The organism is Sphingomonas sp. CCH15-F11, from assembly GCF_001557005.1.
Lineage (GTDB): Bacteria > Pseudomonadota > Alphaproteobacteria > Sphingomonadales > Sphingomonadaceae > Sphingomonas.
Genome location: NZ_LSKG01000144.1, coordinates 57672 through 110347, shown reverse-complemented (window position 1 = coordinate 110347; position 52676 = coordinate 57672). Strand labels below are relative to the sequence as shown.

Annotated in this window: 56 protein-coding genes and 6 pseudogenes (1 of these 62 only partly in view); 28 read left to right on the top strand and 34 right to left on the bottom strand. The window is 64.8% G+C overall.

Annotation, left to right across the window (positions count from 1 at the left end; all coding sequences use genetic code 11):
- The first annotated feature begins 617 nt into the window (after nt 1-617).
- From AX709_RS15280 to AX709_RS15265, 4 genes and pseudogenes are all read left to right on the top strand, one after another.
- Nucleotides 618-2571: pseudogene (locus AX709_RS15280) on the top strand (Tn3 family transposase).
- A gap of 457 nt (nt 2572-3028) precedes the next feature.
- A complete protein-coding gene (locus AX709_RS15275; RefSeq protein ID WP_066550609.1) occupies nt 3029-3661 on the top strand; it encodes an RNA polymerase sigma factor in 633 nt (210 codons plus the stop codon).
- Between the two features lie 507 nt (nt 3662-4168).
- The gene (locus tag AX709_RS15270) at nt 4169-4891 is read left to right on the top strand and encodes a GGDEF domain-containing protein (protein WP_231727546.1); all 723 of its coding nucleotides are present in this window, start codon (nt 4169-4171) and stop codon (nt 4889-4891) included.
- A complete protein-coding gene (locus tag AX709_RS15265) occupies nt 4888-5088 on the top strand; it encodes a hypothetical protein (RefSeq protein ID WP_066550605.1) in 201 nt (66 codons plus the stop codon). The genes AX709_RS15270 and AX709_RS15265 overlap by 4 nt, the downstream gene beginning before the upstream one ends.
- Nucleotides 5089-5098: 10 nt before the next feature.
- On the opposite strand, the gene AX709_RS15260 is transcribed toward AX709_RS15265, so the two are convergent.
- Nucleotides 5099-5647, bottom strand: coding sequence for a response regulator (locus AX709_RS15260; protein ID WP_107525136.1), 549 nt, complete (start codon nt 5645-5647; stop codon nt 5099-5101).
- Nucleotides 5648-5695: 48 nt separating this feature from the next.
- Between AX709_RS15260 and AX709_RS15255 the strand changes: the two genes are divergently transcribed.
- Nucleotides 5696-6211, top strand: coding sequence for a sensor histidine kinase (locus AX709_RS15255; RefSeq protein ID WP_066550601.1), 516 nt, complete (start codon nt 5696-5698; stop codon nt 6209-6211).
- A gap of 148 nt (nt 6212-6359) precedes the next feature.
- Entirely contained in the window at nt 6360-6806 is a 447-nt protein-coding gene (locus AX709_RS15250) for a globin domain-containing protein (protein ID WP_044663640.1), read from the top strand.
- 80 nt (nt 6807-6886) lie between these two features.
- On the opposite strand, the gene AX709_RS18740 is transcribed toward AX709_RS15250, so the two are convergent.
- Nucleotides 6887-7210: a hypothetical protein gene (locus AX709_RS18740; RefSeq protein ID WP_047169142.1), complete on the bottom strand. Its 324-nt coding sequence runs from the start codon at nt 7208-7210 to the stop codon at nt 6887-6889.
- Between the two features lie 78 nt (nt 7211-7288).
- Complete coding sequence (locus tag AX709_RS15245; protein WP_044663642.1) at nt 7289-7660, bottom strand: PRC-barrel domain-containing protein; 372 nt, start codon at nt 7658-7660, stop codon at nt 7289-7291.
- A 620-nt stretch (nt 7661-8280) separates the two neighbouring features.
- Here AX709_RS15245 and AX709_RS15240 point away from each other — a divergent pair.
- From AX709_RS15240 to AX709_RS18730, 4 genes are all read left to right on the top strand, one after another.
- Complete coding sequence (locus tag AX709_RS15240; protein ID WP_044663643.1) at nt 8281-9093, top strand: hypothetical protein; 813 nt, start codon at nt 8281-8283, stop codon at nt 9091-9093.
- Nucleotides 9094-9212: 119 nt separating this feature from the next.
- The gene (locus tag AX709_RS15235; RefSeq protein WP_237241395.1) at nt 9213-9779 is read left to right on the top strand and encodes a recombinase family protein; all 567 of its coding nucleotides are present in this window, start codon (nt 9213-9215) and stop codon (nt 9777-9779) included.
- Between the two features lie 294 nt (nt 9780-10073).
- Nucleotides 10074-10589 (top strand): hypothetical protein, encoded by a 516-nt coding sequence (locus AX709_RS18735; protein WP_125458962.1) that lies wholly within the window; start codon nt 10074-10076, stop codon nt 10587-10589.
- A 9-nt stretch (nt 10590-10598) separates the two neighbouring features.
- Complete coding sequence (locus tag AX709_RS18730) at nt 10599-11882, top strand: hypothetical protein (protein WP_044663645.1); 1284 nt, start codon at nt 10599-10601, stop codon at nt 11880-11882.
- 815 nt (nt 11883-12697) lie between these two features.
- Here the strand turns inward: AX709_RS18730 and AX709_RS15225 are convergent.
- Genes AX709_RS15225 through AX709_RS15215 form a run of 3 tightly spaced genes read right to left on the bottom strand, consistent with a single transcriptional unit; the run spans nt 12698 to nt 13891 of the window.
- Nucleotides 12698-13318, bottom strand: a complete 621-nt coding sequence (locus AX709_RS15225) for a histidine phosphatase family protein (protein ID WP_044663646.1) — start codon at nt 13316-13318, stop codon at nt 12698-12700.
- Between the two features lie 2 nt (nt 13319-13320).
- Entirely contained in the window at nt 13321-13641 is a 321-nt protein-coding gene (locus tag AX709_RS15220; protein ID WP_044663647.1) for a type II toxin-antitoxin system YafQ family toxin, read from the bottom strand.
- Nucleotides 13610-13891 (bottom strand): type II toxin-antitoxin system RelB/DinJ family antitoxin, encoded by a 282-nt coding sequence (locus AX709_RS15215; RefSeq protein ID WP_066550599.1) that lies wholly within the window; start codon nt 13889-13891, stop codon nt 13610-13612. The genes AX709_RS15220 and AX709_RS15215 overlap by 32 nt, the downstream gene beginning before the upstream one ends.
- Nucleotides 13892-14306: 415 nt before the next feature.
- Between AX709_RS15215 and AX709_RS19245 the strand changes: the two are divergent.
- Nucleotides 14307-14435 (top strand): annotated as a pseudogene (locus tag AX709_RS19245) (transcription elongation protein SprT); the annotation flags it as partial.
- A pseudogene (locus tag AX709_RS15210) lies at nt 14428-14790 on the top strand (Tn3 family transposase); the annotation flags it as partial. The pseudogenes AX709_RS19245 and AX709_RS15210, both read left to right, overlap by 8 nt.
- Before the next feature lie 48 nt (nt 14791-14838).
- Here AX709_RS15210 and AX709_RS19240 read toward each other — a convergent pair.
- From AX709_RS19240 to AX709_RS15195, 4 genes are all read right to left on the bottom strand, one after another.
- Entirely contained in the window at nt 14839-14952 is a 114-nt protein-coding gene (locus tag AX709_RS19240; RefSeq protein ID WP_221885348.1) for an ATP-binding protein, read from the bottom strand.
- A gap of 131 nt (nt 14953-15083) precedes the next feature.
- Complete coding sequence (locus tag AX709_RS15205) at nt 15084-16214, bottom strand: tyrosine-type recombinase/integrase (protein WP_066550593.1); 1131 nt, start codon at nt 16212-16214, stop codon at nt 15084-15086.
- Nucleotides 16207-17448 carry a toll/interleukin-1 receptor domain-containing protein gene (locus AX709_RS15200; RefSeq protein ID WP_066550591.1) on the bottom strand — a complete coding sequence of 414 codons (1242 nt, stop codon included), beginning with the start codon at nt 17446-17448 and terminating at the stop codon, nt 16207-16209. Before AX709_RS15200 ends, AX709_RS15205 begins: the two co-directional genes overlap by 8 nt.
- Nucleotides 17445-17963 carry a hypothetical protein gene (locus tag AX709_RS15195; protein WP_066550589.1) on the bottom strand — a complete coding sequence of 173 codons (519 nt, stop codon included), beginning with the start codon at nt 17961-17963 and terminating at the stop codon, nt 17445-17447. Before AX709_RS15195 ends, AX709_RS15200 begins: the two co-directional genes overlap by 4 nt.
- A gap of 176 nt (nt 17964-18139) precedes the next feature.
- On the opposite strand from AX709_RS15195, the gene AX709_RS18720 reads away from it, so the two are divergent.
- Both AX709_RS18720 and AX709_RS15185 read left to right on the top strand, forming a co-directional pair.
- A complete protein-coding gene (locus AX709_RS18720) occupies nt 18140-18634 on the top strand; it encodes a hypothetical protein (RefSeq protein WP_053000798.1) in 495 nt (164 codons plus the stop codon).
- Nucleotides 18635-18657: 23 nt separating this feature from the next.
- A complete protein-coding gene (locus tag AX709_RS15185; protein WP_197419027.1) occupies nt 18658-19131 on the top strand; it encodes a hypothetical protein in 474 nt (157 codons plus the stop codon).
- A gap of 4 nt (nt 19132-19135) precedes the next feature.
- Here AX709_RS15185 and AX709_RS15180 read toward each other — a convergent pair whose 3' ends face one another.
- The 5 genes from AX709_RS15180 to AX709_RS15160 all read right to left on the bottom strand — a co-directional run bounded on the left by AX709_RS15180 (nt 19136) and on the right by AX709_RS15160 (nt 22160).
- On the bottom strand, nt 19136-19405 hold the full coding sequence (locus AX709_RS15180; RefSeq protein ID WP_037448046.1) for a hypothetical protein: 270 nt from the start codon (nt 19403-19405) through the stop codon (nt 19136-19138).
- 112 nt (nt 19406-19517) lie between these two features.
- Nucleotides 19518-20222: a PepSY domain-containing protein gene (locus AX709_RS15175; RefSeq protein ID WP_331386562.1), complete on the bottom strand. Its 705-nt coding sequence runs from the start codon at nt 20220-20222 to the stop codon at nt 19518-19520.
- 597 nt (nt 20223-20819) lie between these two features.
- Nucleotides 20820-21095, bottom strand: a complete 276-nt coding sequence (locus AX709_RS15170) for a hypothetical protein (RefSeq protein WP_030541607.1) — start codon at nt 21093-21095, stop codon at nt 20820-20822.
- Between the two features lie 55 nt (nt 21096-21150).
- Nucleotides 21151-21900 carry a methyltransferase family protein gene (locus tag AX709_RS15165; protein ID WP_082731805.1) on the bottom strand — a complete coding sequence of 250 codons (750 nt, stop codon included), beginning with the start codon at nt 21898-21900 and terminating at the stop codon, nt 21151-21153.
- Entirely contained in the window at nt 21897-22160 is a 264-nt protein-coding gene (locus tag AX709_RS15160) for a DUF2933 domain-containing protein (protein ID WP_013039078.1), read from the bottom strand. The genes AX709_RS15165 and AX709_RS15160 overlap by 4 nt, the downstream gene beginning before the upstream one ends.
- A 251-nt stretch (nt 22161-22411) precedes the next feature.
- Between AX709_RS15160 and AX709_RS15155 the strand changes: the two genes are divergently transcribed.
- The 6 genes and pseudogenes from AX709_RS15155 (at nt 22412) to AX709_RS15135 (ending at nt 27867) form a co-directional block, all read left to right on the top strand.
- Nucleotides 22412-23872: an MBL fold metallo-hydrolase RNA specificity domain-containing protein gene (locus tag AX709_RS15155; protein ID WP_021245239.1), complete on the top strand. Its 1461-nt coding sequence runs from the start codon at nt 22412-22414 to the stop codon at nt 23870-23872.
- Nucleotides 23869-25407: a thymidine phosphorylase family protein gene (locus tag AX709_RS15150; RefSeq protein WP_030541610.1), complete on the top strand. Its 1539-nt coding sequence runs from the start codon at nt 23869-23871 to the stop codon at nt 25405-25407. The genes AX709_RS15155 and AX709_RS15150 overlap by 4 nt, the downstream gene beginning before the upstream one ends.
- The gene (locus AX709_RS15145; RefSeq protein WP_030541611.1) at nt 25404-26288 is read left to right on the top strand and encodes a ribose-phosphate pyrophosphokinase; all 885 of its coding nucleotides are present in this window, start codon (nt 25404-25406) and stop codon (nt 26286-26288) included. Before AX709_RS15150 ends, AX709_RS15145 begins: the two co-directional genes overlap by 4 nt.
- Nucleotides 26289-26457: 169 nt before the next feature.
- Nucleotides 26458-26653 (top strand): annotated as a pseudogene (locus AX709_RS19690) (hypothetical protein); the annotation flags it as partial.
- The gene (locus tag AX709_RS18715) at nt 26627-26902 is read left to right on the top strand and encodes a hypothetical protein (RefSeq protein WP_140159542.1); all 276 of its coding nucleotides are present in this window, start codon (nt 26627-26629) and stop codon (nt 26900-26902) included. The pseudogene AX709_RS19690 and the gene AX709_RS18715, both read left to right, overlap by 27 nt.
- Before the next feature lie 344 nt (nt 26903-27246).
- Nucleotides 27247-27867 (top strand): response regulator transcription factor, encoded by a 621-nt coding sequence (locus AX709_RS15135; protein WP_030541612.1) that lies wholly within the window; start codon nt 27247-27249, stop codon nt 27865-27867.
- 143 nt (nt 27868-28010) lie between these two features.
- On the opposite strand, the gene AX709_RS15130 is transcribed toward AX709_RS15135, so the two are convergent.
- From AX709_RS15130 to atpD, 10 genes are all read right to left on the bottom strand, one after another.
- Nucleotides 28011-29777 (bottom strand): oleate hydratase, encoded by a 1767-nt coding sequence (locus AX709_RS15130; protein WP_030541613.1) that lies wholly within the window; start codon nt 29775-29777, stop codon nt 28011-28013.
- Between the two features lie 79 nt (nt 29778-29856).
- Nucleotides 29857-30705 (bottom strand): F0F1 ATP synthase subunit gamma, encoded by an 849-nt coding sequence (locus AX709_RS15125; RefSeq protein ID WP_046408699.1) that lies wholly within the window; start codon nt 30703-30705, stop codon nt 29857-29859.
- Nucleotides 30702-32222, bottom strand: coding sequence for a F0F1 ATP synthase subunit alpha (locus tag AX709_RS15120; protein ID WP_030541615.1), 1521 nt, complete (start codon nt 32220-32222; stop codon nt 30702-30704). Before AX709_RS15120 ends, AX709_RS15125 begins: the two co-directional genes overlap by 4 nt.
- Complete coding sequence (locus AX709_RS15115; RefSeq protein WP_030541616.1) at nt 32206-32955, bottom strand: F0F1 ATP synthase subunit B family protein; 750 nt, start codon at nt 32953-32955, stop codon at nt 32206-32208. Before AX709_RS15115 ends, AX709_RS15120 begins: the two co-directional genes overlap by 17 nt.
- 1 nt (nt 32956) lies before the next feature.
- Complete coding sequence (locus AX709_RS15110; RefSeq protein ID WP_046408697.1) at nt 32957-33199, bottom strand: F0F1 ATP synthase subunit C; 243 nt, start codon at nt 33197-33199, stop codon at nt 32957-32959.
- Nucleotides 33196-33897 carry a F0F1 ATP synthase subunit A gene (locus AX709_RS15105; protein WP_030541618.1) on the bottom strand — a complete coding sequence of 234 codons (702 nt, stop codon included), beginning with the start codon at nt 33895-33897 and terminating at the stop codon, nt 33196-33198. Before AX709_RS15105 ends, AX709_RS15110 begins: the two co-directional genes overlap by 4 nt.
- Nucleotides 33894-34160 (bottom strand): ATP synthase subunit I, encoded by a 267-nt coding sequence (locus AX709_RS15100; RefSeq protein ID WP_017501319.1) that lies wholly within the window; start codon nt 34158-34160, stop codon nt 33894-33896. The genes AX709_RS15105 and AX709_RS15100 overlap by 4 nt, the downstream gene beginning before the upstream one ends.
- Complete coding sequence (locus AX709_RS15095) at nt 34157-34432, bottom strand: AtpZ/AtpI family protein (RefSeq protein WP_030541619.1); 276 nt, start codon at nt 34430-34432, stop codon at nt 34157-34159. The genes AX709_RS15100 and AX709_RS15095 overlap by 4 nt, the downstream gene beginning before the upstream one ends.
- Nucleotides 34429-34839, bottom strand: a complete 411-nt coding sequence (locus AX709_RS15090) for a F0F1 ATP synthase subunit epsilon (RefSeq protein WP_030541620.1) — start codon at nt 34837-34839, stop codon at nt 34429-34431. Before AX709_RS15090 ends, AX709_RS15095 begins: the two co-directional genes overlap by 4 nt.
- Complete coding sequence (gene atpD, locus AX709_RS15085) at nt 34836-36248, bottom strand: F0F1 ATP synthase subunit beta (protein ID WP_046408695.1); 1413 nt, start codon at nt 36246-36248, stop codon at nt 34836-34838. Before atpD ends, AX709_RS15090 begins: the two co-directional genes overlap by 4 nt.
- A gap of 275 nt (nt 36249-36523) precedes the next feature.
- On the opposite strand from atpD, the gene AX709_RS15080 reads away from it, so the two are divergent.
- Nucleotides 36524-36943, top strand: a complete 420-nt coding sequence (locus AX709_RS15080) for a hypothetical protein (protein ID WP_030541621.1) — start codon at nt 36524-36526, stop codon at nt 36941-36943.
- A 27-nt stretch (nt 36944-36970) separates the two neighbouring features.
- On the opposite strand, the pseudogene fabI reads toward AX709_RS15080, so the two are convergent.
- The 9 genes and pseudogenes from fabI to copC all read right to left on the bottom strand — a co-directional run bounded on the left by fabI (nt 36971) and on the right by copC (nt 47377).
- Nucleotides 36971-37744, bottom strand: a pseudogene (gene fabI / locus AX709_RS18710) (enoyl-ACP reductase FabI).
- Nucleotides 37741-38931 carry an acetate/propionate family kinase gene (locus AX709_RS15070; RefSeq protein ID WP_007406370.1) on the bottom strand — a complete coding sequence of 397 codons (1191 nt, stop codon included), beginning with the start codon at nt 38929-38931 and terminating at the stop codon, nt 37741-37743. The pseudogene fabI and the gene AX709_RS15070 overlap by 4 nt, the downstream one beginning before the upstream one ends.
- Nucleotides 38924-40351, bottom strand: coding sequence for a bifunctional enoyl-CoA hydratase/phosphate acetyltransferase (locus AX709_RS15065; protein ID WP_066550586.1), 1428 nt, complete (start codon nt 40349-40351; stop codon nt 38924-38926). The genes AX709_RS15070 and AX709_RS15065 overlap by 8 nt, the downstream gene beginning before the upstream one ends.
- Nucleotides 40352-40354: 3 nt before the next feature.
- Nucleotides 40355-42076: a PHA/PHB synthase family protein gene (locus tag AX709_RS15060; RefSeq protein ID WP_007406387.1), complete on the bottom strand. Its 1722-nt coding sequence runs from the start codon at nt 42074-42076 to the stop codon at nt 40355-40357.
- Between the two features lie 403 nt (nt 42077-42479).
- Nucleotides 42480-42878, bottom strand: a complete 399-nt coding sequence (gene cueR, locus AX709_RS15050; RefSeq protein WP_007406402.1) for a Cu(I)-responsive transcriptional regulator — start codon at nt 42876-42878, stop codon at nt 42480-42482.
- Nucleotides 42875-45232, bottom strand: coding sequence for a heavy metal translocating P-type ATPase (locus AX709_RS15045; protein WP_066550583.1), 2358 nt, complete (start codon nt 45230-45232; stop codon nt 42875-42877). The genes cueR and AX709_RS15045 overlap by 4 nt, the downstream gene beginning before the upstream one ends.
- Nucleotides 45233-45339: 107 nt before the next feature.
- Complete coding sequence (locus tag AX709_RS15040) at nt 45340-46014, bottom strand: class I SAM-dependent methyltransferase (RefSeq protein WP_020820524.1); 675 nt, start codon at nt 46012-46014, stop codon at nt 45340-45342.
- 36 nt (nt 46015-46050) lie between these two features.
- Entirely contained in the window at nt 46051-46995 is a 945-nt protein-coding gene (gene copD / locus AX709_RS15035) for a copper homeostasis membrane protein CopD (protein ID WP_066550580.1), read from the bottom strand.
- Between the two features lie 4 nt (nt 46996-46999).
- The gene (gene copC, locus AX709_RS15030; protein ID WP_039335443.1) at nt 47000-47377 is read right to left on the bottom strand and encodes a copper homeostasis periplasmic binding protein CopC; all 378 of its coding nucleotides are present in this window, start codon (nt 47375-47377) and stop codon (nt 47000-47002) included.
- 132 nt (nt 47378-47509) lie between these two features.
- On the opposite strand from copC, the gene AX709_RS15025 reads away from it, so the two are divergent.
- The 7 genes and pseudogenes from AX709_RS15025 to AX709_RS14995 all read left to right on the top strand — a co-directional run.
- The gene (locus AX709_RS15025; RefSeq protein ID WP_007406394.1) at nt 47510-47782 is read left to right on the top strand and encodes a hypothetical protein; all 273 of its coding nucleotides are present in this window, start codon (nt 47510-47512) and stop codon (nt 47780-47782) included.
- The gene (locus tag AX709_RS15020) at nt 47782-48219 is read left to right on the top strand and encodes a periplasmic heavy metal sensor (protein WP_039335535.1); all 438 of its coding nucleotides are present in this window, start codon (nt 47782-47784) and stop codon (nt 48217-48219) included. Before AX709_RS15025 ends, AX709_RS15020 begins: the two co-directional genes overlap by 1 nt.
- On the top strand, nt 48216-48782 hold the full coding sequence (locus AX709_RS15015) for an RNA polymerase sigma factor (protein ID WP_066550578.1): 567 nt from the start codon (nt 48216-48218) through the stop codon (nt 48780-48782). The genes AX709_RS15020 and AX709_RS15015 overlap by 4 nt, the downstream gene beginning before the upstream one ends.
- Nucleotides 48783-48848: 66 nt before the next feature.
- Nucleotides 48849-50777, top strand: a pseudogene (locus AX709_RS15010) (copper resistance system multicopper oxidase).
- Nucleotides 50774-51961, top strand: coding sequence for a copper resistance protein B (locus AX709_RS15005; RefSeq protein ID WP_037462747.1), 1188 nt, complete (start codon nt 50774-50776; stop codon nt 51959-51961). The pseudogene AX709_RS15010 and the gene AX709_RS15005 overlap by 4 nt, the downstream one beginning before the upstream one ends.
- Nucleotides 51962-52051: 90 nt before the next feature.
- The gene (locus AX709_RS15000; RefSeq protein ID WP_015449253.1) at nt 52052-52525 is read left to right on the top strand and encodes a DUF305 domain-containing protein; all 474 of its coding nucleotides are present in this window, start codon (nt 52052-52054) and stop codon (nt 52523-52525) included.
- Nucleotides 52526-52584: 59 nt separating this feature from the next.
- Nucleotides 52585-52676, top strand: the 5' end (the start) of a protein-coding gene (locus AX709_RS14995) for a sensor histidine kinase (protein WP_066550575.1). 1444 nt of this gene lie beyond the right edge of the window; the window shows 92 of its 1536 coding nt (coding positions 1-92); it begins with the start codon at nt 52585-52587; the stop codon falls past the right edge of the window.

Below are 52676 nucleotides of genomic sequence, written 5' to 3'. Positions count from 1 at the left end.
TCCGCACTCCGCTAATCTACGCCGCGAGTTGTGCCGAATGTTCTGACGACGGACACGTATCGTCCTGCCTGCTGCATCGACACTCGAACGTCTCGCTCTCATCGCCCGAACGCAAGCGCGCAAAGCCGCCAATATCGGTCTGATCCGCGACTGTTCGGCCGAACAAGAAGCTGCATTGGAGCAGCTTGTCACCTCTGACGATCACGGCCGCACCCCGCTTGGCTGGATACGCGACTGGTCGGAATCTCCCTCGGCATCGAACCTGAAAGCCCTTGTCGCTAGGCTTGACACGGTGAGGGCCATCGGGATCACGGCGGACCGCGCCCGCCGCATCCATGCCGCACGCTATGCCGTGATCGCGCGAACCGCCGGCGTCGTCACCGCCCAGCACCTTCGCCGTCTCGAACGGTCTCGACGCCTTGCGATGCTCACGGCATTCGCCATCGAAATGGAAGCAGCGTTGACCGACGCCGCACTTGTCATGGTCGAAAAGATGGTGGGATCGCTGTTCCGCCGCGCCGATCGCACCCGATCGGATCGATTACTGGGGCAGGCAAAGCTGCTAAAGGACACCGCGCGCGTTCACGTTCAACTCGGCCGCCTACTGCTCAACGCCTATGCCGATGGGGGCGATGCCTTCGCGGCGATCGAGGATCGTATGGGGTGGGATGAACTCGTGCGCAGCGTCCGCTGCGCGGAGGATCTCACCCGGGCAGGCGACGACGGCCTTGAGGAAGTGGTGGAGCGCTACCCCCGCTGCCCGCAAGTTCGCGCCGACCTTCCTCGCCGCGTTCACCTTTCGCGCGTCGCGTGCAGGCGACCCGCTGCTCTCGGCCGTCGAGACGCTGAAGAAAATGTATCGTGATGGCCGTTCGGTCCTCCCGAAGCAGGTTCCGACGAGCTTCATCAAGCCGCGCTGGCGCAAGGTCGTGCAGTCGGAGGGAGGAACGATCGACCGGCGGGCCTATGAGATAGCGGTGATCGTCCATCTGCGCGAGCGCATCGGCTCAGGCAGTATCTGGGTGGACGGCAGCCGGGCCTACCGGACGCTCGACGACTATCTCCTGCCCGTGCCAGCGTTCGAGAACATGCGCGCGGACAACACTCTCAATCTGGCCGTGGTGCCCGACTTTACGGCATGGATCGACGAACGGCGGACACTGCTGACCAAGCGCATGAGCGAGGTCGAGCGGGCGGCGGAGGCAGATGAGTTGACCGATGTCACCATTGAGCGCGGGCAACTGCTGATTTCTCCCTTCCGCCGCATCGTATCCGACGATGCCGAGACATTGAAGGCCAGACTCTACGCGATGCTGCCGCGCGTGCGGATCACCGATCTGCTGGTCGAGGTGGCGGCTTGGTCCGGCTTCTCCGATCACTTCGTCCATGTCCGAAGCGGAGCGCCGGCCTCAGATCAATCCGCGCTGATGGCGGCGATCTTGGCCGATGCAACCAATCTTGGGCTGGGCCGCATGGCGGAAAGCTCACGCGGGCTGACCCTGGCGCGCCTGCGCTGGACGGCGGAATGGCATGTGCGCGACGAAACCTATCTCTCGGCGCTGGCGGCGATCGTCGATTGCCACACCGCGCATCCGTTGGCGAGCGTATGGGGGCCAGGCGATACATCGTCGTCTGATGGACAGTTCTTCCGGGCAGGCGGGCGCGGGGAAGCGCGGGCCGATCATAATGCCCGCTACGGTTCGGAACCCGGCGTGCTGTTCTACACCCATGTGACCGACCGATTCACGCCGTTCCACACCAAGGTCATCGCCGCCAATGCCGGAGAGGCCGCCCACGTTCTCGATGGCTTGCTGGATCATGAAAGCGAACTGGTGATCCGGGAGCACGCGACGGACACCGCCGGCGCCGTCGATCATGTGTTCGGGCTTCGCCATCTGCTCGGTTTCCGCTTCGCCCCGCGTATCCGCGATCTCAACGAGCGCCGCCTTTACGGCCTATCACCGCTCGACCCCTGGCCGACCCTTCGCGCACTTGTCGCCGGTCCGATCAATGTTCGCGCCATCGAAGAGAATTGGGACGAAACCTTGCGTCTCGCAGCTTCAATCCGCGCTGGCACTGTCAGCGCCTCGGCCATGCTGCGCAAGCTCTCCGGCTATCCGCGCCAGAACCCCGTCGCGCGCGCCTTGCGGGAGATCGGGCGGATCGAGCGCACCCTGTTCATGCTCGACTGGTTCGATGATCCCGAACAGCGCCGCCGCACCGGCAGCATTCTCAACAAGGGCGAGGCACGCAACGCGCTCGCCCGCGCGATTTTCTTCAACCGTCTCGGCGAGCTGCGCGACCGCACCTTTGAGAACCAGCGACATCGGGCATCCGGCCTGACCCTCGCTACCGCAGCCGTGACGTTATGGAACACCGTCTATCTCGATCGCGCCATTCGTCATCTGCGTAATAACGGCATCGAGGTGCCAGACGAGTTGGTTACCCATGTCGCCCCCCCTGGGCTGGGAGCATATTGGCCTCACCGGCGACTATCTCTGGAGCGAAATCGACAAACCCCGTGATCGGTTCAGACCCTTGCGCATCCAACCAACATGGCGCCAGCCTTAGCGTACGTTTTTGTCCATCCTCTCACCGGACCCCAGCCCTGGCGACCATCGGCCAACCGTAGCGCTCCGCATTCTAGCTGGAAATGGTTCAGCGGGACAGGATGCCGGCGGTCCCTTGCACGTCTGGCGTTCGCCTGTGAGCGCTACGGCGGCGATGGTCATGGCGCGCGCGTGTCGAAATGGACGCTCTGGAAAAGCCTCGCGCCAGATTTTCTCGGCCATCGATGCAAGCTCCTGCGGCGTCGGCGGCCGAGCCTCACGAATGCACGCTATCAAGGCGCGCGGAAACAGGCGCTCCATCGTCTCTCTCCGATTGCGATATGGAAGCCCCATAGCACGCGCGCAGCCCCGATCGACCGAGACGGGACGAAGCGGGCCTTGAAGCGGTCTGGCTGGCAACATCGGCGGCTCGCACCCCCTATATCTTGAGGGCAGGAGAGCCCTGCCCGGAGAATGAGATGCCGCCCGATGTGCCTGCCCGTGTTCCCTTGCCGATCGCCATGCCCGATGATGCGTTCGGAGCAGCGCTGATCGAGCAGGCGGCGGCGCTAAGCGCCTATGCGCGGCGACTGACTGGAGGCGGCGCCGATGCCGACGACCTTCTGCAGGACACCATGCTCCGGTGCTGGACCGCGCGCGCCAGCTTCGCGGCGGGAACAAGCCTCGCCGCCTGGGCGCGGACCGTGATGAAGAACAGCTTTCTCACCGGTCGCCGCCGCGCCCGCTTTCATGCCGACCTGCCCGAAGAGGCGCGCGACCGCATGCTACGGGTGGACGAGACCCAGAGCCTCGCCGTCTGGCTGCGGGATACGGATTGGGCGCTCAGCGAGCTTCCGCCCCACCAACGCGAGGCGGTGCTGCTGGCGAGCCAGGGCGTGTCCATCGAGGATGGCGCGGCGCAGCTCGGCATTGCCCCAGGCACATTCAAGAGCCGCATCGCACGCGGGCGGACTCGGCTGCGCGCCCTCATCGAGGAGCGATCGACGCCGCTGCTGGCCGACAGGACCGATCGCGATATGCACCCACCAGCGGCCAAGCGGCCCATCCACCTGCGGAAAAAACGGGACTGGCGGGGCGTCAAGATCGGCTGATCCCCGGTGTGCCTGTCAGCTTATTGCTTTTCTTAACAGTTTGCCGGTAGCGTGCGCGCACCTGCGGAGACGCGGGTGGAGGCGTGGAAACCTCCTGAAACACGAGCCGGTCGAGCTTCATCGACCGGGTGGCGGGCGCGCATGTCCAAGCCACCCGGCCAAAGGCGTCCGCGCCTGACGTGTTTCAGGTTTCCAACACCTGGTTCAGTGGCCGGCACGTCTCCGAAATGGGGCGTGCCGCCGGCTGAACAGGAACAGTTGGGGCGGGAATGAGCTTGGAGAACCCTTTGACCGAGTAGGACATGCGTGAGTAGTCATCTGCCTGTCGGCCGCCTCGCCGATCGTCGTCATTCCCTGCCGCGCGAACGCGCCTGGTTCGCGATCCTCCTCAGCGTCACGGCGCTGGCGCTGGCGAACGCGCATTTTCCCCGGATTGGTCTCGCGCCGCTCTATATCCCGATCGTCTGCGCCGCCTGCTGGGCGCTGGGAGGCCGCGCCGGCTATTTGGTGGCGATCGTCGCGGCGGTCCTCGCCGTCGTGCCGCATCTCGCCGAACTTCCAGGGCTCTCCCCCGCCCTGCTCGGGGCAAGGATGGCCGTGCGCGCCGTCACCTATGGTTTCGTCGCCGCCATCGTTCTCAGCTTCCGCCGGTCCTTTGATCGGGAGCACCACCTGGCGGCGCGCGACCGCATGACCGATGCGCTCAACAAGGAGACGTTCCGCGAACGCCTGATCCATCGTCTCGATCTAGCGGTGCCTGCCCGGCAATCCTTCCTGCTCGCGATCCTCGATCTCGACGATTTCAAGGGCATCAATAACCGCCACGGCCATGTTGCCGGCGACGAGGTGCTGCGCGCCTTCGCGCAGGGCGCACGGAAGACCATCCGGCGCGAGGACGATTTCGGCCGGATCGGCGGCGACGAGTTCGCCTTTTTGCTTCCCGTCCATTCGGCCGAGGAAGGGGTGTATTTCGCCCGCTTGCTCCACAAGCGCCTGTCATCGGTTCTGGCCGGCACGCCTCATCCGGTGACGTGCAGCATGGGCGCGCTGCTCATCTCGCCCGATACCCCGCGTGACGAACCCTCGTTGATGCATGCGGTCGATCAGCTCATGTACGCGGTCAAGCGCGCTGGGAAGAACGCCGTGGAGATCGGCCGCGCAATGACCGATCGAGACCGGGGCACCCCTGTTCCGTCAAGGCCCCGGGTTCCCATCGAGGCATGTCTATGACGAACGACGACACGGCCCTCTCGCTTATGAAGATGGCGTTGGCCCAACTGGATCGGAGAGGTCGAGGCGCGACGGCCACCGCGGTCCATTTGCAAGCCGCGATCGACGCCGCGACCGGAGCCGGCCCGATGCAACCCGGCGAGCTGCTGGACGACGAGGAGGCGTTTCCTTTTGAGCCTCTTGCATCGCGTCAGTGACGCAACCCTGTTAGGCAGGGTTGAGCGCGCGAGAAAGCGCACCGATCAGCAGCTCGCGCGAAGCGGGCTTGTGGCAGGTCGGGCGTGAGGCGTGGGCAGCCGGGATCATGCTGGCCGCACCCGTGGCGAAGATGAAGGGCACGCCGCGACGGTCCAGTTCGTCCGCGATCGGGAACGAGGTTTCGGAGCCAAGTTGCACATCGAGGCTGGCGACATGAGGCGACGAGTCCAGCGCCGCGAGGGCATCCCGCACGCAATCGACAGGGCCGACGATTTCCGCGCCGGCTTCAGATATTATCTCAACCAGCGTAGCCGCGACCCAATAATCATCTTCGACAACCAGCACGCGAAGGCCGCTGATCCCGTCTTGTTTAGTCATGCCGCACCAAGCATTTACGCAGCCGTTCCACCGATCAGCGCAGCAACGCGCCGTCTGGCTCTGTGCTCCACGCGAACGTGCAAAATGTTCGTCCTGGGCTCCCGATTGCTCTAAGTAGCCGGGTAGGGGGCACGTAGAGTTATGGTCGATACTGAAACCCGGATTCGTGAGCTTGAGCATCGGTTCAGGAACATTCTCACTGTCGTTCGTTCCCTTGTCAGCCAGAGCTTGCAGGCGGCCGATTCGATCGAAGACGCCCGATCGACCATTGACGAGCGATTGGCGGCGCTGGGCAACGCGACCGAGCAGCTTCTATCCCACAACTGGCAGGCGGCGCCCCTGCCCGCGCTGGCGGAAAATGCGCTGGGCCACTTCACCCTCTACGCGGAGCGGCTCCGCCTCGACGGCCCCACGGTCACGATCGGCCCCAAGGCGGCGATGACGTTGACCCTCGCCTTTCACGAGCTGGCAACGAACGCGATCAAATATGGTGCGCTGTCCAACGAAACAGGCACGATCGAGCTGACGTGGAAAGTGCTGGGATCGGGCACCGAGGCCGAGCTTTGGATGCGATGGGCCGAACGTGGCGGCCCGCCAGTCGTCAGGCCCGAGCGGCGGGGCTTTGGGTCGCGGCTGATATGCACGGCCGCGAGCCGCAGCTTGCGCGGTCGTGCCGAGCTGGAATTTCCCGTCTCGGGCGTCGTTTGGACCTTGCTCGCCCCTATGACTGCGGTCGAGCTATGATCGATCCGGATACAGGATACCCCGCCGCTAAGCCTTGGGTTCATCGCGCATGCCTGTCTCTCCGGCCCGCACTCCATGCCCGACTGGATCCCTCTCGCCACTTTGATCGTCTCTTTTGTCAGGGTCCTGAAATCCGGAGCACATCTGTATGTCCAAACCGCTCTCCCCCGAAACAATGGCTTTGGTGAAAGCTACGGCGCCTGCGCTCCAGCAGCACGGCGTGGAGATTACCACGCGCATGTATCAGCGCCTGTTCGTCGATCCGGAGATCAAGGCGCTGTTCGACATGGCCGCGCACGAATCCGGCGCGCAGCCTAAGCGGCTAGCGGCCGCGATCCTCGCCTTCGCGCAGAACGTCGATAAGCTCGACGTGCTGAAACCCGCGATCGAGCGCATCGCCGCGCGCCATGTCGAGACCCATATCAAGCCCGAACATTATCCTGCGGTCGCCAATGCGCTGCTGCCGGCGATCCGCGACATATTGGGCGAGGCGGCAACCGATGAGATTCTGAACGCTTGGGGGGAGGCCTACTGGTTCCTGGCCGATATCCTTATCAACCGTGAGGCGCAGCTCTACCAGACCGAGGCGGCATAATCGCCGCAGCGGACTACTCCTCCCAAAGGATGTGAGAAGCCGGTCCTAAAATTGGTGGCCGATGCGGCCAGCCAAGATGCTCATTGTTCAACGCCATTTGCGAGTTTCAGAAGCTTGGTCTCGATGCCTTTCAGGCCCGCAATGGCCTCATGGTCGGCGACTGACCAACCATCGCTTTTTGCGTCTTCTTGGTTCCGCTGCATCCTTGCGATGATCGAGGCTGCCTCATACACCTCTTTCGCCCCGCCGTGACCACCAATATCGAGTTGGTGCGCGAGCGTCGTAAGGCGATCCACAAAGTTCGTCCGGCCTGCGGCGCCAGTGCTGCGGGCGAGAGCCTTCGGCCCTGCTTTGAGGGCGTCTCCCAAGGTTTTCAGCGCTTCATGATGAGGGGAATCGGACACGGCAGCTCCGAGGGATCGTCATCATCGTTCATAATCACGAAAGCGGAGGACGACGGGGTTCCCCGCCGTCCCTCCGTCTCAGATGGGATAGGTCGAGCCGTAATAGCCATAGACCTGCTCGCCATAGGTCCGATCGAAGGCGGGTTCCTCGCCCGCCCGATAGCGCGGCGCGCCTTCGAGCCGTTCCTTCGTCAGATCGACGACATAGCCGCCCTGGTTCGTGTCATAGGTGAGCTGGTCCCAAGGCAGCGGATGATATTCCTCGCCGATGCCGAGGAAGCCGCCAAAGGACATGACCGCATATTCGACGCGGCCTGCGCGCTTATCGACCATGAAGTTGTAAACCGAGCCGAGCCGGTTGCCATTGCGGTCGTAGACCGCCGTGCCCTCGACCTTGTTGGAGGCGATCAGTCGGTTGGTTTCATCGGTAGCAATGTCGGTGTCTGCCATTTTGGAGTCTCCTTTCGGTTTAAGGAGAACGACACAGCCCTGATGGGTTTCCGGCGAAATCGAGCAATGGGTGGCGCAGAACGATAGAGTGGGCGAGCGCCTTCAATTTGACGTCATCCCACAGATGACTAGCGGGCGCTCTGATCCAAAAATCAAAAATTTTGCATCAGGGCAATGGGGCCTGAAACGGCGACCCGGGCACCAGAACAGCGCCAGGATGTGCATCAGATTTTTGCATCACGGAAAGGCGCAGATTTCGGCGCTTTCCAGTCTGATGCAAAACTTGTAATTTGTGCATCAGACTAAGAGGATGGCGTTGCGGGCAAGATAACGGGAGTTTTGATAATCTCATGACCCCACGGACAAGCAGGTGCCTATCGGTTTTGTCATTTCCGCTTTTTGGGATGTTGGCGCTTGGTGGCTGTGCAATCGGAAACCAAGCCTCGCCAGTCGGGTCGGTTCCGAACTTTGTTCCCCGAGGCGCTTCAATCGGCCCTTCTGGCTACGCCACAATCCTGTCCGCGCCTGCTACAGGACCGATCAACGCTGCACCACCACCACCACCGCCCCCACCTGCGGATGGAAAGCCCACGCCACTGCCAATGACCAGCGAAGCAGTTATGGCCCGCGAGATGATGATGAACCCGGATGATAATGCGACTGCCGCAGCCCAAGTTCTTGATCAGCGTATCCAGGCAGCCGAGCGGGGCAATTACGTGGGTATGCGCATTGTTCGCGATCCGGCTCCGCGTTTCGCGTTTCAGTTTCGCCAGAACGCCGCAGCCACGCTTGCCCGCTACACCCGTGATCCACGCTTCACCTTCCGTGAAGGCGGAATCCCGACCGAGGAACTGCAACCGATCTTCGATGAATGGTGGGGGCGGTTCGAGCCCTATCGTCTTGTCGGCGGCGGCGGGGTGTACGAGTTCGATGGTAAGGTCATGTTCGACATGAACATTGATGAAGCTGGTTTTCGCGAGATCGCTGAGCGGGAGCGCTGGACAATGCCCGACCGGCTTGAGCTGCGCTTTTCGGGGCCGCGCAATTCGCGATCGATCGATCCCGCGCTTGAGCGCTATGTGCGCGTGTTTCCGCGTCAGGACCGGCAGCCGGCTGTCGTCAACCTGGCGCGGCTAAGCGGGCGGGTGATCCTCCGCGACGGGTGTTTTCGGCTGACGGAACATGGAGACGGCGGTGAGCCGCTTGTCATTTTCGGCCGGGATGTGGAGCTTGGTCTGGATGCCGAGGGCTATATGGCCTTGAAAGACAACAGTTCCGATGAGGCCATGCCCCGGATCGGAGAGCGCATGGCGTGGGCTGGCCCGCAAGGTTATTCGGAAGCTGATCCGGCGGTGGCCCTGCTGCGAGCGAAATGTGGGACTGGGCCGATTGTCGCAGTGGGCTCGCCTGAAAGTGATTATCGCACCAAGTAGGAAGTCATCATGTGCTCTTCCCGATACTATCCCAATCAGGACAGAGACCAGCAGATCAAAAGTTTTGCATCAATCCGAAAGTCCCGGTTTTCCGCGCTCTTCCCTGATGCAAAAATCTGATGCAGAATCGTTCCATGATTTACGGCTATGCGCGCGTCTCGACCAACAGCCAAGACCTGGCCCAGCAGCTCGCCCAGCTTGAGGCCGCCGGCTGCACGAAAACCTACCGCGAGAAGATCAGCGGCGCGTCGGCCGAGCGCCCCCAGCTCAAGCGCGCGATCGGCGCGCTCGATCCCGGCGACGTGCTGATGGTGACGGCGACCGATCGCCTCGCCCGCAACACGCGCGACCTGCTCAACATCCTCCACGCGGTCAAAGAGGCCGGTGCCGGCTTCCGCTCGATCGCCGAGCCGATGCTGGACACAACTTCGCAGCTCGCCGAGGTGGTCATTGCCGTTTTGGGCGTTGCGGCCAGCTACGAGCGCCAGCGGATCGCCGAGCGCACCAGCGCCGGTCGCGCCCAGGCCAAGGCGCGCGGCGTCAAGTTCGGCCGCAAGAGCGCCCTCACCCCGCACCAGCAGGCCGAGGCGCAGCGCAAGCTCGACGCCGGCGACACCCAGCGCACCGTTGCGGCGCTGTTCAACGTCAGCCAGGCGACGATTTCGCGGCTACAGGGGCGGCCATGATGACGGGCGGCAATAGTTCGGTGCCGTGATCGCCGGCAGCTTTGGCTTGGCATTGGGTCTGGCGGGATGCAGCTCGGTGAACGAGGCTGCCTTGAAGGATGGGCCACCCCAACAAGCACGCGCGTCGGAGTTGCCGCCATTCCCTCCCCCGCCGGTGCCCAGCCCGACAGAAGCGTGGCTATCCCCTTTTCGGGGGGGCACCAGCGGCCTCGACGAAGCGCAGGTCGACGCGATGTTCGACGAGGCGGTCGCGCGAGCGCGACTAGGAAAGCGTCAGAAACCTTTGCAATCAGAATGCATTATGTGTTTGACGTAATCGTGCTCTTCGCGAGAGGTGTGCCGATAGTGAAACATACTTTCGCGATTCTGATCGGTGGCGCGGCAATCTTGGCCAGTTGCACCCCTTCCTCACAGTCGGAAGCGCCCCCTCCTGAAGTTAAGAAGACATCATCCGCTGGCCTTGGACCATCAGCCGCACCAAAAAACCTGCCTGCGTTCGCAGTGAATGAGCTAGCCAACGGACTCATACCGGCTGCACCACAGATGGGCAGGCTCTCCGTCCGCAATGACTGCATCGTCTTCACGATGCGTGATAGCGACGCAACGCCACTCTGGCCCGCAGGATCGACGATCGAGCAGCACGATGACGCTCTGATCATCCGCGTGGAGGGGGGCGCCAGCTATCGGGTGCCGTCGGCCACCACGATCGCCGGAGCATTCGTGCCACTAAACAGCGTCAATATGACCAAGTTCAGCAAGCCACTTCCCGAGCGGTGCCCGAGTGCAATTTTCGCTGTCGCCCGGCAATAGGAGAGAGGAATGCGTACTAGACTCGTCATCGTTCTGCTCGCGGCAGCGGCCCATCCAGCATTAGCTCAGCAGGAAGTACCAGCACCAGCAGCTCCACCGGCTGCCCCTGCTGGCGCGGCCGGGTCATCACCGGCCGCCCAGTTCCTCGCGGACCAGTACGGGATTAGTTTGGCGGAAGCGACAGAACGCGCGCAGTTGCAAGATGCAATTGCAGAGCTGGTCGCGCAGGTAAAGCGAGACAACGACAGCGAACTCGGATCTATATGGGTTGAACACACACCAGTGTTCCGAATCAATATCTCATACGTTACGCCAGATGACCGTAAGCTCGTGAAGTATCGGATCGACCCAAAAATCCGGCGATATGTCAAACTTGTGAAGGCTAAGAAGTCTCGCGCCGAAGCCGAGGCGGGCGCCACCGAAATTTTCAAGACAATTGAGGGAAGCGGGATAAGGGACTTTGCCGGGTACGTTGAGGAAGATAGCGGCGATGTCGTTCTTGAGTTACCGTCTAACGACATGAAGCAGCGCGTGCTTAACCTCATCGGCAGCAAGCGCCAGAACATTCGAGTGGTCGTGAAGCCTATTGCCAAGCCAACGGCAGGACCGATCGGTGTTGTCAGCGGAGATTACATCGAAGGAGGGCACTATTTTTGGCAGCAGCGTGCATCCGACGAAGCCTCGAAGGGGTGTACGGTTGCATTTCAGGCGACATACCAAGGTCGCTTAGGGATTCTCACCGCTGGGCACTGCAACCCTGGCCCTGAAGGAACTGGCTATTGGCATGCGGTAAATGGCCATTGGGTAGAGATCCCGGCACCGGCAATCGCTCGCTGGGCCTACGGCACAAAGTACGACTTCCAATGGCACGATATCACAGGTTATTCGCGATCGAACGCGATCTACTATTTCAACCAAGCATCGGTGGTTGGTCTTCCTAAAAGTGGATGGGTCCGTGTTAACGGAACTGTTGGTTATTATGGGCAGACCAAGGGGATGGTGTCGTGCAAATCCGGGCGTGTAACTGGGATTACATGTGGAGCGATCACTAGCGGTAACTACTACTACAACGGCGCTAATGGCTGGATCAGAGTCTTTCGAGCTTCGGGTCAGCACCTTGGCAGGACCGGCGACAGTGGATCAGCCGTGTTTTCGGATGCTGCGCAGAGCACACAGGTGAAGGCGTACGGAATCTTGACCGCAGCGCAGGCATTCAGCGACGGATCAAGCGAAATGGTTTATTCGCCAATCGACTATATCGACCCGTGGGGTATCTCGCTCCTGACGCAGTAGAGCTGTCCAATTGCTTGGCGCGAGACCAGATTAACTTCCCTCTCTTGATTGAGAGACCGTGCCAGTGGCCCTGAGCGAGGGCTGTCGGGAGTCATGTATTACTCCGGCAGGAGAGGATCTTCCGATCAGCACGTGACCCATGGCGGACGGTATGCTGTAACAGTTTGAGATATTTCCTCGATCACCCAGGCACGGGGGGTGGCGAAGAGGGCGAGTCGGGCAGAATCAAACCGGAGCCAGGTCGCTCCGTGCGCAGAATGCGGACCCTCCGAAAGAATGTAAGTGCCTCATCGCAAGCCGGTTCGCTATCACACCTGGCAAACATGTTGAGCTTCAGACCATATCTCTCCGACACTGGTATGTGCACAAAATACCTAAATGGCTTTGGCTCATGTGCCCGCTCCTGTGGTCCGTGACGATATCGGCCGACGAGAGATGGCCTGCCCCCAATCATCTCCTTTGACAGGCTGCACGACGTGCTTGCTACATGGCATGTTGGGGGTCCGCTAAACTGCCCAAAGTCGGTACTAACGATCGTATCGGATGATTGCCATTCCTCTACTTTGCTGTCGATTCCTTGGACCCAATTCCGCTTGAACTTATCGGGAAGAACAAGCTGGTAGTCGTAAGCGATCTGCACCTCAGAAGGCATTGTGCGCTTCTCGGCTTTGTTGCAGGCAGTGATTGCAAGCAGCACGGCCATTGCGGATATCGAGCGTGCTGGCTGGACCGTCATGTAACAAACCACCTAATACAGTCGAGGATCGCGTTCCATCTGACTCAGCCCATGCACGGCAATCAGGTGATTCCCGCCATTATGCCGTGAACGCCGACGCACATTCCCAGCGCCCGCCTTGCCAGTGAAATTCTACCCGCTGCGCGTTGCTGATCGCGGGCGGCTCGCCCTTGCGCCAGAACACCCGCATCTTGGCCCGGTCATCCAGATGGGCGTCGGCGACGATCGCCCGCGCGGCCTGGATGAATTGCCCATGCCCGAACACATAGACCAGTGATCCAGCAGGCATGGCGGCGAGGCGGTCTAGGCCCGTCTTGCAGCGGCGTAGCAGGGTGGCGAAGCTCTCGGCCCCTTCCCCGTCGCAATAATCAGGATCGGCCGCGCTCCAATAGCGTTCGAGGTGCGGCATCCGCTCCGCACTGCGCGTGCCGTTCCAGCGCGCCGGTTGCAGATAGGTGAACTCTTCTATCGGCCACACTTCCACCGGCACGCCGGGAAAGCGCGCGATCGTCGGCGCGGCCGTCTGCTGCGTGCGCGTATAGGGTGACGTGACGATGAGCGCGGGCGCTTGCGTCCAGCTCGCCGCGACTTCGCGCGCCTGTTCGTGGCCGCGCTCCGTCAGCGCGATGGTCGCGAGATCATTGCAGGGCACGCCCGCGTTGCCGGTGGATTCGCCGTGGCGGATGAAGATTACGCGCATGGCTATTCAAACAGTTCCGCATGAGTGCCGGCGCGCACGAAGTTCACCAGATTCCCCTCAATCGTATAGATCAGCAGGAAATCGCCGCCGATATGGCACTCGCGATGATCGCTCCAATCGCCTTTCAGCGGATGATCCAGCCATTCCGGGCCTAACGGCGCATCGTTGGCGATGAGCATCATCATCGCCTCCTTGAGCTGTTTCATGTTGTAGCGCCCGCTGCGCGACAGCCGCTCCCAATCCTTGACGAACCTTTTTTCGTAGGACGCCTCTCTTGGGAACGAAGCCCGCTTACTGCTGGCGGGCTTCTTGGTCGAGGGCATCGAATAGTTCCTGAGCATCGGTGAAACGGGCGCGGCGGGCCTTCATCGTCGCGCGGGACGCCTCGATCGCGGCGCGCGTCTCGGCGTTCGGCACCTTCAGCTCGAACGGCAACGCATGATCCTTGGCGACCCGCGTGAGGGTCATGCGGACCACATCCGAGACGGTCAGCCCCAGCTCGGCCAGCACGGCGGCGGCTTCATCCTTCACTGTTTCGTCGATGCGCGCGCGCACGAAAGCGGTAGCGGCCATTGGAACCTCCTTGGTCAATCCCCCATGATGTAGCTCAGTTGAGCAACAATTTCAATCCAGGCAGGGGACATGCGCCTGCCGCTGGCGCGGCACCGTGGCCCTACTCGCTTCGCTCCCCAAGCCCGCAAGCGGTCTTGGCCCAAGGTGACGACCCACATGGCGGGGCGAGATCGCAAGCGGATCTCGCTTCATGGTGCCGGCGTGCGCCGGCGTCGATGTTCGTTCAAGGGGGAGAGGCGGTCCCGGCCGCCTCTCCCCCGCAACGGGATTAGACGGGGCCGTGCCTCGCTGCGCTGCGGCCGCACCACCCCCATCGAATCCCGCTGCCCCCTCTCTCGCCGGCGTTCTTGGGCGTCCGTGTTCCGGCCGATGGCATGGCCATCGCCGGACAGGCGATTTGAAGGGAGTAAGGACGATGACCCACCAAACCCGCGAAAGCTGGCTCAATGCCGTGGCGTTGGGCATGGCTCCGCTGTTCGAGGCGCTGGACGCCCCCCTGCCCGACCGCGTGCGCGTGGCGATCGGCTTCACCAGCAGTGCTCGCCTGGCTCGACGATCCCGAGCAGCGACGCCGCACGGGCAGCATCCTCAACAAGGGCGAGGCCCGCAATGCGCTCGCCCGCGCCATTTTCTTCAACCGCCTTGACGAGCTGCGCGACCGCACCTTCGAGAACCAGCGACACCGCGCCTCCGGACTGACCCTAGTCACCGCCGCCGTCGCGCTCTGGAACACCGTCTATCTCGACCGGGCCGTCCGTCACCTGCGGTCGACGGGCGCTGATGTACCCGACGAGCTGCTCGCCCATGTTGCACCGCTGGGCTGGGAGCATATCGGCCTCACCGGCGACTATCTGTGGAGCGAGATCGAGAAGCCGCGTGGGCGGTTCAGGCCGCTGCGCACCACTACGGCCGAGCGCCGAGCTTAGCGTACGTTTTCGGGCCTTCTCTCACCGGTCCCCCTTTTCCTCGACGCCCACGATGATGCGGGCTGCGCCCCGGTTCAGAAAGGCTACGACATCGTCGAGCAGCCGGGACTTGGCCTCCGGCTTGTCGATGTTCACCTCACGCTAGAAATCGAGTTCTTGCCCTTCCTCCAGGCCGCCCTCGGCGAGTTGCGCGACCGTGAGCGATCAAGAACCCGCCGGCGGCGCTCCGGCTTGGATGGTTCGGTCACACTGATCCTGACCATCGCTCAACGGCTCTCCTGAAAGCGCCGCGCGAGGCGCGCCGACGCCCCGCTCTTAGCCGCGAGCCGCGCACCGTAGCGCATGACCGTCTTGGGGTCCCGCCAGCGATAGGCCTGCATGATCGCCGGCAGGCTCTCGCCGGCGGCGAAATTGTCCTGCGCCACGCCAACCCTGATCGAGTGGCTCGACACCGCTTTCACCCAGCGCTCGAGCTCCGATTCGCTCATTCCTCCGAGCAGCTTCTTCTCGAAAGCGGCGCGGATCAGCCTGCGGTAGATCAATGTGATCGTGTTCGGATGCAGGGGCCCCTCTCCCACCGACCGCACCGAGCCGTCGAAATAGGTCTCGACGCGCCGGAAGAGCGGTCCGCCCGCGATCCCGCTGGCCCGCTTCCACTCCGCAATCGCCTGCATCGTCGCGGGCGAGAGATAGGCGATGGCGCCCGCGCGGTCGCGGTCGGTCTTGCTGGTCGCAATGAACAGGGTTCCCGAGCCGTCGGAATCGGGCCCTTCGACCGCGTCACAGACGATCGCCACCAGCTCGGAGCGCCGGCAGCCGCTGTCATAGGCGACGCGCAGCAGCGCGCGGTCGCGCGCGCCGAGCATGTCGCGGCGAGAGGCCTTGAGCAGATGCGCCAGGCAGATACCGATCGCCGGATCGTCAAGGTCGCTCACCTCACCCTTGAACCGGATGCCGCGCGCCTGGCGCTGGCGCGTGCCCAATAGCTTGCGCAAGCCCTTGAGCTCGAGCCGCACCAGCGGCGCCGCTGTCGGATCATCAAGCCCGGCCATGCGGTAGGCCCAGCCGATGTTCACCAGATAGCGCTCGATCGTCGCCGGCGCCCGTTGCTTCAGCGGATTGCGCGGATCCTGCTCGACCCCCGACAAGGCGCGCAGATAGGAAGCGACCGCCTCCGCATCGGCCCGCGCTGTCGCAAGTCCGCGCCGCCGACACCATTGGTCCCAGATCTTCAGGTCCGACAGGAAGGCGCGGATCGTGTTCGTCGACCAGGCCCGCGCGGCCGCGGCGACGAGCTGCGGATCGGCGAGCCGGCGGGCCGGCGCCAGCGCCTCGACCTGCGAGACGATCTCGCTGATCGGCGCCGCCTCGGCACGGTGGAGCGCAGGTTCAGCCATGATTGCGCGCGAAGCGCAACGTCTCGTCGGTGCGCACAAGCTGCACGGCCCGCCAGGGCGCCGAGGCCAGCGCATGCCGGGATTTGATCGCCCCGACCCGCTCGAGATAGCAGATCGCGCTGTTCATCCGGCGCGGTTCCCAACCGAGCGCCTCGGCAAGCCGCTTGGTGTCGGCGGCCCGCTCCTCGCCCGTCAGCATCCGGTTCGCCAGCGTCCGCGCATCCTCGCTGGGGCTGAACGGCATGAACGCCTCGCCAAAGTCCACGAACAGCGCCGGCTGCGGAGCATAGTGCCCGCTCACGTTCAACTCGCGCAGATAACCGCCGTCCTTCAGGTCCAGCAGCGCGATCCTGAGATCATCCGCCGCGATGTCGAGCGCGGCCGCGAGGTCCTCGAGGGTCACCACGGGGTCGACGGCCAGCGCATGCGCGCTGGTCTCGACGACATGCTTGCCGACCGCCACCGCCGCCGGCGACCAGCCCTCCAGCCCGCTCGGCGCCGTCTGGACATAGCGGGGCGCGGCGCCGAGCGCCGGCTTGCGGCTAACGCCGTGCAGGCGGTCCACCAGCCCCTTGAGATCCGCCTGGCTCGCTGGATCGATCTTGAGGAACAGCATCGCCTGCAGGAAGGGCGACAGCTTTGCGGGATCGAGGTCGACGACGAGCGGCACGAACCGGCTCTTGCCGCCGACCTGCTGGACGAGGCCGACGTCGATCTCCTTTGCGACCCACGGCTTGGCGATCGACGTTTCGGTCAGCACCACGACGAAATGGGTCATGCTGCCGAGGCCCTCCTCCATCTTCTGCCGAAGACTGTCGCCGGGCTCGATCTCCCACTCGTCGAACCAGACGTCGACGCCGTTCGCCATCAGATATTCCGCGACCGGACGCACTCGATCCTTGTCCTCGCTCGCATGCGCCAGATAGACTTTGGGGTGCGCGGCGCCGTCGGCGGCATTCATGACCTGAACCTTTCCCGGGTCGACACCCAGACGCTTTTCCAGAAGCCGCGCGAAAGCAGGCGAGCCGGTGGTGCGGATCGCCACCCGATTGCCCGACAGCCGGTCGACGAAGACGGCGGCATGGTGGCCGGTCTCGGGGTCGACGATCGACGCGGCGGCGCCCCTCGCCTTCTCCTCGAGCGCCTGCATGCCGAGCGCGATCGCCTTGGCCTCAATTTCGGCGGCAAACCTGCTGGCGTCAAACGGCCGGCCATTGTGGGTGAACCTGATCATTGGCTGGTACGCTGAACATATCGGCGCAGCTCGACCAGATCCTCGTCGGCGAGTAGGATCCCCATCGTCGGATAGTCGTCCTGCAGCGACTTGCGCACGCGGCCGTCGTGAACGCATGGGATCAGCAGCGCGAAGGCGGGGTTGAAGCGGCGGCGCTCCCAGCCCGCGGCCTCCTCGAGCTTCCTGGCGTTCCCGCCCAGTTCGGGCTGGTCGAGCAGCAACCGGGCGAGCACGACCGAATCCTCGACCGGGTCGTGCCCGGTGATCGCCGGATCGCTGGCGATGAACAGCTCTACCGTTGTGCGCACGCGCGGCAGGTGCGGCCCCAGCACGCGCGAGAGCGTCACGAGCCCATCGGCTTCGAGCTCGGCCAGCGCCATCCCCAGCGTCTTGCGGCTCTCCTGCGGGAACGCCTCGAGCAGCTCGTCGCCAAAATGCGTCGGCAGGCCCTTGGGGCTATGCTCGGCCATATGGCGGCCGAGCCGCTGCGCAAGGTCACTCAGATGATCGTACACGCCGCGTCTTCCCTGTTGCGCCCCGGTGCGGAGGCCCGCCGGCGCACGAACAGCCAGCTCCTATTCCTTACCGGGATATAGAAGCTTCAACAATGGGGTGTTGATAAGGGTCCATTATCAACACTAGGCGTGACTCCACGCTATACTCAAAGGGCGATCTCGGGATATGCTTGGGGATGGCTCGCCGCTCTTCCGCGCTGACATCGCTGCCGTGGAGCGACGGTCTCGCCGCGGCGCTCGAGCAGGCGAGCGCCGCCGTCGGGCGGCTCGATGCGCGGACTTCCGCCACTTCGGGTGCTCGCGCGTGGCAATTGCGCGCCGCCTGGACCGGCTACGCCGCCGCGCTCCAGCTCCAGGGCCACGAGATCGACGAAATCGATGTTTTTTCGTGGGGCTGCGCCCTCCCCGTCCCCGGCCGGCCACGGATCGCGACGCTCGACGATCCCTTCGAAGGCTTCGCCAGATGGCAGGCCCAGTTCGCCGGAAACACCCGGCGCCACTGGCGCGAGGACCTGGGCGCGCGGGTCGAACCCGACCCGAGCTACGCCGGCCCCCGGCTGATCCGCGCGCTCGAGGCTCTGCGGCAGATCAGCATCGCCGAGAAATCGAAGTGCAGCATACGCACGGCGGCTGTGCAGCGCATCGGCATGGGTCCAGAAAGCGCGGCTTAGCTCTATACTGGGTGCGATCTCGGGTGCAGTCATTCTCTTTCGCCGGAAAACCGGTGAAGGGGCCGTTCCTGGTAATGATCGTCGCAGGCGAGTATCCGGAAGCGCACGGCTACGCACCATTGCGCGCATTTGCCCAACCGATTTATTCGGGCCGTCGCTTCATCCCGGTCAATTCCGAGTTCGAGCGAGACGTTCTGCGCGCGCTTCTGGAAGCGAGGCGCGAGCTAGCCGAGGAGGGCCTTGATATCTTTGTCGAGAAGCCCGTCTTTGATCACCTCACTCCCGCCGGCCCCTGCCGCCCCGACTTCCTGATCGAAGCGCGTTCAGGCACGACCGGCGAGATCAGGCAATGGATCTTGGAGGTGCTGGAGTTCGGCGAGCCCGAGGTCCACCAACGCGAAAGGCTTCGGCGAGTAGCGCCACTGTTGACTGTCACCCCGGCCGACCGCAACGCGGCGCACCTGGTAGCCCGACTCTCAGACGCCTTCGCCCTTTAAACGATCAGCTCCACCTCAACGTGAATCCGAACGAACTGACGATCGCGAGCGTCACGGGCGTCGAAAGCAGATAAAGCTTCTGCCACCGCCACCAGGATTTGGGGAGGAACAGCGCCACATCCTTGGCGCTGCGAAGCTGCGCCCAGGCCTTCTCGCGCCAGAGGCGACAGGCGAGAACAAGGATCGCCAAGGCCATTGCGATCGCGCAGCACAGAGCGGTCGCAGTATAAAGCGCCATCCAGTTGATCATTTCAGCATCGCTCAGATGCGCCATGGTCTACCCCATCGCTGCCAAACGAAGTCTCGCCTGTTCAACTGCGTTCCAACCCGCCGCGCGACTTATCACTTTTCTTTATCATCATGCTTCTCCGGTTTCTGCCGGTCCGCTAGCCTGACGCGCTTGACCGACGCCGCTTCGGCCAACGCATGCAAAGAAGCACGGCCCCGCCAAGCCAAAGTCCGAGGCCGCCGAGCGCAAACCCTAGAAGCCATGGCGTGTTGAAGTCCTCGTGATTCTTCCAATCCATGATGTGAAGGCTCCAGAAGAAGTCATAAAGCCGCCACGTGCCTGTCCTCACCGCCGCAATCCGGCCGGTATCGGCCGCCACGAAGATCCGAGTGGAGTCCGGATCGGCGAACGTCACACGCCAGGCGGGAAGCGTGCCGCGATATTCGGGACTGGCGCGATCGATCAGTTCCACGTTCACACTTGGGTGATCGTTGCTCCGCCAGGCGGCCCTCGCTACCGCTTGGGCTTGCGCCGCAGTTGGGGCGGGCAACAGTGCGCCCGTTCTCGCGTCGAACAGCCGCGTCCCTCGGGCCGTTGTCGCCTCAGCGACCGGGCGGCCAAGCCACATGCGATAGCTCACGGTCTCGATCCGCGTCCCGGTCGCCGCGACGATCACTGATGGTGGGACGAGCGCCACGCCGCGAGGCAAGGGCGCCACGGCTTTGCGGTCCACAAGGTGATCGCCATGCACTCGATCGATGGGCAAGAAGCTCATCAACGCGCCGCTCGCGAACCACAAAAGAAGCTGCGCGCCGACAATGATCGCGAGCCACTTGTGAGTGCGGCTCGCGAGAAGGTGCAGCCGAAGTTTGGTGCTTCTCAGGGTCGAATCTCCATCCTTGCGTGTCTCATTTCGTGCCTGCCAGATTCTTCATCATCCCGCGTGGCCGACAGGTGCGCCCGCGACCAGCGCTTGTACGGCTCAGCCGTCATCCCCGAGAGTTAGCGCACGAACGCCACCGTGTCCCAGACAGGGGATCCGGTGCGTCTTGCCCCCCGCCGGCTCGGCCGTCAGCTTACACCATGCTTGATAATCCAGGGCTGCTGAGCGGGCGTGAGGCGTTGCGCCACCCCTCGCCAGTTCGGGGCTTGCCGTTAAGGGCCTTGGCTCACCTCCGATTCCTCCGCGCCGGGGCGATAGATGACAGCCGCTGCACATCTCTCCGTAGAGGCCGACACCGACTGACACCCGTTGCGCCGACGCAAAATCCGGCCGCGCCCTTGGCAATCAGCCCGCTGGCACGGCGGTCGAACAGGTCAGTTGCTTGTCCGGCTTACAGATAGCGCCCGATCGCACTGCCCGGGCTCGGTCACGTCCTGAACTTCGGTGACGTTCAGGACGTGGCTGCGATCTCGATCGGTGGGCGGCCCAGCTTTTCGAGGGCGATCGCGTGACGGGCTAACCAACGACGGGATCTTTGACCCACCCCAAGGCATCGTGCAGCTCTGATATGTCGGCGTCGATGATCGCGTACAGGTCTTTATCTTCCTCGCGAAAGAACATGCGCGCCTTCGCTTCGTCTTCGGCAGGGGGAAGCATCGCTCCCAGGCGCTCCGGCCATTTCGCGTCTATGAATCTCATGAGCCGCTTCCAGGCCGCGGATCGGGTCTGATGGAGGCTCAGGACGGGAACGCCGTTTACTACAATCGCAAGGATCGTCACCTGCATGGTCACATACGCCCCCTCGATTTCGTCATGTTCGTGATGATCTTGCGGAGGAGGACAACGTCTAACCTCCTGGCAGCATGTTGTCGTGTTCTCGAGAACCCTCGCTAACCGGCCCGTCCGTCTGATGGCCTGCCATTCGAGCATTTCCTGTGAAGGCCAGTCCTGCAATCTCCCGCTTCCAACGCAAGCTGGGGAAGAAGGCGGGAACATGGGCCATGTACTGGCGGTAGCTATCGCCGTAGGTCGCGAGCGCGTATCTCTCCTCATGCTTAGCCAAACGAATGTACATCACCACCAGCACCGGAAACATGGCAAGCGTCAGAAGCGTCGGCCATTGTAGCAAGAAACCGAGCATGACGAGGATGAACCCTACGTATTGAGGGTGCCGCACCCGGGCGTAGACCCCCGTCATTGCCAATTCGTTTTTGCGCTGACTCGTGTGAAGCGCCGTCCACGCGATCGAGATTAGCCAAAAGCCTACACCAATCAGCACAAAGCTGGCGATGTGGAACGGGCCGAAATGCGGATTGATGCGCCAGCCGAACATCATTTCCAGGATGTGGCCAGCATCGTGGCTCCACCAGTCGACGCCGGGGAAATGCGACTGGAGCCACCCCGACAGCAGGAAGATGGTGAGCGGGAAGCCATACATTTCGGCGAAGAGCGCGACGATGAACGCACTGAACGCGCCGAAGCTGCGCCAGTCGCGCCGCGTTGCCGGCTTGAAGAAGCTGAACGCAAAGAGGATGAAAACGGCGGCATTGACCAGCGCGAGCCCCCACAGACCATAGCCATAGTCGGCGTGCGTCATCGCGACTCTCCTTCGATGCGGCCGTTGGGATTGGCCGGCAAGCCGGCGGGTGCCTGGCCGGGCTCATGGCCATGCTGATGCCCACCTTGGCCGTGGTGCATGAACAGGTGCATGAGCGGGCAGGCGAGCAGGATGAGATAGGGCAGCACACCCAGGAAGTGCGCGGTATGCTCGGTAATGAGGAAGAAGCTGGCGACGAGCAGGAAGCCGATCAGAACGATCTTGCCGCGCTTGCGCATGCGATGGTCATGTTCGCCCATATGCCGTTCTCTTCTAGTCAACCTCCAGCCTGCATAGGCTCGAGTCCAAGGAGCAAGGTATAAGTAGAGAGCGAAGTCCGAAGGGCATCGCGCAAGCATGGGTAAGGTGATCGATCGGATCGGCCACCGGTGTTCGCGCGACGCAACTGTCGGGAGCAGCAGTCGTGCTGCGGCTTTTGCGTATAGGCGTGCGGCGTCCGCGAATCAAAGCTGCGCTCACGAACATAATCGTGAGAGGCAGGCCCGCGTCCATGCACAAGAGAAAGAAACGGCACCATTCCCGCAACCAGTCCGGCGTGACCGTCCTCGAGCGCGAAGCAAGGATCGATCTGGCTAAGCGCCCGGCCGATGGTCTCGGCGTCGCCTTTCTCGGCGCATCGGGAACGGTCACAGGGTCGCGTTATCTGGTGGACGATGGTGAAACTCAGATCGTTGTCGATTCCGGCCTGTTTCAAGGACCCAGGGATCTGCGCCGCCTTAATTGGGCGCCAATTCCACCCGAAGTCGCCGATGTCGGCCAAGTCCTGCTGACCCACGCTCATCTCGATCACTCGGGCGCGCTACCGCGCATGGCGCGCCTGGGCTGGGACGGTACCGTCCTTGCCACCCGGGCGACCGCGGCCCTGTGCGAGCTCCTTCTTCCCGACAGCGGTCATCTGCAGGAAAAGGATGCGGAGTTCGCCAACCGGCACGGCTTCTCCAGGCACCAGCCGGCGCTGCCGCTCTACACCCAGGCTGACGCGCGTCTGGCATTGCAGCTCTTCCGGCCGATCGAGTTCGGAGCGTGGCATGCAGTCACGGACGGCATCAGGGTGCGCTATCATCGCGCCGGCCACATCCTCGGCGCGGCGTCGATCGAGATCGACTGGAAGGGGCGGACAATCCTCTTCTCAGGCGACATCGGCCGTTACGGCGATTCGGTGATGAAAGATCCCGAGCCGCCCGCGCGCGCCGACTATGTCCTGGTGGAATCGACCTATGGCGATCGGCGCCACGAGCAGGTCGATCCGACAAAGACGCTTGGAGATCATGTCGAACGATGCGTCGAGAGAGGAGGGACGGTGGTGATCCCGGCCTTCGCCGTGGGACGGGTCCAGTCGCTTCTCTATCATTTCTCGCGTCTGCGCGCGCAGGGACGCCTCCGCGACATCCCGATCTTCCTCGACAGCCCGATGGCGATCAACGCGAGCGGGCTGATGTGCGATTTCATGGACGAGCATCGCCTGGCCCGCGCCGAGTGCGAAGCGGCGTGCAGCGTCGCGCACTATGTGCGCGAAGTGGAGGAATCCAAGGAACTCACCGCCAACCCCGCCCCAAAGGTCATCATCTCGGCCAGCGGAATGGCAACGGGCGGCCGCGTGCTCCACCATCTCAAGCGCTTCGCGCCGGATGGGAAGAACCTCATCCTCTTCTCGGGCTTCCAGGCGGCGGGCACCCGCGGCGCCGCCATGATCGGCGGCGCCCGGACGATCAAGATCCACGGCGAGTATATCCCGGTCGAAGCCGAGGTCGCCAACCTGACGATGCTCTCGGCGCATGCCGACAGCGACGAGCTCATGCGCTGGCTCGGCTCGCTGCACGAGGCCCCGCGCCACGTCTATGTCACCCATGGCGAGCCGACCGGCGCCCACGTCCTGGCGAAGCGTGTCTCGGAGGAACTGGGCTGGGCATGCAGCGTACCGGCGCTGGGTAGCTGGGGCATGCTCGCGTGAAGCCCGGGATCATCGAGAACGCCGAAGCAGAGTCTGTCGCGACGACGCTGCGGGCACGCCGCATCGGCCTGTCGGGTGCCGGTAGCGATCTGATTGCGGTCATGCGCCACGACTGTCCCGTCTGCCGCTCGGAAGGTCTTGCGTCCCGCGCGCAGGTCGCGCTGCGCGCCGGCGGGCGGGAAATCGTCGTCTCGCTGCTGCACAGTTCCGCGGAGGCTCCAGCGCCCGGCGAGATCGGCCTCTCGGAATCCGCATGGCAGCGGCTCGGCGTCAGCGAGGGCGATCCGGTCGAGATCGCGCACGCCCAGCCTCTCGCCTCGCTCGCCGAAGTGCGTCGGCGTATCTATGGCAATCGTCTCAGTGACGGGGCTTTTTCAGCGATCATCACCGACATCGCCGAGCGACGCTATAGCGATGTCCATCTCTCGGCATTCGTCACGGCCTGCTCGGCGGTCCCGCTCGATACGGACGAAACGATCAGCCTGACCAGGGCGATGGTCGATGTCGGCGAGCGATTGCAGTGGCCCGGAACGGTCATCGTCGACAAGCATAGCGTCGGTGGATTGCCGGGCAATCGCACCACGCCGATCATCGTCTCGATCATGGCCGCGGAGGGCCTGATCATGCCCAAGACATCGTCGCGGGCGATCACCTCGCCGGCCGGCACGGCGGACACGATGGAGGTGCTGGCACCTGTCGACCTCGACGTTTCCGCAATCCGCAAGGTGGTCGAGCGCGAAGGCGGCTGCATCGCCTGGGGCGGCGCCGTCAATCTCAGCCCTGCCGACGACGTGATCATCGGCGTGGAGCGCGTGCTCGATATCGATGCCGTCGGGCAGATGGTCGCCTCGGTGCTGTCCAAGAAAGTCGCGGCCGGTGCGACCCATCTGGTCATCGACATCCCGGTCGGGCCGACCGCCAAGGTCCGCGGAGCCGCTGCCGCCGACACCCTCGAGCGCGCGCTGAGCTCGGTCGCCCAAGCCTTCGGGCTTCGCACGCGCGTGATGCGCGGCCCCGGCGCGGAGCCGATCGGACGGGGCATCGGTCCGGCGCTCGAGGCGCAGGATATCCTTGCCGTGCTCCAGGGGCAGCCTGGCGCCGAGGATCTCGCCCACCGGGCCTGCGAGCTGGCGGGAGGACTGCTTGAGCTCGCGGACGCGGCCCCGGCCGGCGAAGGCTATGCGCGTGCGCGGGCGTGCCTCGAAAGCGGCCGGGCCTGGGCCAAGTTCCAACGTATCTGCGAAGCGCAGGGCGGCATGCGGGCTCCACCGGTCGCCCGGTTCCAACAGGATATGATCGCTCCCTATAGCGGCCGCCTGGTGAGTATCGACAATCGCAAGCTCGCGACGGTCGCGAAGCTTGCCGGCGCGCCGATGGCCAAGGCCGCCGGCGTCGCGCTGCAGTGTCGGCTGAACCAGATGGTGGATGCCGGGGCTCCCTTGAGCACCATTCATGCCGAGAGCCCGGGCGAGCTCGATTATGCGGCGGCCTATGCGGTGAGCGACGGGCCGATCTTCGGGATTGAAGCGCTATGAACCGTCCCGTGCTGTTCGCGCTGTCTGGCAGCGAGGCCCTGGCACAGCCGCTATCCGCCGCACTCGATGCAGAGGTCGGCACGATCGAGCATCGTCAGTTTCCCGACGGGGAAACCTATCTCAGGGTCGTAAGCGACATCAGCGACCGCGACGTCATCCTGCTGTGCAGTCTCGATCATCCGGACGCCAAGCTGTTGCCGCTGCTGTTCGCAGCCGACACCGCGCGCGATCTGGGCGCTCGCAGGATCGGGCTCGTCGCCCCCTACCTCGCTTACATGCGCCAGGACATTCGCTTCCATGCCGGCGAGGCGGTGACGTCGCGAACCTTTGCCGCGATCCTGTCCCGCCATCTCGACTGGCTGGTGACGGTCGATCCGCATCTCCACCGCTATCATGCGTTGTCGGAAATCTACCGCATCCCGACCCAGGTTGTTCATGCTGCGCGGCTTCTGGCCTCGTGGATCAAGCGCAATGTCGCTCGTCCGCTGATCATCGGTCCGGACCTGGAAAGCGAACAGTGGGTCTCGCAGGTGGCGGCCGATGCCGATGCTCCGTTTCTCGTGTGCGAGAAAATCCGGTCCGGCGACCGTGACGTCACCATCTCGATTCCGAATGCCCCAGCGTTTCTCGATCGCCAGCCGGTGCTGGTCGACGATATCGCCTCATCCGGCCGGACCCTCGCCGAGGCGGCGCGCCAGCTGGTCGGCATGGGGTTCGCGCGACCGGATTGCGTGGTCGTGCATCCGCTTTTCGCCGGCGATGCAGCGCAAGTCCTGGGTGGGCTCGTCGAGAGGATCGTGAGCACGAACGCTGTTGCGCATACCTCTAATGATATCGACGTGATGCCGGCGATTGCGGAGGCCGTTCGTCACGGAATTTGAACGGTGCGCTGCGCGTCAGTTCTTCAGTACTCAATGCTCAATGCACGATGAAAACGAACGCCCGGCAAACGCCGGGCGCATTCCCATCCATTGACCCTACACGAGCCCGAACCAATCTTCCGGGAACTTCGCTTTCGGAGAAAGTCGCGGCAGGAAAGGAGGATATGTCATGTCGCACACACGCTCTTTCCTTGATCCCTTCATCGTTGCTCGGACCCGCAGCTTGAGCCCGAAGTGAAGCCCGCCATCCTTGCATCCTGGGCGTCCGATCGCTCCGCCGTCGAGGGCCAACCGGCCCTCCGTCGCCCGCCAGCATCCCGGTGCCGGTCGACGATGTGATGGCAGCGCTGCGCTGGCTCGATCGCGCTGAGCGCGGCGCGGGCCTGGCATCCTTGGTTCGTCAGGAACAACCCGGTATCGGTGCCATCCTCGCCGGGAATATCGAAACTGCGACACGGAAGGCGGGCGATCTCTGCGATGATCAGCCTTCGATCTCAAAACCCTATGATCACCGGTTCGTGCTGAATCGGATTCGCCGTGCCGTAGCGGCGCGCGAGCGGAGCTGCGATCCGCCCCGGACATCGGCGTTACGGCGCGCTGCTGACACAGAATAGCGATTATCAGCTTCTTGCCATGACAACATGACGCGTCGAGCTTAGGAGCAACCAGCGCGCTCATCCCCCAAGAGGCGTGCCCACTCCCGGCGGCAGCGTCTTGCGGCGCCTTGCCGCCGGGAGACCAGAGGGAGCGCCGCCCCGTTCGCAAGAGCGGTCATCTCGCAAAGTTCGGCACATGATGCCGGGTCGCTTACCCCCCTCTCGCCGAGCACCTGCCTTGCCTGTTGTGATGCGGCGGTATTTCGGCCTTGACCTTGGACCATGGTCCTACCCGTAGAAGGTCTCCCCTTTGAAGCTGTGCCCGCTGGGGTGCGCAGCAATGCCAACACGTCCGGGGGGCCATGGAGAGCAAGCGCGTCGTTCATGTCATTGATGACGAAGAAACAATCAGGAAAGCTGTAGGATTCACATTAAGGACAGCGGGATTTGCCGTCGAGACCTATGGCTCGGGAGTCGACTTTCTGAAAATTGCAGATGAAGCTGAAAGAGGTAGCATCGTTCTCGACATGCACATGCCGGACATGAACGGTCTACAGGTTCAGGCAGCGCTGACGCAGATGGATATAAGCATGCCAGTCGTGATGCTGACCGGCAACGGAGACATTGCGCTTGCTGTCCAAGCGATGAAGGCGGGTGCTGTCGATTTCCTGGCCAAACCTATCGAACGGGCGCTGCTGCTCGATGCGATAGACCGAGCGTTCGCGCGCATCGACACGGCCGAGGGGCGCGCTCTCGAAGAAGCCGAGGCATGCCGACAGGTCGATCTACTGACACCGCGCGAACGGGATGTTCTCGAAGGCCTTGCGCAAGGCCTTCCGAACAAGACCATCGCCTATGATCTGGGCATTTCTTCACGGACGGTCGAAGTCCATCGCGCGAGCATCATGTCCAAGCTTGGAGTCCGTACCCTTGCCGAAACCTTGCGGATCGCCTTTGCGGCTGGAATGGGAAGGCCGCTGTAGGTAAAGGCGGCCAGGGCTGCTGCGGTTGAATCTCTGCGTGTCACCTGATGGCGCGGACATAGTGCCTGCCGGGATGCATCGACGTTGTTCATCAGCTTTTGGCGGAATTTTCGTGAGCCCAGGCGAAGGGTCGCGCTTGATTGCTATCGCGAAAGGAGATGAAACTCTTCCAACAGCTGGGCGATCTCTGTGCCTTCAAGCTTCTTCATCAACAGCTTGCGCAGGAAGGACGGGCCGGGAATGTCGATCCCTTTGCCATCCCTGAGCGGCCCGATTGTGGCCAGAAGCGTGCGGATATCATAGGTTGAGTTGAACACTTCCGGCACGCCGCGTTCGACCTTCATCAGCGTGTAGACGGCCTCCATCGGCGTGCGCACCGAATATTCCGTCGTGAAGATACAATCACGCTGCTTCGACTCGGCAAACTGGCCGACAAAGGCGAAGTTGACCGCGCCCTCGGGCACCACGTCCGGCCGGTCGCCGGCCTGGCGCGGCATGAAGAAGGCGGTGATGTAGGGCATCATCACCGGCACGGTCGTCGCCCCCGTCGCGGCGAGCCCAGGAATATCCTCGACCGGCACGCCGAGATGATAGAGCCATTCTTGCGTGATCTCCTCGCCCGTACAGTCCTGCATCGGCTTCTTCACATAGTCGCCGGGTCGGTCGACGAACAAGGCATAGAACCAGGCGACGATCTGGTCCTTCGGCTGCTTCCTGAAGTGGGGTTGCCGGCTCACCGTCCAGCTCAGCAGCCAGCTCGAGTCCTTGACCGTGATGATGCCGCCGGTCACCACCGTGCCGCTGAACGGATCGCGCCTGGCGATCTTGCGAATGTACGCCGGAATGCGCGCGTCGAGCGTGGTGATGGTCGCCGACGCCCATTTGGTTTCCGGGATATGGGATCCAAACACGTCGGGACGACCAAAGGCCGGGTCCTTGGCCGCGATCCGGCGCCACAGGTCCCAGGCCGGCGCCGGCCCCTCATTCAGCCTGGCCGGTGTATGATGATCGCCATTGTCGGAATTCTCGGTCAGCGATCCGATGGTGATGAAGACGAGGTCGTCGGCGCCGAGATCGACGCCGCCTTCGACCCCGTTTTCGATCCAGGCAATCCGGGTCGCCTGTTTGCGGCCGGGCCGGATGTCGAAATCGACGTCGGTGACCTCGACGCCGTAGCGAAACCTGACGCCGCGATCCTGCAGCCAGTTGACCAGCGGCAGGACCATCGATTCATATTGATTGTAGCGGTTGAACTTGAGTGAGGAGAAATCCGCCAGACTGCCGATATGGTGGATGAAGCGATGGAGATAGAGCTTCATCTCAAGCGCGGAATGCCATTCCTCGAAGGCGAACATGGTGCGCCAGTAGAGCCAGAAGTTGCTCCTGAGGAAATCATCGCCGAAGACTTCGTTGATCCGCTTGTTCTCCATCTCCTCCCGCGTCGCGAGGAAGACGGAGATCAGATCTCTTCGCGCGCGATCGCTGAGTGTCAGCAAAGCCTTGTCAGGCACATCCTGGCCCTGGTTCTGCGTGACGCGCTGCAGCGAAAAATTCGGATCGTCCTTGTTGAGCCGGTAGAATTCGTCGAGCACACTCGCATCCTCGATCTCCAGCGAAGGGATCGAGCGATAGAGATCCCAGAGGCATTCGAAATGCTCCTCCATCTCGCGCCCTCCGCGGATGACGAACCCCTTTTCGGGGACGTCGAGGCCGTCGAGCGCGCCGCCGGGAACATGCAGCTCCTCAAGGATGGTAATACGCTCGCCGGCGACGCCGCCGTCGCGGATCAGGAACGCCGCGCCCGCTAGTCCCGCAAGACCCGAGCCGACGAACCAGGCCGTCTTCCTGTCAGCGCCCTCAGGTTTGCGGGGGCGCACGAAAGCTTCGTAGTTTCCGCTACTATAGTGCATGGCGAACTCCCTCTTCGATCCCGACGACAATGGCGGTTCTGCGGTTTCTTGCTGAACAGCAGAAGTGCCTGCCCTGCATTCATTCTCGCCGATGTCGCCCGCCGCTCAGTTCGACGACTTCACTGGTGATCTGATCCTGACGCGTGAGGCGCTCCTCGAGGCGCAGGGCCTCGCCCTTGCGATCGATGTGGCTGCGGGCGGTCGCCATGGTGCGCAGCCGTGCCTCATTCTCGGCGACGAACGTCTCGACCGCAGCCGCGCAGATCTGGGCGAAGACATATTCCGCGGTCAGGTCGCCGATAAGGTCCGCCGCGTTGATATTGACGAGCGGCGGCAAATCCGCCGTGGACGCGGGGAAAGTGTCGAGGTCGAGCGGCAGGAGGCTCGCGCGCACGATCGAGACGCCCTTGCCGCTGCTCCAGACCGGATAAGCCATGGTGATGGGCACCGCGCCGGTCTCGTCCAGATAGTCGTACAGCGCGTCGATGATGCTTGTCGCGAGTGCGGGCAGCGCATCGGCCTTGCTCGGCATGCTCGCGCTCCATGCGATGCGCAGACCGCGCTCGGTCGCAAGCGTGGCCGTGCGCGCGCCAATCAGAAGAATATGCCTGTCCTGCATGTCGGCCGCGGCGCCGTCGAGCAGCTGCTCCGGAAAGGCCCCGGCAAAGCCTTGCTCCGCACCGAACAGGATAAGGCCGCCTCTCGCACCACCGACCGCCCGCGCCGGAAAACGCGCCAGTGGCTCGTCAAGGCGGCGCGCCTGGCCAATGGCGGTGCGGGCGGTCTCCGCATAGCGTCGCACCGCGGGCAGCAGCGCGCGCGCCTGCTGCGCCCGCTGCGCGGCGATGCCCTGCATGGCGTTGACCACCGCACCGAGCTGGCGGACGGTCTCGATCCGGTGGCCGATCTCGGCGAGGCGATCGCTCATGATGCAGAACCGGCCGGCTGGCTTTCGATCAGCGCTTTCACCGTCGTTATCAGAGCGGACCGCTGCGCGGTGTCGATCTGTCCAGTCCGCTCGATCTGCGCGCATAGATCGGGGACGTGATCGTCGATCCAGGCGGGCAGCCGCGCGCGGAGCGACGGTATCTCCGAGACCACCATGCCATCGAGCAACCCTTCGCCGAGCGCCACGGCCAGCGCCACCTGGTCGACGACCCGTAGGGGACTCGACAGCGGTTGCACGAGCAAGGCGCGCAAGCGCTTGCCCCGTTCGATCTGGGCGCGGACACGCGGCTCGGGCTGCTCGCCGAAGCGGGTGAACATCTCGAGCTCGAGGAACTGCGCATAGTCGAGGCGCATGGTCCCGCTCGCGTCGCGCAGGACGCGAAGCTGCGTCTTGCCGCCGACCCGGCTCACGCTCGTGCCCACGTCGATGGCGGGCTTGTGCCCCTGCGCGAACAGCTTCGCGTCGAGAATGATCTGACCGTCGGTGATCGAGATCAGATTGGTCGGAATATAGGCGCTGACGTTGCCGGCATCGGTCTCCGCGATCGGCAGAGCCGTGAGCGAACCGCCCCCCTTCTCCGTCGAGAGACGCGCCGCACGTTCGAGCAGGCGGGAATGGAGGAAGAAGACGTCGCCTGGATAGGCCTCGCGCCCGGGCGGCTGTCCGATCAGCAGGGCGATCTCGCGATGGGTCGCGGCATGCTTGGTGAGATCGTCGAGCACCACCACCGCATGGCCGCCACCATCCCGAAAATACTCGGCCATCGTGAAGCCCGCGAACGGCGCGATCCATTGCAGCCCCGGCGCCGCGGCGGGGCTCGCCACGACGAAGATGGTGCGATCCGGCGCGCCATGCCGCCGCACCTGATCGACCACGCGCGCGACCGCCGAGCTTTTCTGGCCGATCGCGACATAGACGCAGATCATGTCGCTGGTGCGCTGGTTGATGATCGTGTCGACCGCGAGCGCCGTCTTGCCGGTGGCGCGGTCACCGAGAATGAGTTCGCGCTGCCCCCGGCCGATGGCGAACATCGCATCGATTGCGAGCGTGCCGGTCTGCACCGGCTGGACGACGAGGTCGCGTTCGATGATCGCCGGCGCCGGCCGTTCGACAGGATCGAAGCGCCTGGCCCGGATCGGCGCGCCCCCATCGAGCGGACGGCCGAGCGGATCGACGACTCGGCCAAGCAATGCCTCGCCAACCGGCACGCGCACCACCTCGCCCGAGCCGGTTACGGTGTCTCCTGCCTCCACCTGTGCGGCATCGTCGAGCAGCACGCAGCCAATCCGGTCCCGGTCGAGCGTGTGGACGAATCCGGTCTGGCCCCGGGCGAGATAGAGCAATTCGTCGAGGCGCGAGTCCGGAAGGCCCGAGACCATGGCAACGCCGTCGCCGATCGATTCCACCCGGCCAATTGCATCGACACGCGGCCCGAGATTGGCGCGCGCGATGCAGCTCTGGGCCTGCGTCAGCCAGTCTTCAGGCGATCCGGGCATGATTGTCCTCATTGAGGCTCTCCACCATGGCGTCGAGATCGGCGCGCCAGCTGTTGCGCACGACGGCGTGGGGCGTGCGAAGCTCCGCGCCGGCGATGAGATCTGGATCGACCGCGAAAATCGGGGTCGCGGTATCCGGCAGGATTTCGCCAAGCGCGCGCGCTACCTGCGTCTGCAGATCGGCCGTCAGCGGCGCGGGCGTCGCGACGGTGACGGGCCCGGCGGCCGCCAGGCTGAGGCGATCCGCCTCGGAAAGGTCCCCGAGCCGCGCCTTGAGCGCGTCGACCATGGCCTGCACCGTCTGCTCGGGCGGGAGACGAGCGAGCAACGTGCCTGCCATCGAGGCGGCGAGGCTCGCTGCCTTTTCCCGCCACTGCGCCGCCACCCGCCCGCGTTCGGCATCGATCGCCGCATGGCCTTGCTCGACGACGGCGTCCGCCTCGAGCCTGGCCTGCGCGAGGAGGCGCTGGCGCTCCGCTTCGGCCTCGGTCCGGATCTCGGCGCGGCGAGCCGCCGCATCCGCGACGAAGCCGTCATTCTGCGTCTTGAGCGCCTGCGCTTCGGCCTGTGCCCGGTCCTTTGCCTCCCGCGCTTCGTCGAGCAGCGCCTGGGCCGATGCCTGGCGGGCAGCGATGGCATCCATCACCGGACGGAACAGGAAGCGTCCGAGCAGCCACACGAGGATGAGGACATTGACCGCCTGCAGCGCGAGCGTCCACCAGTCGATCCGCATGTCAGGCGAACGGGTTGGCGAAGAGCAGCAGCAGCGCAATCACGAGGCAGTAGATCGCCATCGTCTCGATCATCGCGAGGCCCACGAACAGCGTGCGCGAGATGGTGTTGGCGGCTTCGGGCTGGCGCGCGATCGCGTCCATCGCGGCGGCGACGGCCCTGCCCTGCCCGAGCGCCGGGGCGATTGCGCCGATCGAGATCGCGAAAGCGGCGCCGAGGATGCTGGCGAGATGGATCCAGTTCATGCGGGGGACTCCTGTTTGGATGGCGGGCGGGCGCCGTTCTCGCTGATAGCGCTGCCGATAAAGACCATGGCGAGCGCGCCGAAAATGTAGGCCTGGACCGCGCCGGTCAGCATTTCGAGCGCCATCAGCGGGATCGGGACGAGCAGCCCGGCCAGGCTCAGCACGACGCCGATCATGAAGACACCGCTCATGACGTTGCCGAACAGGCGCACCATCAGCGAGAAGCTGCGGGTGAAGAGCTCGACGATATTGAGCGGGGCGAGCAGGATCGAGGGGCGCGCGAAGGTCGCGAGATAGGCCCTGGGCCCGAGCGCGCGGACGCCGAACCAGAGCGTCGCGCCGAAGACGATCAGCGCCAGCGCCGCGTCGGTTTCGAGGGTCGCGGTCGGCGGCTCGACGCCGGGGATCAGCGACGACCAGTTGGCGACCAGCAGGAACAGGAACAGCGTGCCGATCAGCGGCAGATAACGCCGCGGCTCCGCCTCCATCGTCTCGCGGATCTGGCCGGCGACGGTCTCGACGACCAGCTCGAGCGCCGCTTGGGCTCGGGTTGGGCGTAACGCAAGGCGGCGGGTCAGCAGCCAGCTTCCGATTGTAAGGACGGCCATGATGCCCCAGGTCGTGGCGACCGGCTGGCTGATCGGCACCGGACCGATCGCGAACAGCACATGGCTTTCAAGTGGTGACGCGAATATCATCGGGCGCCTCCGAGCCGGTGGAGCATGATCTGGCGCCCGCCCATGAAGCCGGTTGTTGCGGCAAGAAGCGCCGGCCACCCTTGCCGGCTGGCGATGACAAGAACCAGAATAGTGACGGCGAGGCGCCCGAGCCTGAGCAGGATCGCGCGCGATGCCGGGCCGCCATGGGTGACGAGGTCGGCTTCTCTGGCGATGGCCGCGAAATGGGCGAGGCCGACCGCAAATCCGAGGGCCAGGAACAGGATGGGGGAGAGCTGGCTCATTGCCGGTGCATCCAGCGCCAGCCCGACCAGCAGCCGAGGGCGAGCCCGACGAGCAGGAGCGGCGCGGTCCAGAAGATGCCGCTATCCAGCCGGTGGTCGAGCCAGCGGCCGATCGCGAGACCGACCAGCGCGGGCAGGACGATCTGCCAGCCGAGCACGCCGATCTGGCCGAGATTGCGGGCGACGGAAGGAAGCCGCTGCGCAAGCCGCCGCCGTTCCGCGCGGGTCCGGATGGCTTCGACGATCGGCTGCTCGGGCTTGTCCGTGCTCACAGGCCGATCTCCCGGCCACCACCCTGCAGGGCCTCGACCATATGGCGGATCGCCTGCATCCTGAGCTTCGCCGACGCGGTCCGTTCGGATCGTTCGCCCTCGTCGCGCTCGCGGTAGCGCGCGAGCACGTCATGCTCGAGCGTTCCAAGGTCATCGCCGACATGGCCTTCGCGCGTCGCGACCGCGACCTCCGTGCCGTGGCTCACGGTCAGAATGCCGTTGCGCACCGCGCAATAGCCGGGAGCGCCATCGGGGCCGCGCCAGGAGACGATCGAGACGCCAAGCGCGGTCAGGAAATCGGCATGGCCCGACAGGATGCCGAAACTGCCGCTGGCATCCTCGGCGCGAACCGACGCGACATCGGCGTCGACGAGGATCGCGGTCGGATCGGTGATGCGCAGCTTCATGCGCCCTGCCCCACGCGAGAGCGTGCCTCTTCAATATCGCCCACCATGTAGAAGGCGCTTTCGGGCCAGTCGTCGGTCTCGCCCGACAGGATGGCCGCGACGCCCTTCAGGGTATCAGCCAGCGCCACCGAGCGGCCGGCCTGTCCGGTGAAGGCCTGGGTCACCATGAAAGGCTGGGTCAGGAAGCGCTGGAGCCGCCGCGCCCTGCCGACGATCAGCCGGTCTTCGCGGCCCAGTTCCTCGATGCCGAGCAGCGAGATGATGTCCTGGAGCTCGCGATAATGCGCGATCGTCTCGCGGGCCTGCTGGGCGAGCGCGTAATGATGATCGCCCACGACCTGCGGATCGAGCAGGATCGACGAGGACCCCAAGGGATCGACCGCGGGATAGATGCCTTCGGCCGCCATGGCGCGCGAGAGCAGAATGGAACTGTCGAGATGGGCGGAGATGGCGGTGACTGCCGGGTCGGTGAAATCGTCGGCGGGCACATAGACCGCCTCGATCGCGGTCACCGCAGCCCCATGCACAGAGGCGATGCGCTCCTGCAGCGCGGCCACCTCGCTGGCCAGCGTCGGCTGATAGCCGACGCGCGAAGGCATGCGTCCAAGCAGGCCCGACACCTCGCTGCCGGCCTGGACGAAGCGGAACACATTATCCATGAGCAGCAGGACGTTGCGCTTCTGCTCGTCGCGGAAATGTTCGGCGATGGTGAGCGCGGTCAGCCCGACCCGCCAGCGCGCGCCCGGCGGCTCGTTCATCTGCCCGAAAACGAGCACGGTCTTGTCGATCACACCCGAGCCGCGCATGTCGGTGAGCAGCTCATGGCCCTCGCGCGATCGCTCGCCGATGCCCGCGAACACTGAGACACCCTCGTAGCGGGCGACCATCGCGTTGATGAGTTCCATCACCAGCACGGTCTTGCCCACCCCCGCGCCCCCGAACATGGCGGCCTTGCCGCCCTGGGCAAGCGGTGCGAGCAGATCGATGACCTTGATGCCGGTCTCGAACATCGCCGTCGCCGCGCTCTGCTCGTCGAGCGGTGGGGGTGCGCGATGGATCGGCCTCAATGGCACATCCGGTCCGAGCGGCGCGCCGCCGTCCCCCACCTGCCCGGTCGGCGTAAGGAGCCGCCCAAGAACCTTGTCTCCGACCGGAACCGCGATGGGTGCGCCTAAGGCCACCACGCCGACATTGCGCGCCAGACCGGAGGTCGGCTGAAGCGCGACGGCGCGGACGGTCCGATCATCAATATGGCTCTGCACTTCCGCGACCAGCGGGCCTGACGCCGCATCGATGCGCAGTGCTTCATTGACTGCGGGCAGCGGCCCTTCGTCGAACTCGACATCGAGGACGGGACCGCGGAGCGCCGCAATCCGGCCGAGCCTGGCTATGGACGGTATCACGCCCATGCCGGTTGCCGGGTCAGACCATAATCATGCCCGACCGTGCCGCGATCATGACGGGACGGGTAGAAGTCGCTGCCCGCGGGCACGACATGGACGACAAGCCAAAAGTGCATTGGCTGAGCGTCGCAGGCAAGCCGCAGATTCGGCATACGTAGAGTTACCGATTCTCTCTGATTCAGCCTCGCCGAATATCGGCGGCGCGACGCGATGAGCCTCAGGCCAGGGCTGCATGCCCGATACGCTGGAGCTTAGACGCGAAGAGAAAGGTTCATCGTCCCATGCCCTATCCGGTCGATCAACTTGCCGCGCTCGCCAAAGCGAATGTCGGCCTGATGCTGAAGCTCGCCGAAGTCGCCCGGAAAGGTGGCGAAGAGTCGCTCGAGGTCGGCAACCGCGCCGCCGGCCGCTTCGCCGAAGAGGCGCGTGCCTCGATTGCGGGCGCGACGGACAAGACGTCGGACGCCGGCGCGGTCAGCCCGGCCGGACCGCGGGCACTGTTCGAGGACATGGCCACGGTCCGCGAGCATATGATTGCCGGCACAAGATCGGCGTTCGAGGAATGGCAGCAGGCCTGGCAGGCCGTCGCGAGCGCTCAGACGGCTCCCGGGGCGCTGGATGCCTTTGCTGCCATTGTCGGACCATGGTTCGGGCAGAAAAGCCCGGGCGACGGCGAGAAGCAGGCCACCAGCGACAAATAGGATAGCCCCCGATCGCGGCGAGCCGCCCTAGCCGAGCAGGTGCTGACCGCCATCGACCGGAATGATCGTACCGGTGATATGGCGGCCGGCATCGCTCACCAGGAAGGCGGCGAGCCCTCCGACATCCTCGATGGTCACGAGCTGGTGCTGCGGGACCGTCGCCGCGGCCCGTTCGAGCAGCTCGTCGAAGCGGTCGATGCCGCTGGCAGCGCGGGTCGCGATCGGGCCTGGCGAGATCGCATGGGCGCGAATGCCCTTGGGGCCAAGCTCAGCCGCGACATAGCGGGTCGCGCTTTCGAGGGCCGCTTTGACCGGCCCCATCAGGTTGTAGTGCTCGACCACCCGCTCCGACCCGTAGAAGGTGACGCACAGCAGGCAGCCGCCATCCGACATCAGCGGCTCGGCGAGACGCGCCATGCGCAGGAAGCTGTGGCACGAGACGTCCATCGCCAGCGCGAGGCCTTCGGCCGAGCTGTCGACGACGCGGCCGTGCAAATCCTCGTTCGGCGCGAAAGCGATCGAATGAAGCAGGAAATCGAGGCCGCCTTATTCGGACTTCACCCGCTCGAACAGGGCCTCCAGTTCGCCCGGCACCCGGACATCGCACGCGGCGAGCCATTCGACTCCCAGGGTCTCCGCGACGGGCGCCACGAGCGGCTCGGCCTTTCCGTTGAGATAGGTCGCCGCCAGTCTCGCGCCACAGTCGTGGAAGGCCTGGGCGCAGCCCGCCGCGATGCTCTGCGCGTTGGCGATGCCGATCACCAGGCCGCGCTTGCCAGTAAGATCGACGAGAGGTTTCATGGTTTCGGCTCCTCACGCAGAAGATCGGCGGTGTGGATGGCGATCATCCACTCCTCGTCGGTCGGGATGATGCGCACCGTGACACGGCTGAACGGCGCGCTGATGACCGACGCTCCGCGGAGATTCGCGTCCGTGTCGAGCGCCACGCCGAGCCAGCGGAGCCGATCGGCGACGCGGGCGCGGATTTCAGGCGCATTCTCGCCGATCCCGGCGGTAAACACGAAGCTATCGAGCCCCCCGAGCGAGGATGCGAGGGCGCCAGCCTGGCGCGCGATCTGCCAGACGAAGAGGTCGATCGCTTCCCCAGCGGCGGGCGTTTCGCTGCCGAGAAGCGCGCGCATGTCGCTCGATGTGCCGGACACGCCCAAAAGGCCGGACTCACTGTAGAGGAGATGCTCGACTTCGCGCGCCGTCATGCCCCTCTGCTGGAGAAGATAGAGCACCGCGCCCGGGTCGAGCGCTCCGCACCGCGTGCCCATCACCAATCCGTCGAGTGCGGTGAACCCCATCGTCGTGTCGATGCTGCGCCCCCCGTCCATCGCACAGAGGCTGGCCCCGTTGCCGAGATGCGCGGCGATCGTGCGGCCACCGCCTGTATCGGGATCGATCAAACGCAGCTGCCGCGCGATATATTCGTAGGAGATGCCGTGAAAGCCGTAGCGCCGCATGCCCTCTTCGCCGAGCGCGCGCGGCAGCGCGAGGCGCGTCGCAACCGGGGGCTGGCCATGATGGAAGCCGGTGTCGAAGCAGGCGACTTGCAGCAGAGCGGGGCGCAGCCTGGAGACGGCGCGGACCGCGGCGAGATTATGGGGCTGATGCAATGGCGCCAGTGGGCAAAGCGCCTCGAGTGCGGCGAGGAGTGGCGCGTCGACCCGCGCCGGCGCTGAATAGTCGGCGCCCCCATGAACGATCCGATGTCCTACCGCGATCAGATCCTCGCCGACCGAAGCTTCGATCTCCCGCAGCAAATCCTTGAGCAGCGTCTCATGCGTGATCGTGACGTCTTTCGTCCAGCGCCGGTCGGCAAGGACATCCCCCTTCGCATCGCGCGCGATCAGGTGCGGCTCAAGGCCGATATTCTCGATCTTGCCGCTCGCCAGCAAAGAGGGCTCATCAGTGCCCGGCTCGGCGTAGAGCGCGAACTTAAGGCTCGACGAACCGGCGTTGAGGCACAGGATTTCAGCCATCGCGGCGCTGTCCCGCAACGCCGGGAGACGCCTTGGTTGCAGCCCGCGCCAGCAGCACCGCGAGCGCGCAGGAGGCGAGGCGCGTGCGCACGCTGTCTGCCCGGCTGGTGAGGATGATCGGAACGCGCCCGCCGAGCACCACGCCTGCGGCATCGGCGCCGCCCAGGAAGGTCAGCTGCTTTGCGAGCATGTTGCCGGCCTCCAGATTGGGCACCAGCAGGATGTCCGCCCGGCCGGCGACCGGCGAGACGATACTTTTGTCGCGCACGGCCGCCTCGCTGATCGCATTATCGAGGGCGAGCGGTCCATCGAGCAGCGCGCCTTCGATCTGGCCCCGGTCCGCCATCTTGCAGAGCGCCGCGGCATCCAATGTGGTGCGCATCCTTGGATTGACCGTCTCGACGGCGGCGAGGATCGCGACCCTGGGTTGTTCGATCCCGATCACATGGGCAAGGTCGATCGCGTTGCGCGCGATGTCGGCCTTGTCCTCAAGCGTCGGCTCGATGTTAATCGCGGCGTCGGTGATGATGAGCGGGCGCGGATAGCCGGGCACATCCATCACATAGGCGTGGCTGATCCTGCGTTCGGTCCGAAGGCCCATGTCGGACGATACGACCGCGCCCATGAGCTCGTCGGTATGAAGCGAACCCTTCATCAGCAGCGCGGCTTCGCCGGCCCGTACGCGCGCGACGGCTTCGGCGGCGGCGGCGTGGCTGTGCGGGACCCCGATCACCCGGAAGGCGGCAATATCGACACCGGCGTCCTTCGCCGCATTCGTCATACGCGCCGCAGGTCCGATGAGAATTGGAACGACGATGCCGGCGTCGGCGGCCTCAGCCACCGCGCGCATGGCGTCGGCGCTGCACGGATGGACCACGGCCGTGACGCACGCGGATCCGTCCTTGGCGCGCTCCATCAACTGGCGGAAGCGGTCGTGGCTGGCGATCCGCACGTCGGGAAGCGGCATGCGGGGCCGGCTGACTTTCTCGGTGGGCGCCTTGACCTCGGCCTGGCCGCTGATGACGGTCTCGCCCTTTTGGTTCACGCAGGCGCAGTCGAGAACGATGACATGATGCTCGGCGCGCTTCTGCGCGACGGTGACGCAGGCCGTGATGGTGTCGCCGACGCCCACCGGGCAGGTGAAGCGAAGCGATTGGCCGAGATAGATCGCACCGGGCCCTGGCAGCTCGGTTCCCAGGATCGCCGAGATGAGCCCCGCGCCCCACATGCCATGAGCGATGACCCTGTGGAACATGTCCGTTTCGGCATAGACAGGGTCGAGATGCGCCGGATTCACGTCGCCTGACACCGCCGCGAAGAGCTGGATGTCGTCGGCGGTCAGCGTGCGGGTGAGGCTGGCCGTGTCGCCGACGGCGATCTCGTCGAACGTGCGGTTCTCGATGAGGTTGGCGGTGGCCATGGCTCAGCGCTCCAGCACGTAGCGCCCGGGGGCATCACCGAGCGGCGGATAGTTCCGTTCGGGCGCGCCCATCGACGGTGGGGCGGCCGCCTTGCCCGAGTGCGATCCAAGCCATGAACTCCATTCCGGCCACCACGACCCTTCGCGCAGCTCGGCCCGCTCCAGCCAGGTATCGGGACCTGGCGCCGGGCCATCCTGCATCCGTGTCGCGACGCGAAAGTGGCGATGAGGATGCCCGGGCTCGGAGACGATCCCGGCATTGTGGCCACCGCTCGTCAGCACGAAGCGGATCTCCGCGCCCGTCAGCATGTGGAGCTTGTGGGTCGAGCGCCACGGCGCGACGTGGTCGGTTTCCGTGCCCACCATGAAGATCGGCATGCGCAGCCCCGAGAGCGAGACCGGGTGGCCGCCGGCCTCGTAGCGCCCTTCGGCCAAGTCATTGTCGAGGAACAAGCGCCGCAGATATTGCGCGTGCATGGCATAGGGCATGCGGGTGCCGTCGGCATTCCATGCAATGAGGTCGGTCATCGGCTCGCGCTCGCCCATGAGATAAGTCGAGAGGATGCGCGACCAGACCAGATCGTTGGATCGCAGCATCTGGAAGGCGCCGCCCATCTGACTGCTGTCGAGAAAGCCGCGCGCCCACATCATCGCATCGATCAGGTTGATTTCCGCCTCGTCGATGAACAGGCCAAGTTCGCCCGGCTCGCTAAACTCGGTCTGGGCGGCGAACAGCGTGACGCTCGCCAGACGCTTATCTTCATCGCGCGCCATCGCGGCCGCGGTGATGGCGAGCAGCGTGCCGCCGATACAATAGCCGGCCGCGTGGATCTTCTCGGTGCCGGTAATCGCCTGGATGACATCCACGGCGGCCATCGGCCCAAGCAGGCGATAATCCTCCATGTCGAGATCGCGGTCGGCGCTGTCGGGATTGTGCCAGGAGATGCAGAACACGGTGTAGCCCTGCCCTACCAGCCAGCGGATGAGCGAATTTTCCGGGGAGAGGTCGAGGATGTAATATTTCATGATCCATGCCGGCACGATCAGTATCGGCTCCGGACGCACCGTCTCGGTTGCGGGCGCATATTGGATCAGTTCCATGACCCTGTTGCGAAACACGACCTTGCCAGCCGTGGCTGCGACCTTCTCGCCGACCCGATAGGCCTCCGTGCCCGCTGCGGGCTCCCCGCGTACCAGGCGTTCCAGGTCGTCGCAAAAAAATCGCGCACCCTCGACAAGGCATTGTCCTCCGGTTTCGAGGATGCGCTGCTGGAGCACGGGGTTGGTCGGGATGAAATTGGTCGGGGACACCATGTCGAGCATCTGGCGGGTCGCGAACTCGACGATCGCTTCGTGGTGCCCGGTGACGCCGCTCACGCCGGTCGTCGCGGCATGCCACCATTGCTGCTGGAGCAGGAAGGCCTGCTCGATCAGGTCGAACGGATGGCGCTTCCAGGCTGCGTCGGCGAAGCGCCGATCCTGGGGCAGCGGATCGATCGCCGGCTCGGGATCGCTGCCGGATGCGCTGCGCATGGCATAGTCGGCGAGCCGCATCAGCTTGCGCCCGCCCTTGGCGGCGAGCTGCAGCTGCCTGCCTGGCGAGCAGAGAATGTGCGTCCACCAGTCGGAAAAAGACTGCGCCAAAGTGGCGGGCGACTGGCCTGAAGTCAGCTGCGCGATGGCGGCGAAGCTCGACCGATCCAGCGTCGTGGCCAGACCGTCCAACGGGTCAGGGATATTGCTTCGACTCTGCACATTTTCGCTCCTGCTGCGGTGCAACAAGCCCTGAAGCGCAGGAAGCCTCTGCGCACTCCGTAGTCCTACGGAGGGATTGCCTCGCATATGCCAGCCCCAGAAGTCAGAGCTCAGCACGACATTGCTGTATGAAAAGCGGCCAAATACGATCAGGAGGCTCAGTGCGGTCGCACGGGCGAGCCAGCTATCCCGCCGAACCAGTCCCGCAATACCGGCGAAAGGGTCTGCGGGTTGCCGCCGATATGGCGAAGATCCTCCGCCAGCAGTGGCGGGCGGACTGCGAGGAAATATATCGCGAGGCCCGTCGTGAGAATGCCAAGTGCGATCAGCACCCCGGCCGCCAGAGCGGGTCTGGTCCGAGAGGCGGCCGGCGCTAACATTTTCTGTCGAGACTCAGTTCGGCGATGATGGGACAATCTGGCCGCTCGTCGCCATGACAGCGCTCGGCGAGATCGACGAGGGTCTCGCGCAGTGTCGTCAGCGCTTCGGCCTTGCGCTGCAATTCCTCCGCCCGCGCCAACGCGACCCGCTTTACATCGGCGCTGCTGCGGCCCGTGTCGGCCCACAGGCCGAGCAGGGTCCGGATCTCCTCGATCGGAAAACCGAGATCGCGGGCATTGGCGATGAACCGCAGGCGATGGAGGTCACTCTCGCCATAGTCGCGATAACCCGCTCCCCGGCGCGGCGGCGCCGGGATGAGGCCGATCTTCTCATAATGGCGGATCATCCGCTCCGAGACCCCGCTTTGCTTCGACGCCTCCCCGATGTTCACAGCGCTTTCCGGTTGAGGCGCAGCGCGTTGGTGACCACGCTGACCGAGGAGAGCGCCATGGCGGCGGCCGCGATGATCGGCGAGAGCAGGATGCCGAACAGCGGATAGAGCGCGCCCGCCGCCACCGGCACCCCGGCGACATTGTAGATGAAGGCGAAGACCAGGTTCTGGCGGATGTTGGACATGGTCGCCTGGCTCAGCCGCCGTGCCCGCACGATGCCCATGAGATCGCCCTTGAGCAGCGTCACGCCCGCGCTCTCGATCGCGACGTCGGTGCCCGAGCCCATGGCAATACCGACATCGGCGGCAGCCAGTGCGGGGGCGTCGTTGACCCCGTCGCCGGCCATCGCCACCACGCGCCCCTCGCTTTTCAACCGCGCGACGACGGCACTCTTCTGGTCGGGCAGTACCTCGGCTTCGACATCGTCAATGCCGAGCCGCCTTGCCACCGCCTCTGCTGTGGTGCGGTTGTCGCCGGTCAACATCACCACGCGAATGCCTTCGGCCTTGAGTGCGGCCAGGGCCTCCGGCGTCGTCTGCTTCACGGGATCGGCGATTGCAAAGGCGCCGCCGACGGTGCCGTCGACGCCGATGAAGATCGCGGTGGCGCCATCCCGGCGCAGGGCGTCGGCCTGCTCCGCCAGCGCGTCGGTTGCTATGCCCTCTTCCGAGAGGAACCGCGCATTACCGAGCACGATCCGGCGGCCGTCGACGGTGCCGAGCGCGCCGCGTCCGGTGGGGGAATCGAAGTCGGTGACGTCGCTCGTGGGGATGCCGCGATCCTTCGCAGCCTCGACGATCGCCAGCGCGAGCGGATGTTCGGAAGCCCGTTCGACCGAGGCGGCAAGCCGCAGCAACTCGGCTTCGTCGAAGCCGGGCGCCGGCACGACCTGGGTGACGGCAGGGCGGCCTTCGGTCAGCGTGCCTGTCTTGTCGACGACGAGCGTGTCGACCTTCTCCATATGCTCGAGCGCTTCGGCATTCTTGATAAGGACGCCGAGTCCGGCGCCGCGGCCGACGCCCACCATGATCGACATCGGCGTGGCGAGACCCAGTGCACAGGGACAGGCGATGATCAGCACGGCGACCGCCGCCACCAGCCCATAGGCGAAGCGCGGCTCGGGGCCCCAGATACCCCAGGCGATAAACGCGACCACCGCAACCGCGATGACCACGGGCACGAACCAGCCCGACACCTGATCGGCCATGCGCTGGATCGGCGCGCGCGAGCGCTGCGCCTCGGCGACCATCTGGACAATCCGCGCAAGCATGGTGTCGCGTCCGACCTTGTCGGCGACGATCACCAGCGCACCGGTCTGGTTGAGCGTGCCGCCGATCACCGTGTCGGCCTTGGCCTTGGTGACGGGCATGGATTCACCGGTGACCATCGACTCGTCGAGCGAGGAGCGGCCGTCCTCGACTACGCCGTCGACCGGCACCTTCTCGCCCGGCCGCACGCGCAGGCGGTCGCCGACCGCGACCAGATCGAGACTGATCTCCTCTTCGCTCCCGTCGGCGGCGATCCGGCGCGCGGTCTTGGGCGCGAGGTTGAGCAGCGCCTTGATCGCGCCCGAGGTCCGCTCACGCGCGCGCAGTTCGAGCACCTGGCCGAGCAGCACGAGAACGGTGATCACCGCGGCGGCCTCGAAATAGACGGCAACCATGCCGTCCTCGCCGCGGAAGGCAGGCGGGAACAGCTGAGGCGCGAGCGTCGCGACGACGCTGTAGATCCAGGCGACCCCCGTCCCCATCGCGATCAGGGTGAACATGTTGAGGTTGCGGGTCTTGAGCGAGGCCCAGCCACGCTCGAAGAACGGCCAGCCCGCCCAGAGCACGACAGGCGTCGCCAGCACGAACTGGATCCATACCGAGGTCGACATCGGCACGAGGCGATGGATCACAGGAAACAGGTGCGCCCCCATCTCGAGGATCAGCACCGGCAGGGCCAGCACCAGGCCAACCCAGAAACGCCGCGTGAAATCGACCAGCTCGTGGCTGGGACCGCTGTCGGCGGTCACGGTCGCGGGTTCGAGCGCCATGCCGCAGATCGGACAGGACCCGGGATGGTCCTGCCGGATCTCGGGATGCATAGGGCAGGTCCAGATCGTGCCCACGGGCGCTGCGAACGGCGGTGCCGGCGGGCCGAGATAGCGCTCGGGATCGGCGATGAACTTTGCCCGGCAGCCCGCGCTGCAGAAATGATAGCGTTCACCGCCATGATCGGCATGGTGCGCGGTGGTCGCCGGATCGACGGTCATGCCACAGACCGGGTCCTTGATGCCGGTCGCCGCTTTCGCGCCGCCGTGGCCGCCGCAGCAACCGCCGCCATGCGCCGCTCCATGTGTCTCGTTCATCGCCTTGCTCCTTTCGACGCCTGACGATCTAGGGTCTGACACCGTGTCAGGGTCAATACGTAATCGCCTAAGCGGCCAAATCGGCGTACCCGGTCGCTCGGCCGGGATCAGCCAAGGTCGTTCGCAACCGTAAGGCCCTGGGCCTGCGCCGGTCGATGCGCGGTAAGCAATTCGATCGCGCCGGTGATGGTCAAGAGCCGAAACGTCTCGGCCACATGCCTGAAGCCGGCCGCCGCGATCAGGCCGGGGAGCACGCCGTCGGCGTTGGGTCGGGTATCATCGATGCCATCGAGTCGCTGCACGGTCAGGCGAAAGGCGAGCCGCATGAGACCGTGCTGGCGGCCATAATCTGCGATCACCAGGCGGCCACCCGGGCGCAGCATGGCGAACATGGCGCGCAGGGTTGCCGCCTTCTCCCTGACCGGCATCTGATGCAGCACGAGACTCGATACGACAGCGTCGGCGGTGCCCGGGGCCACGTCCCTGGCAAATCCCTGACGCCAGTCGATATCGGCCTGCCGCGCAGCGGCCTTGTGCCGCGCGATGTCGAGCGCCTCGGCATCGGGATCGAGACCGATCACCTGCGTCCTGGGCTCGGCTTGCTTGAGCATCAGCGCGAAGCTGCCGGTGCCACAGCCGACGTCGACGACCGTCTCACCGGCTTTGGGCGCCAGGGCGGCGAGCATGGCGGCACGCCACCGCTTCTCCCGCGTCCACAGGCGGATCGCGCGATCATAGTCTTTCGTCGATCCGGTCCCGAGCGGCGGGGTGTAGGATTGCATTGGCTTCTCCCAACGCGAGGCGTCCGAAACGATAAGCTACATCGACATGGGCGGCGATAGTGTCCCCAGCCAGGCGACGAGCCCGAGAATGACGATCGCAAGCCCGCCTTCGACGAAGAGGCTCGCGCGCAACAGCGCCTGCGCCCGTGGCGCGTCCTCTTCCTCGATCGCCTGTGCCAGTGCCGGGGTCAGGCGGTAGCGGTTGAGCGCGGCAAGGCCCAGCATGCCCCCAAACAGCACCAGCTTGGCGATGAGCAGCAGGCCGTAGCTCGACTGACCGAGCGAGGCGATGTTGCCCGGGCCGACCAGAAACCAGCCGTTCACCGTCCCGGTCAGGATCAGCAGGGCGACGATGATCGTGCCGACGAGGGAGAAACCCCGCAGGGCTTCCTCGGCCAGTGTGACCTGGTCCATGTCTTCAGCGGCGACATCATCGGTTGCGAGCCTGGGAAGAACCAGCGCGAGGAAGGCGGCAAGCGCGCCGACCCAGGCGCCGGCGGCGAGCAGATGGATGAGATCGGCCCCCAGTTGCAGCCAGCCCGCCTCGCCTTCGCCAGCCGCGCCATGCCCACTCCAGGCGAGGGTCGCGAGTGCGACCGCGCCTGCCAGAGTGGAGGCGATGAAGGCAGGACCGGATTGCCGGCGATAGAAGGGGATGGAGAGCAGAAGAACGAGGAGCGCGACGAGGCGCGCCTTCAGCGCCGTTCCCATGGACGTGCCGTTGAACAGCTCTGCGACCATGGAAAGATCAGGCTGGGTGAGCGGCAGCCCGGTCATGGCCGCTGCCTGCAACGCGAACCCCAGCGCCGACAGCAGGAGGGCGAGACAGGCGAGACCGGCCACCATTGCTACCATCGGCAGATGCCGCTGTACCATCCGGCCGCCGCCGGGCGCATAGAGCGCGAACAGCGGCAGGCCGAACAACAGGCCGAGATCGACGTAGAGCGCCCAGCGGACGGCGACGAGTGCCACGTCGTTCATGGCGTCACTTGACGGTAAAGGCGAGATTGCCCTGGATGCGGTGCGTGTCGGTCGAGACGACGTGCCAGGCGACCTGATAGCTGCCCGCCATGAGCGGCTTGGCGAGCGTCAGCACGAGCGTCTTGTCGCCTTCGACGGACGTCTTGAAGCCGGTTACCGCCATGCGATGGTTGGGCATGCCGGGCATACCGGTCATCACGATCTCGGCACCCGACAGCCTGGGCATCAGACCTTCGCTGAACGTAAGCGTAATGCGCGAGGGCGCCGAGACGCTGGCATTGGCGGCCGGAGCCGAGGATACAAGCTTGGGATGGGCATAGGCCGGAGCCGAAACACTCAGGCCTACGATGGCGATAGCTGCGAGAGGCGAAAAGAAACGCATTGGAACATTCTCCTGTGGATCCCATGAGACAATACGCAGCCGCGACCTGCACCCCTCGCAATTTTCTTTTTGTTCCCGGACAAGGGTTGCCGGACCATCCTGCGTATTGAGAAGTGAAGACGGAGAAACATCATGGACCACCTCGACGACATGCTCAGCCGGTTGCGGGAAGCGCCGCTCGATCCCCGGCTTGCCGGGCTGGACAGCCGCGTCATGGCCGAGATCGCCCGGCTCCAGGCCATGCCCCGCCTGAGCGCCACGACATTCGGTATCGCCGCGGCAGCAGCCTTGTTCCTGGGAATTGCCGGCTCGGCCGTGCCTGTGCGGTCGACCGAAGCCGGGCCGATATCGCCCTTTGACGCGCGGCTCGCGCTCGCTCCTTCGACGCTGCTGAGTTCACAATGATGCGCGACCGCCGGCTCCTGCTCCTCGTCCTGCTGACCTTTGCCGCGGCGATCGCTGGCGTTGTCATCGGCCGCGTCTATGTGGTTCCAGTACGCCCGGTCGAAAATGAGCTGCACGAGCTGCTCCATCGCGATCTGAAGCTGGATTCCGCGCAACACAGCCGGCTCGAGACAATCGAGAAGAACTACGCCTTACGGCGTCAAGCGCTGGAGGCCGAACTGCGCGCCGACAATGCGCGCCTCGCGGAGGCGATCGAAGCGGAGCATGGCTATGGCCCGCAAGTCGCAGCGGCGGTGGATCGCTCGCACCAGGCCATGGGGGCCCTGCAGAAGGAAACGCTCGAGCACATCTTCGCAATGCGGGCCGTGCTGCGTCCCGATCAGACCGAGAAGTTCGACGACGCCGTCGTGAAAGCGCTGACGGCCAAGTCCAAATGACCGCGAGCCTCCCCGACTGCTCGGACGGGGAGCTCGCGGCTCTGGCGCTTGGAGGCCGGCAAGCGGCCTATGGCGAGCTGGTCCGCCGGCATCAGGGCTGGGTGCACCGCCTCGTGCGCAGCCATGTCGGGAACCGCGACGAAGCGCTCGACGTGACCCAGGCGAGCTTCGTCGCCGCCTTCGCCGCACTCAACCGCTATGACGCTGCGCGACCTTTTCCGGTCTGGATGTCGCGGATCGTCATCAACAAATGCCATGACTGGCGCCGCCGCCGCGCGGTCCGCAACTTCTTCTCCCACGCGCTGGCGCTGGGGGAAGCCGAACATGTCGTCGACGAGGCGCCACTACCCGACCAGGCGATCGGCGCCGAGCAGCAGCTGGCAGAGGCCATGAAAGCGATCGCCGCCCTGCCCGCATCGCTCAAGGACACGCTCGTCTTGCGGACGATCGATGAGAAATCGGAAGCCGAAACCGCCGAGATTCTCGGCATCAGCCAGAAGGCAGTCGAGACCCGCCTCTACCGCGCCCGCGCACGCCTCGCGGAAATGTTGAAGAAAGTTTGAGGGGGATGAGGCCACGCTGCGTATTTCCAATAGGTCCGCCCTCTTTCTTAAAGCTGAGACAACCGAATGATTTCTGCTCTCGACCGCCGCCAGTTCCTCCGCGGCGCGGCCCTCGCCGGCGGCGGCGCAGCATTGTCAGCCTGGCTGCCGGCCTGGGCGCAGACGATCTCGCCGGGGATGCGACCGACGCTGCCGACCGTGTCGGGCGAAGACATCACGCTCACCATCGCCCGGCAGTCGATGACCATCGACGGGCGCAAGTTCCGGGCAATCGGTCTCAACGGCACGGTCCCCGCCCCGCTGATCCGGCTGCGCGAGGGCCAGCGCGTGCGGCTCAACGTCATCAATCAGCTGGAGGAGGACAGCTCGATCCACTGGCACGGGCTGATCCTGCCGGCCAATATGGACGGTGTGCCGGGCGTGTCTTTTCCGGGCATCAAGCCGGGATCGAACTACCTCTACTAGTTCCCCGTCGTGCAAAGCGGCACCTACTGGTATCACAGCCATTCGGGCCTGCAGGAGCAGGAAGGCCATTACGGCCCGATCATCATCGACCCCGCCGGTGCCGATCCGGTCGCCTATGACCGCGAGCATGTCATCGTGCTCGCCGATCACAGCGCACTCTCGCCGCAGGCGATCTTCCGGCGTCTCAAGGTCAACCCCGGCCATTTCAACTTCCAGCGCCAGACGCTGGCCGGGCTGCTCTCGGGCAAGGACCAGCCACTCAAGGACCGGCTCGACTGGGGCCAGATGCGGATGGACCCGGCCGACATCTCCGATGTGACCGGATCCACCTACACCTATCTCGTCAACGGCCATGGTCCGATGGACAACTGGACCGCGCTCTTCACCCCGGGCGAACGGGTGCGGCTGCGGGTCATCAATGCGTCGGCGATGACCACCTTCAACGTCCGCATCCCCGGCCTGCCGCTGACCATCGTCCAGGCCGACGGGCAGAATGTGGTGCCGGTCACCGTCGACGAGTTCCAGATTGGTGTTGCCGAGACCTACGACGTCGTTGTCAGCCCAGGCGATGACAAGGCCTACACCCTTGTCGGCGAGGCGATCGACCGCTCGGGCATGGCGCGTGCCACGCTCGCGCCGAGGGCCGGCATGGCCGGCGAGGTTCCCCCCTTACGCAAACGGCCGCTCGCCGACATGAAGGACATGGGCATGGACATGTCCTCGATGCCGGGCATGGAAGGCATGGACATGTCGGGCGGCGCTATGCGGGGCGTCGATCCGACGGCCGAGAAGAACGCGTCCGCGCGCCTCGCGACCGGCGCGGCGGCAGCGATGGCGACCATGGACAATAGCGCCATGGCAGGCATGGATCATTCGGGGATGGATCATGGATCGATGGCCGGCATGGACCACGGCGCGATGGGCGCCGATGGCCAGATGGCGGGCATGGATCATGGCGGGCACGCGATGGGCTCGATGAAGATGCGCGACTTCTCGAACGCGCCGCAGGTGAAGCGCGACCCGAGCGTCCAGACCATCTCGCCGATGCCCGTAGACCGCACCGGCGAGCCCGGCCAGGGCCTCGCCGACGTCGGCCACAAGGTGCTTGTCTACAGGGACCTGATGGCGCTCGATCGCAATCCGGACGTGCGCGCGCCGAGCCGCAGCATCGACATTCACCTCACCGGCAACATGGAGCGGTTCATGTGGTCGTTCGACGGCGAAAAAATGTCGGACCATCACGAGCCGATCCCCTTCATCGAAGGCGAGCGGGTGCGCGTCAATCTCATCAACGACACGATGATGGGGCATCCGATCCATATTCACGGGCATTTTTTCGAGCTGGTGACGGGGCATGGCGATCATGCGCCGCGCAAGCATACGGTGATCGTCCAGCCCGGCGGCAAGGTGACCTGGGACTTCACCGCCGACGCGGTCGGCGACTGGGCCTTCCACTGTCATCTCCTCTACCACATGCATGCAGGGATGATGCGGGTCGTGAGCGTCCGTCCGAAGGGAGACGCGCAATGACCCGCATCCTCACGCCGCTGGTGAGCGCGATCGCCCTTCTCTCCGCCGCGCCCGCCTTTGCCCAGGATCATTCGATGCACGACATGCCCGGCATGGCGCCGCCGGGCGGGGCGCGGCCGGCGCAGGAGAAAAAGAAGGACAAGGCCGCCGCGCCGCGCCCCAAGCCCGCTACCAGGCCGCGCGCTCAGAAACCAGCGCCGGGCACCATGCCGGCAATGGACCATTCGCAGGACCAGGCCAGTCCTGCGCCACAGGCAGATGCCGCCGGTCAACCGCAACCCGCTGCTCCCGCGATGGCGGAGATGCCGGGCATGGACCACTCCCGGCATCAGGACGGCGCGATGCCGGACATGCCCGGGATGGACCATTCGCAGCATGGCCAGACCGCCATGCCCGGAACCTCCGCCATGCCCGGCATGCAAATGACCGGCACGGCGCTTCCGGCCGGCAATGCGCCCCCGCCGCCCCCCCCCAGCGACCACTTCGCCGATCGGGATTTTCCCGGCGGCGAGATGGCGCGCTCGCGCGACATCATGATGAAGGACAGCGGCGGCAACAATTTCGGGCAGGTGCTGCTCAACCTGTTCGAGTATCAGGCGCATAGCGGCCGCGATGGCTATCGCTGGGATGGCGAAGGCTTTTACGGCGGCGACATCAACCGCCTCTGGCTCAAGAGCGAGGGGGAAGGCGAGTTTGGCCGCGGGATCGACAGCGCAGACGTCCAGGCCCTCTATAGCCGCGCCATCGACCCCTATTTCAACCTTCAGGCCGGCGTCCGCCAGGACTTCGGCCGCGGGCCCAACCGCACCTATGCGACCGTTGGCGTCGAGGGTCTGGCTCCCGGCATGTTCGAGGTCGAAGGCGCGCTGTTCCTCTCGACCAAGGGCGACCTTCTGGGCCGGGTCGAGGGCTATTACGACCAGCGCATCACCCAGCGCCTGATCTTGCAGCCGCGCGCCGAGGTCAATTTCGCCGCGCAGGATATTCCGGAGAACGACATCGGTTCGGGGCTGGTCAACATAGAGCTCGGCGCGCGCCTGCGCTACGAATTCAGCCGCCAGTTCGCACCTTACATCGGCGTTTCCTATCTGCGCAAAGCCGGAGACACGGCGCGGCTGTCGAGGCTTGCGGGCGAGGACGTCCATGCCACCAGCTTCGTCGCCGGCATCCGCTTCTGGTTCTAGGATCGGGACAGCTGATGGCGGGGGCGAACAAGAGAGCGGGGCGTTACACTCATACCCAGGTCGGCCGGCGCCGAGCGAAGGAGATACGCCATGGACCATTCGTCCCACATGAACACCCGGAAGATGGGTGCCTATTGGAGCCTTGCCGTTCAGACCGTCATCAGCGGCGTCATCATGTATCTGGTGATGTTCGTCATGATCGACGGGCTCGACAGCTTCTACAACAACCTCAACATGCTCTACATGACGCTGATGATGGTCGCACCGATGGTGGTGCTGATGATCCTCGCCATGCGACACATGTTCGTGTCGAAGGCCGCCAACATCGCGCTGATCGCCGCGTCGCTGGTCGCCTTCTTCGGCAGCTTTGCACTCATCCGCACCCAGACCACGATCGGCGACACGGCCTTTCTGCGCTCGATGATCCCGCATCATTCCGGGGCGATCCTGATGTGCCAGGAAGCAAAGCTCAGCGATCCGGAAGTCATCCGGCTTTGCGAAGCGATCAAGCGCTCGCAGCGGCAGGAAATCGACGAGATGAAGGCCATACTCGCGCGGCGCTGAGTGGCACGGTCGGGCTACGCCCGGATACGTGCGCCCGGCCAGGCATGTGAGCCGGGACGATGGTCGACACGAGGCGCGGGCCGGACGAGATTGCCAGGGAGGTGGTGCGGCTTGCGCCGTTGTTCCTGCGACAGGCTGGCGGCCATGTCCT

Coding starts and splice junctions, on each gene's coding strand:
- AX709_RS15275 (WP_066550609.1), top strand. CDS start 3,029: ATGCCGCCCGATGTGCCTGCCCGTGTTCCCTTGCCGATCGCCATGCCC.
- AX709_RS15265 (WP_066550605.1), top strand. CDS start 4,888: ATGACGAACGACGACACGGCCCTCTCGCTTATGAAGATGGCGTTGGCC.
- AX709_RS15260 (WP_107525136.1), bottom strand. CDS start 5,647: ATGCTCAAGCTCACGAATCCGGGTTTCAGTATCGACCATAACTCTACG.
- AX709_RS15250 (WP_044663640.1), top strand. CDS start 6,360: ATGTCCAAACCGCTCTCCCCCGAAACAATGGCTTTGGTGAAAGCTACG.
- AX709_RS15245 (WP_044663642.1), bottom strand. CDS start 7,660: ATGGCAGACACCGACATTGCTACCGATGAAACCAACCGACTGATCGCC.
- AX709_RS15240 (WP_044663643.1), top strand. CDS start 8,281: ATGGCCCGCGAGATGATGATGAACCCGGATGATAATGCGACTGCCGCA.
- AX709_RS15235 (WP_237241395.1), top strand. CDS start 9,213: ATGCAGAATCGTTCCATGATTTACGGCTATGCGCGCGTCTCGACCAAC.
- AX709_RS18735 (WP_125458962.1), top strand. CDS start 10,074: ATGCATTATGTGTTTGACGTAATCGTGCTCTTCGCGAGAGGTGTGCCG.
- AX709_RS18730 (WP_044663645.1), top strand. CDS start 10,599: ATGCGTACTAGACTCGTCATCGTTCTGCTCGCGGCAGCGGCCCATCCA.
- AX709_RS15225 (WP_044663646.1), bottom strand. CDS start 13,318: ATGCGCGTAATCTTCATCCGCCACGGCGAATCCACCGGCAACGCGGGC.
- AX709_RS15220 (WP_044663647.1), bottom strand. CDS start 13,641: ATGCCCTCGACCAAGAAGCCCGCCAGCAGTAAGCGGGCTTCGTTCCCA.
- AX709_RS15215 (WP_066550599.1), bottom strand. CDS start 13,891: ATGGCCGCTACCGCTTTCGTGCGCGCGCGCATCGACGAAACAGTGAAG.
- AX709_RS15205 (WP_066550593.1), bottom strand. CDS start 16,214: ATGGCTGAACCTGCGCTCCACCGTGCCGAGGCGGCGCCGATCAGCGAG.
- AX709_RS15200 (WP_066550591.1), bottom strand. CDS start 17,448: ATGATCAGGTTCACCCACAATGGCCGGCCGTTTGACGCCAGCAGGTTT.
- AX709_RS18720 (WP_053000798.1), top strand. CDS start 18,140: ATGGCTCGCCGCTCTTCCGCGCTGACATCGCTGCCGTGGAGCGACGGT.
- AX709_RS15180 (WP_037448046.1), bottom strand. CDS start 19,405: ATGGCGCATCTGAGCGATGCTGAAATGATCAACTGGATGGCGCTTTAT.
- AX709_RS15165 (WP_082731805.1), bottom strand. CDS start 21,900: ATGACGCACGCCGACTATGGCTATGGTCTGTGGGGGCTCGCGCTGGTC.
- AX709_RS15160 (WP_013039078.1), bottom strand. CDS start 22,160: ATGGGCGAACATGACCATCGCATGCGCAAGCGCGGCAAGATCGTTCTG.
- AX709_RS15155 (WP_021245239.1), top strand. CDS start 22,412: ATGCACAAGAGAAAGAAACGGCACCATTCCCGCAACCAGTCCGGCGTG.
- AX709_RS15145 (WP_030541611.1), top strand. CDS start 25,404: ATGAACCGTCCCGTGCTGTTCGCGCTGTCTGGCAGCGAGGCCCTGGCA.
- AX709_RS18715 (WP_140159542.1), top strand. CDS start 26,627: ATGGCAGCGCTGCGCTGGCTCGATCGCGCTGAGCGCGGCGCGGGCCTG.
- AX709_RS15135 (WP_030541612.1), top strand. CDS start 27,247: ATGGAGAGCAAGCGCGTCGTTCATGTCATTGATGACGAAGAAACAATC.
- AX709_RS15130 (WP_030541613.1), bottom strand. CDS start 29,777: ATGCACTATAGTAGCGGAAACTACGAAGCTTTCGTGCGCCCCCGCAAA.
- AX709_RS15125 (WP_046408699.1), bottom strand. CDS start 30,705: ATGAGCGATCGCCTCGCCGAGATCGGCCACCGGATCGAGACCGTCCGC.
- AX709_RS15120 (WP_030541615.1), bottom strand. CDS start 32,222: ATGCCCGGATCGCCTGAAGACTGGCTGACGCAGGCCCAGAGCTGCATC.
- AX709_RS15115 (WP_030541616.1), bottom strand. CDS start 32,955: ATGCGGATCGACTGGTGGACGCTCGCGCTGCAGGCGGTCAATGTCCTC.
- AX709_RS15110 (WP_046408697.1), bottom strand. CDS start 33,199: ATGAACTGGATCCATCTCGCCAGCATCCTCGGCGCCGCTTTCGCGATC.
- AX709_RS15105 (WP_030541618.1), bottom strand. CDS start 33,897: ATGATATTCGCGTCACCACTTGAAAGCCATGTGCTGTTCGCGATCGGT.
- AX709_RS15100 (WP_017501319.1), bottom strand. CDS start 34,160: ATGAGCCAGCTCTCCCCCATCCTGTTCCTGGCCCTCGGATTTGCGGTC.
- AX709_RS15090 (WP_030541620.1), bottom strand. CDS start 34,839: ATGAAGCTGCGCATCACCGATCCGACCGCGATCCTCGTCGACGCCGAT.
- atpD (WP_046408695.1), bottom strand. CDS start 36,248: ATGGGCGTGATACCGTCCATAGCCAGGCTCGGCCGGATTGCGGCGCTC.
- AX709_RS15080 (WP_030541621.1), top strand. CDS start 36,524: ATGCCCTATCCGGTCGATCAACTTGCCGCGCTCGCCAAAGCGAATGTC.
- AX709_RS15070 (WP_007406370.1), bottom strand. CDS start 38,931: ATGGCTGAAATCCTGTGCCTCAACGCCGGTTCGTCGAGCCTTAAGTTC.
- AX709_RS15065 (WP_066550586.1), bottom strand. CDS start 40,351: ATGGCCACCGCCAACCTCATCGAGAACCGCACGTTCGACGAGATCGCC.
- AX709_RS15045 (WP_066550583.1), bottom strand. CDS start 45,232: ATGAACGAGACACATGGAGCGGCGCATGGCGGCGGTTGCTGCGGCGGC.
- AX709_RS15040 (WP_020820524.1), bottom strand. CDS start 46,014: ATGCAATCCTACACCCCGCCGCTCGGGACCGGATCGACGAAAGACTAT.
- copD (WP_066550580.1), bottom strand. CDS start 46,995: ATGAACGACGTGGCACTCGTCGCCGTCCGCTGGGCGCTCTACGTCGAT.
- copC (WP_039335443.1), bottom strand. CDS start 47,377: ATGCGTTTCTTTTCGCCTCTCGCAGCTATCGCCATCGTAGGCCTGAGT.
- AX709_RS15025 (WP_007406394.1), top strand. CDS start 47,510: ATGGACCACCTCGACGACATGCTCAGCCGGTTGCGGGAAGCGCCGCTC.
- AX709_RS15020 (WP_039335535.1), top strand. CDS start 47,782: ATGCGCGACCGCCGGCTCCTGCTCCTCGTCCTGCTGACCTTTGCCGCG.
- AX709_RS15015 (WP_066550578.1), top strand. CDS start 48,216: ATGACCGCGAGCCTCCCCGACTGCTCGGACGGGGAGCTCGCGGCTCTG.
- AX709_RS15005 (WP_037462747.1), top strand. CDS start 50,774: ATGACCCGCATCCTCACGCCGCTGGTGAGCGCGATCGCCCTTCTCTCC.
- AX709_RS15000 (WP_015449253.1), top strand. CDS start 52,052: ATGGACCATTCGTCCCACATGAACACCCGGAAGATGGGTGCCTATTGG.